This is a genomic window from Nocardia sp. NPDC052112 (genome assembly GCF_040680135.1).
Lineage (GTDB): Bacteria > Actinomycetota > Actinomycetes > Mycobacteriales > Mycobacteriaceae > Nocardia.
Genome location: NZ_JBFAWD010000005.1, coordinates 111,641 through 153,048, shown reverse-complemented (window position 1 = coordinate 153,048; position 41,408 = coordinate 111,641). Strand labels below are relative to the sequence as shown.

42 protein-coding genes are annotated in these 41,408 nt (G+C 66.4%); 24 read left to right on the top strand and 18 right to left on the bottom strand.

Going from position 1 to position 41,408, the window contains the following annotated elements:
- Positions 1-60: 60 nt before the first annotated feature.
- The 5 genes from rsfS to AB0L58_RS11595 all read left to right on the top strand — a co-directional run bounded on the left by rsfS (position 61) and on the right by AB0L58_RS11595 (position 3,975).
- Entirely contained in the window at positions 61-498 is a 438-nt protein-coding gene (gene rsfS, locus AB0L58_RS11615; protein ID WP_364385024.1) for a ribosome silencing factor, read from the top strand.
- Positions 495-1,154 carry a histidine phosphatase family protein gene (locus AB0L58_RS11610; protein WP_364385021.1) on the top strand — a complete coding sequence of 220 codons (660 nt, stop codon included), beginning with the start codon at positions 495-497 and terminating at the stop codon, positions 1,152-1,154. Before rsfS ends, AB0L58_RS11610 begins: the two co-directional genes overlap by 4 nt.
- 424 nt (positions 1,155-1,578) lie before the next feature.
- A complete protein-coding gene (octT, locus tag AB0L58_RS11605; protein WP_364385639.1) occupies positions 1,579-2,361 on the top strand; it encodes a diglucosylglycerate octanoyltransferase in 783 nt (260 codons plus the stop codon).
- 3 nt (positions 2,362-2,364) lie between these two features.
- Positions 2,365-3,207: a DegV family protein gene (locus tag AB0L58_RS11600; protein WP_364385018.1), complete on the top strand. Its 843-nt coding sequence runs from the start codon at positions 2,365-2,367 to the stop codon at positions 3,205-3,207.
- 321 nt (positions 3,208-3,528) lie between these two features.
- Complete coding sequence (locus AB0L58_RS11595; RefSeq protein WP_364385015.1) at positions 3,529-3,975, top strand: hypothetical protein; 447 nt, start codon at positions 3,529-3,531, stop codon at positions 3,973-3,975.
- 3 nt (positions 3,976-3,978) lie between these two features.
- On the opposite strand, the gene thrS is transcribed toward AB0L58_RS11595, so the two are convergent.
- Both thrS and AB0L58_RS11585 read right to left on the bottom strand, forming a co-directional pair.
- Positions 3,979-5,187, bottom strand: a complete 1,209-nt coding sequence (gene thrS, locus AB0L58_RS11590; protein WP_364385012.1) for a threonine--tRNA ligase — start codon at positions 5,185-5,187, stop codon at positions 3,979-3,981.
- 218 nt (positions 5,188-5,405) lie between these two features.
- Complete coding sequence (locus tag AB0L58_RS11585; protein ID WP_364385636.1) at positions 5,406-6,164, bottom strand: NAD(P)H-binding protein; 759 nt, start codon at positions 6,162-6,164, stop codon at positions 5,406-5,408.
- 126 nt (positions 6,165-6,290) lie between these two features.
- Here AB0L58_RS11585 and lexA point away from each other — a divergent pair, with 126 nt between their 5' ends.
- The 4 genes from lexA (at position 6,291) to AB0L58_RS11565 (ending at position 9,373) form a co-directional block, all read left to right on the top strand.
- Positions 6,291-6,950, top strand: coding sequence for a transcriptional repressor LexA (gene lexA / locus AB0L58_RS11580; protein ID WP_364385009.1), 660 nt, complete (start codon positions 6,291-6,293; stop codon positions 6,948-6,950).
- A gap of 91 nt (positions 6,951-7,041) precedes the next feature.
- Complete coding sequence (locus tag AB0L58_RS11575) at positions 7,042-7,533, top strand: FBP domain-containing protein (protein WP_364385006.1); 492 nt, start codon at positions 7,042-7,044, stop codon at positions 7,531-7,533.
- Positions 7,534-7,777: 244 nt separating this feature from the next.
- Entirely contained in the window at positions 7,778-8,722 is a 945-nt protein-coding gene (gene ligD, locus AB0L58_RS11570; RefSeq protein ID WP_364385003.1) for a non-homologous end-joining DNA ligase, read from the top strand.
- A 24-nt stretch (positions 8,723-8,746) separates the two neighbouring features.
- Positions 8,747-9,373, top strand: a complete 627-nt coding sequence (locus tag AB0L58_RS11565; protein ID WP_364385000.1) for a histidine phosphatase family protein — start codon at positions 8,747-8,749, stop codon at positions 9,371-9,373.
- Here AB0L58_RS11565 and AB0L58_RS11560 read toward each other — a convergent pair.
- The gene (locus AB0L58_RS11560; protein ID WP_364384997.1) at positions 9,366-9,953 is read right to left on the bottom strand and encodes a TetR/AcrR family transcriptional regulator; all 588 of its coding nucleotides are present in this window, start codon (positions 9,951-9,953) and stop codon (positions 9,366-9,368) included. The genes AB0L58_RS11565 and AB0L58_RS11560 overlap by 8 nt on opposite strands.
- A 60-nt stretch (positions 9,954-10,013) precedes the next feature.
- On the opposite strand from AB0L58_RS11560, the gene AB0L58_RS11555 reads away from it, so the two are divergent.
- From AB0L58_RS11555 to holA, 4 genes are all read left to right on the top strand, one after another.
- A complete protein-coding gene (locus AB0L58_RS11555; RefSeq protein ID WP_364384994.1) occupies positions 10,014-10,829 on the top strand; it encodes a class I SAM-dependent methyltransferase in 816 nt (271 codons plus the stop codon).
- Between the two features lie 256 nt (positions 10,830-11,085).
- Entirely contained in the window at positions 11,086-12,180 is a 1,095-nt protein-coding gene (locus AB0L58_RS11550) for a ComEA family DNA-binding protein (protein WP_364384992.1), read from the top strand.
- Complete coding sequence (locus AB0L58_RS11545) at positions 12,177-14,753, top strand: ComEC/Rec2 family competence protein (RefSeq protein WP_364384989.1); 2,577 nt, start codon at positions 12,177-12,179, stop codon at positions 14,751-14,753. The genes AB0L58_RS11550 and AB0L58_RS11545 overlap by 4 nt, the downstream gene beginning before the upstream one ends.
- 410 nt (positions 14,754-15,163) lie before the next feature.
- Positions 15,164-16,135, top strand: a complete 972-nt coding sequence (gene holA, locus AB0L58_RS11540) for a DNA polymerase III subunit delta (RefSeq protein ID WP_364384986.1) — start codon at positions 15,164-15,166, stop codon at positions 16,133-16,135.
- Positions 16,136-16,214: 79 nt separating this feature from the next.
- Here holA and AB0L58_RS11535 read toward each other — a convergent pair whose 3' ends face one another.
- From AB0L58_RS11535 to AB0L58_RS11525, 3 genes are all read right to left on the bottom strand, one after another.
- Positions 16,215-16,562, bottom strand: a complete 348-nt coding sequence (locus tag AB0L58_RS11535; protein ID WP_364384983.1) for a toxin-antitoxin system HicB family antitoxin — start codon at positions 16,560-16,562, stop codon at positions 16,215-16,217.
- 5 nt (positions 16,563-16,567) lie between these two features.
- Positions 16,568-16,822 (bottom strand): toxin HicA, encoded by a 255-nt coding sequence (locus AB0L58_RS11530; RefSeq protein WP_364384980.1) that lies wholly within the window; start codon positions 16,820-16,822, stop codon positions 16,568-16,570.
- A 121-nt stretch (positions 16,823-16,943) separates the two neighbouring features.
- Positions 16,944-18,014 carry an aldo/keto reductase gene (locus AB0L58_RS11525; RefSeq protein WP_364384977.1) on the bottom strand — a complete coding sequence of 357 codons (1,071 nt, stop codon included), beginning with the start codon at positions 18,012-18,014 and terminating at the stop codon, positions 16,944-16,946.
- 123 nt (positions 18,015-18,137) lie between these two features.
- Between AB0L58_RS11525 and AB0L58_RS11520 the strand changes: the two genes are divergently transcribed.
- Complete coding sequence (locus tag AB0L58_RS11520; protein WP_364384974.1) at positions 18,138-19,049, top strand: helix-turn-helix transcriptional regulator; 912 nt, start codon at positions 18,138-18,140, stop codon at positions 19,047-19,049.
- Between the two features lie 57 nt (positions 19,050-19,106).
- Here AB0L58_RS11520 and AB0L58_RS11515 read toward each other — a convergent pair whose 3' ends face one another.
- Positions 19,107-19,352, bottom strand: coding sequence for a hypothetical protein (locus AB0L58_RS11515; protein ID WP_364384971.1), 246 nt, complete (start codon positions 19,350-19,352; stop codon positions 19,107-19,109).
- A gap of 352 nt (positions 19,353-19,704) precedes the next feature.
- The gene (gene rpsT / locus AB0L58_RS11510; protein WP_364384968.1) at positions 19,705-19,965 is read right to left on the bottom strand and encodes a 30S ribosomal protein S20; all 261 of its coding nucleotides are present in this window, start codon (positions 19,963-19,965) and stop codon (positions 19,705-19,707) included.
- Positions 19,966-20,395: 430 nt separating this feature from the next.
- Between rpsT and AB0L58_RS11505 the strand changes: the two genes are divergently transcribed.
- The 4 genes from AB0L58_RS11505 (at position 20,396) to AB0L58_RS11490 (ending at position 24,783) form a co-directional block, all read left to right on the top strand.
- The gene (locus tag AB0L58_RS11505; protein WP_364385633.1) at positions 20,396-21,985 is read left to right on the top strand and encodes a circularly permuted type 2 ATP-grasp protein; all 1,590 of its coding nucleotides are present in this window, start codon (positions 20,396-20,398) and stop codon (positions 21,983-21,985) included.
- Positions 21,985-22,959, top strand: a complete 975-nt coding sequence (locus AB0L58_RS11500) for an alpha-E domain-containing protein (protein WP_364384966.1) — start codon at positions 21,985-21,987, stop codon at positions 22,957-22,959. The genes AB0L58_RS11505 and AB0L58_RS11500 overlap by 1 nt, the downstream gene beginning before the upstream one ends.
- On the top strand, positions 22,956-23,798 hold the full coding sequence (locus AB0L58_RS11495) for a transglutaminase family protein (protein WP_364384962.1): 843 nt from the start codon (positions 22,956-22,958) through the stop codon (positions 23,796-23,798). Before AB0L58_RS11500 ends, AB0L58_RS11495 begins: the two co-directional genes overlap by 4 nt.
- 196 nt (positions 23,799-23,994) lie before the next feature.
- On the top strand, positions 23,995-24,783 hold the full coding sequence (locus AB0L58_RS11490; RefSeq protein ID WP_364384960.1) for an aquaporin: 789 nt from the start codon (positions 23,995-23,997) through the stop codon (positions 24,781-24,783).
- A gap of 22 nt (positions 24,784-24,805) precedes the next feature.
- Here the strand turns inward: AB0L58_RS11490 and AB0L58_RS11485 are convergent, their stop codons facing one another.
- From AB0L58_RS11485 to AB0L58_RS11475, 3 genes are read right to left on the bottom strand one after another with little or no spacing between them, the layout of a single operon-like run.
- On the bottom strand, positions 24,806-25,384 hold the full coding sequence (locus AB0L58_RS11485) for a type II toxin-antitoxin system PemK/MazF family toxin (protein ID WP_364384957.1): 579 nt from the start codon (positions 25,382-25,384) through the stop codon (positions 24,806-24,808).
- Positions 25,385-25,432: 48 nt separating this feature from the next.
- A complete protein-coding gene (locus tag AB0L58_RS11480; RefSeq protein ID WP_364384954.1) occupies positions 25,433-26,308 on the bottom strand; it encodes a TIGR03619 family F420-dependent LLM class oxidoreductase in 876 nt (291 codons plus the stop codon).
- Positions 26,305-27,045, bottom strand: a complete 741-nt coding sequence (locus AB0L58_RS11475; protein ID WP_364384951.1) for a hypothetical protein — start codon at positions 27,043-27,045, stop codon at positions 26,305-26,307. The genes AB0L58_RS11480 and AB0L58_RS11475 overlap by 4 nt, the downstream gene beginning before the upstream one ends.
- Positions 27,046-27,190: 145 nt before the next feature.
- Here AB0L58_RS11475 and AB0L58_RS11470 point away from each other — a divergent pair, with 145 nt between their 5' ends.
- Positions 27,191-27,844 (top strand): DUF6304 family protein, encoded by a 654-nt coding sequence (locus tag AB0L58_RS11470; protein ID WP_364384948.1) that lies wholly within the window; start codon positions 27,191-27,193, stop codon positions 27,842-27,844.
- A gap of 15 nt (positions 27,845-27,859) precedes the next feature.
- On the opposite strand, the gene AB0L58_RS11465 is transcribed toward AB0L58_RS11470, so the two are convergent.
- The 4 genes from AB0L58_RS11465 to AB0L58_RS11450 all read right to left on the bottom strand — a co-directional run bounded on the left by AB0L58_RS11465 (position 27,860) and on the right by AB0L58_RS11450 (position 30,954).
- A complete protein-coding gene (locus tag AB0L58_RS11465) occupies positions 27,860-28,375 on the bottom strand; it encodes a MarR family winged helix-turn-helix transcriptional regulator (RefSeq protein ID WP_364384946.1) in 516 nt (171 codons plus the stop codon).
- A gap of 106 nt (positions 28,376-28,481) precedes the next feature.
- Positions 28,482-29,561 carry an alkene reductase gene (locus AB0L58_RS11460; protein WP_364384943.1) on the bottom strand — a complete coding sequence of 360 codons (1,080 nt, stop codon included), beginning with the start codon at positions 29,559-29,561 and terminating at the stop codon, positions 28,482-28,484.
- A 326-nt stretch (positions 29,562-29,887) separates the two neighbouring features.
- Complete coding sequence (locus AB0L58_RS11455) at positions 29,888-30,316, bottom strand: pyridoxamine 5'-phosphate oxidase family protein (RefSeq protein WP_364384940.1); 429 nt, start codon at positions 30,314-30,316, stop codon at positions 29,888-29,890.
- Between the two features lie 44 nt (positions 30,317-30,360).
- On the bottom strand, positions 30,361-30,954 hold the full coding sequence (locus AB0L58_RS11450; RefSeq protein ID WP_364384937.1) for a TetR family transcriptional regulator: 594 nt from the start codon (positions 30,952-30,954) through the stop codon (positions 30,361-30,363).
- 91 nt (positions 30,955-31,045) lie between these two features.
- Here AB0L58_RS11450 and AB0L58_RS11445 point away from each other — a divergent pair, with 91 nt between their 5' ends.
- From AB0L58_RS11445 to AB0L58_RS11435, 3 genes are all read left to right on the top strand, one after another.
- A complete protein-coding gene (locus tag AB0L58_RS11445; RefSeq protein ID WP_364384934.1) occupies positions 31,046-31,480 on the top strand; it encodes a nitroreductase family deazaflavin-dependent oxidoreductase in 435 nt (144 codons plus the stop codon).
- A 98-nt stretch (positions 31,481-31,578) separates the two neighbouring features.
- Positions 31,579-33,441, top strand: a complete 1,863-nt coding sequence (lepA, locus tag AB0L58_RS11440) for a translation elongation factor 4 (RefSeq protein ID WP_364384931.1) — start codon at positions 31,579-31,581, stop codon at positions 33,439-33,441.
- Between the two features lie 107 nt (positions 33,442-33,548).
- Complete coding sequence (locus AB0L58_RS11435; protein ID WP_364384929.1) at positions 33,549-34,133, top strand: Uma2 family endonuclease; 585 nt, start codon at positions 33,549-33,551, stop codon at positions 34,131-34,133.
- 2 nt (positions 34,134-34,135) lie between these two features.
- Here AB0L58_RS11435 and AB0L58_RS11430 read toward each other — a convergent pair whose 3' ends face one another.
- The 3 genes from AB0L58_RS11430 to AB0L58_RS11420 are packed head-to-tail and all read right to left on the bottom strand — an operon-like array spanning position 34,136 to position 36,761.
- The gene (locus tag AB0L58_RS11430) at positions 34,136-35,632 is read right to left on the bottom strand and encodes a HAMP domain-containing sensor histidine kinase (protein ID WP_364385630.1); all 1,497 of its coding nucleotides are present in this window, start codon (positions 35,630-35,632) and stop codon (positions 34,136-34,138) included.
- Positions 35,633-35,649: 17 nt separating this feature from the next.
- Complete coding sequence (locus tag AB0L58_RS11425) at positions 35,650-36,345, bottom strand: response regulator transcription factor (RefSeq protein WP_364384926.1); 696 nt, start codon at positions 36,343-36,345, stop codon at positions 35,650-35,652.
- Positions 36,346-36,365: 20 nt separating this feature from the next.
- On the bottom strand, positions 36,366-36,761 hold the full coding sequence (locus AB0L58_RS11420) for a hypothetical protein (RefSeq protein WP_364384923.1): 396 nt from the start codon (positions 36,759-36,761) through the stop codon (positions 36,366-36,368).
- 417 nt (positions 36,762-37,178) lie between these two features.
- On the opposite strand from AB0L58_RS11420, the gene AB0L58_RS11415 reads away from it, so the two are divergent.
- Both AB0L58_RS11415 and AB0L58_RS11410 read left to right on the top strand, forming a co-directional pair.
- On the top strand, positions 37,179-39,401 hold the full coding sequence (locus AB0L58_RS11415) for a hypothetical protein (protein ID WP_364384917.1): 2,223 nt from the start codon (positions 37,179-37,181) through the stop codon (positions 39,399-39,401).
- A gap of 85 nt (positions 39,402-39,486) precedes the next feature.
- A complete protein-coding gene (locus AB0L58_RS11410) occupies positions 39,487-41,286 on the top strand; it encodes a hypothetical protein (protein ID WP_364384915.1) in 1,800 nt (599 codons plus the stop codon).
- The last annotated feature ends 122 nt before the right edge of the window (positions 41,287-41,408 follow it).

The following is a 41,408-nucleotide window of genomic DNA, read 5'->3' as shown; positions in this document are numbered from 1 at the left end:
AGCCGAAGGTGCAGCCGCATGTGCGGTCATGCCGGAGCCGAGCGCCAGCGAGGTGGAGGCATGAGCGCATCTGTCGAGTCGGTGGAGATGGCGCAGGTCGCCGCGCGCGCGGCGGACGAGAAGCTGGCCACCGACGTCGTGGTGCTCGACGTGTCCGAACAGTTGGTGATCACCGACTGTTTCGTGATCGCTTCCGCGCCGAACGAGCGTCAGGTCAATGCCATCGTCGACAATGTCGAAGAGAAGCTTCGGCTGGCCGGACACAAGCCGGTCCGGCGCGAGGGCACCCGCGAGGGGCGGTGGGCACTGCTGGATTACGTCGATGTCGTCGTGCACATCCAGCACAATGACGAGCGCAATTTCTATGCACTGGAACGGCTCTGGAAGGATTGTCCGGTGGTTCCGGTGGACGGGATCGCGGCCGGGACCGACGTGTTCAAGCACACCGAGTCAGAGGGTGTCGCGGTGCGTGGTGAAGCGGGGGAAGGCAGCGAGTGAGCAAGTATGCCGGCGTCCGCACGCTGATCCTGTTGCGGCACGGGCAGACCGAGTGGAATGCCACCGACCGAATGCAGGGGCAGATCGACACCGATCTCACCGAGCTCGGTCGTCGTCAGGCGAAAGAGGCCGCACGCGAACTGGTTTCGCGCAATGCGATCGCCATCGTCTCCTCCGATCTGCGGCGTGCCTTCGATACCGCCTCGGCACTGGCCGACCACACGGATCTGCCGGTGGTCCCGGATCCGCGGCTGCGGGAAACCAACCTCGGCGACTGGGAGGGCTTGACCCATCTGGAGGTCGACGCCGACTATCCGGGCGCGCGGGTGTCCTGGCGCCTGGATGCGGCCTACACCCCGCCGGGCGGTGAGAGCAAGCTCGAGGTCGGCGCTCGGTCACTACCGGTGGTTCGAGAGTTGTTCGCCGAGCGGCAGGATTGGCCCGGTCGGACTATCATCCTGGTGGCGCACGGCGGGCTGATCGCCGCCCTCACGGCCGCGCTGCTCGACCTGCCGCCGCGGAACTGGCCTGCCCTGGGGGGTTTGGCCAATACCAGCTGGGTACAGCTGAGCAGTCACGGTCCGAGCATCGATCAGCCCGGTTGGCGCCTGGATGTGTGGAATGCAGCGGCGAAGGTGGCCCCGGATGTCCTCTGAAGAACCGGTTCGGCAGGTACCGGACGAATTGTTCCGTCGGGTTTCGGCGAAGCCCGAACGGGCGATCCCGGACGCGCTATTCGGACCTCCCCCGGTAAAGACGGTCGAGCCGGAGGAACCGGCCGATTCGCAGACGGCTGAGTCCGACAGCGACGAAGCCGCCGCCGACTCCGGGGAAGATAGCGAGGAGCCCTCCGTGCCCGCCGCCGTGTCCGGATCCGGTGTGGAGCCAGCGGAACCGGCAAGTGAACCACCGGAAGGCGTTGTGGCAGTTTCCGATACGAATATCGCAGCGTCGACCGATGAGTCGGGGATCGGCGCTGCCTCCACAGATGAGTCCATAACTCCCGCAGCGGAATCCGCGCCCGATGTTTCGGCCGCCGTTTCGGCGAGCGGTGACGGGTCCATTGTCACAGTGGACTCGATGGTCGACGATCCCGAATCGGTTATCGGTGACGAGGTTCCGGCCGCCGCGGCGGATCCGGCCTCGACCGATGAATCGGAGCGCCCGGTGCTGCTGGTGATCGCGGACTCGCTGTCCTACTTCGGTCCGAAAGGCGGCCTGCCCGCGGACCATCCGAAGATCTGGCCGAACCTGGTCGCTGCCGAACTCGATTGGGATGTCGAGCTGATCGGGCGGATCGGTTGGACCTGCCGGGACGCGTACTGGGCGCTGATCGGCGATCCCCGGGTCTGGGCCGCGGTACCGCGCGCGGGTGCGGTTGTCTTCGCGGTCGGCGGTATGGACACTTTGCCCTCGCCGCTGCCGACCGCGCTGCGCGAGTTGATCCGCTATGTGCGTCCCCCGGCGCTGCGGCGCGGGGTCCGCGGCACATACAACTGGCTGCAGCCCAAGCTGTCGAAACTCGGTCGCCCCGTGGCCTTGCCGCCGAAGGTGAGTGTGGACTACCTGGAACAGGCGCGCGAAGCGCTGGCCCAGCTGCGTCCGGATCTGCCGGTCGTCGCGGTACTGCCGTCCGTGCACGACTGTGCCGCCTACGGGCATGTGCACAGCGGCCGAGAGCCTGCCGTCAAGGCGCTGCGCGCCTGGTCGGCCGCGACCGCCGTTCCGCTGGTCGATCTCGCGGAAGCGGTGCGCGAGGATATCTTCTCCGGCGACGCGAATCCGGACGGCATCCATTGGGGTTGGGCCGGACATACCGCGGTGGCGAATGCGATGGTGAAGACCTTGCAGGAGGTTCGGTAGTCCGTGGCCGTTGTGGTCGTCACCGATTCGTCCGCCAGCCTCCCTGCCGAACTTGTCGATGAGTTGGGCATTGCCGTTGTCCCGCTGCATGTTCTGGTCGGCGACCGCACCATCCGCGAAGGTGTCGACGCCATCGATATCGACTACGGCTCCGATACCGTGACGACCTCGGCCGCCTCACCCGGTGAGCTGCGCGCGGCCTACGAGCAGGCCCTCGACCGCAGCAATGAGGACGGCGTCGTCGCGGTACATCTTTCGCGCCAACTCTCCGGCACCTGGGAAGCGGGACGACAGGCGGTCCGCGATATGGACGCCACCGATCGGGTCCGGCTGGTCGATTCACTCGGCGCCGGTCTGGCCACCGGCCTGCCGGTGCTCGCCGCCGCCCGCCGCGCGCGCAGCGGCGCGACGTTGAATGTCGTCTATGACACCGCCGTCGCCGCGGCCAGCCGATCACGCACCTTCATCCTGGTGAACCGCACCGAACAATTGCGCCGCGGCGGCCGATTGAGCAGTGCCGCGGCATTTTTCGGCAGCGAACTGGTGAGCAAGCCGCTGCTGCAGATCGTCGAGGGCCGCTTGGAACTGCGCGAAAAGGTTCGGACCCGCTCCAAGGCCTACGCCAAACTCGTTGCGGCAGCGGTGGATGCGGCCGGTGACGACGGCGCCGCCGTCGCGGTGCAACACCTGGGCGCCGCGGACGCCGCTGATACTGTTGCCACTCAACTACGCGAGTTGGTGCCCGGTATCGGTGAACTGATCATCGCGGAATTCGGGCCGACTCTCGGCGTCCACCTCGGCGTCGGTGCTGTCGGTGTACTGGTCGTCCCCGGCGGCTGTGCCTGATCGGCTACGGTTCAGCACGCGCGGATGTGCCGCATCTCCGGTCGAATGGCGTGGTAGGCGTAATAATTTCTGCGTGATCGCAACCCCTTCGGTCGGTGCCGGAGGTGACTAACGTCGCGGCATGACGAGTTGCGCACTACGAGGGCGCTGAACTGATCGCCGATGTCACGATCCACGATGTGTGGCGGGGCCGCAGGGCGGCCGCGCTCGACCCGACCTCGACAGCGGGATATTGCCAAGTGCCGCAGGGGTTCTCGGCGATATCGAGCACGCTGGCGGAGCTTCGATATCGAAGCGCGGCACGGAAGTTATGGTGAGGATGTGGGAAACGAATGTCCGATCTGCAATAAGCATCGGGGGATCGGCGCGCTGGTCGGTCCGGTGCTCTATGCGGACGACCTGGTACTGGTGACGCATCGGCCACTCACCGAGGGCACGCCGGTGCCGGGCTACCTCTTCGTGGAGACCCGGCGGCACGCACCGACGTTATCGACGCTGACCGACGCCGAGGCGCGGGCCGTGGGCTGGGCCGCTCGACGCGCCGCGCACGCCTTGCACGTCGAGCTGGCACCGGAATTCGTGTTCTCCGCGATCACCGGACTGAGCGTGGCGCATTTCCATCAGCACGTATTCGCTCGTCCGCACGGCACCCCCGCCTCGGTACCGTGGACGAACGCCGATGCGTGGCCGGACGCGCCCCACATCGATGCGTGCGCACTCGACGAACTGTGTGATCGCTTGGCGATTCACTTCGTGACCGAGCACTGAAGGTCACAGCAGGGTGCTGTGTGTGGCGATGAGTTCGGTTATGCGGGAGAGCAATTCGTCCGCCCGCATCGGTTCGAGACGACGTCCGTCCCGAAGCCGCACCGCGACAAGATCATTCGCGACCTCCTTCGGGCCTATCACGACTTGATAGGGGACCAGGCGTTTCTGGCGAATGCGCGCGCCGAGACTGCCGAGTTCGTGATCGGAGATCTCGGCGCGCAGCCCCTGCTCGCGGCAGCGTTCGACGAGCGCTTCGGCGGTTGGCGCCTCGGCCGCCGAAACCGGCAGGACGACCAGCTGAGTAGCGGCCAGCCAGGCCGGAAACGCTCCGCCGTGCACCTCGATCAGATGCGCCACTGCCCGCTCGACGCTGCCGATAATGCTGCGGTGCACCATGACCGGGCGGTGTTTGGCGCCGTCCGCACCGATGTAGTGCAGATCGAACTGCTCCGGCTGGTGGAAGTCGACCTGCACGGTGGAGAGGGTGAATTCGCGGCCCGCGCTGTCGGCGAACTGGATATCGACTTTGGGGCCGTAGAACGCGGCCTCGCCCTCGGCGGCTTCGTATGGCAGGCCGGAGCGGTCGAGTACGTCGGTGAGCACAGCGACCGACTGCTGCCAGAGTTCGGGGGCCGCCACGTACTTTCCACCCGGTCCGGGCAGTGAGAGGCGGTATCGGGTGGGCCGGACGCCCATGGCCGCATGCGCCGATCGGATCAGTGCCAGCGCGCCCGCGACCTCGTCGGCGACCTGAGCCACGGTGCAGAAGATGTGTGCGTCATTGAGCTGGATCGCGCGGACCCGGGTGAGTCCACCGAGTACGCCGGACAGTTCCGAGCGGTACATCCCGCCCAATTCGGCCATCCGCAAAGGCAATTCGCGATAGCTGTGCGAGCGGGAGCGGAACATCACCGCGTGATGCGGACACAGGCTCGGGCGCAACACCACCTGTTCGCCGCCCAACTCCATGGGCGGGAACATATCGTCACGGTAGTGCGACCAGTGCCCGGAAATTTCGTAGAGCTCTCGCTTTCCGAGCACCGGTGAGTACACGTGTCGGTACCCCGCCCGTCGCTCCGCGGTGCGAATGAATTCCTCGAGTGCGTGACGCACGGTGGCGCCATCGGGCAGCCAGTACGGCAGGCCGGATCCGATCAGTGGGTCGGTATCGAACAGGCCGAGCTCGCGGCCGAGTTTGCGGTGGTCGTGCATGGGATCTCCTCGCGGACAGCGGGCGAGTGACCACAAGACGAAGCCCCGGGCACTCGCCCGGGGCTTTCGATCAGGACAGCAATCAGCGCGCCGGGACGGTCTCCGGCGTCGTCGTCACAGCAGCGCGCTTCATATGCGTCACGGTAGCAGAACCGTGGCAGCGCTGGCACCTCGATTTCCTGCGGTTCAATAATCCTGACGTGCCAGGAAATTCGCTGTCACACCTGCTCTGCGAGGAAGTCTTCCCAGGTGAGCTTGCCGACCGTCGCGCCATCGATGCTGAGATTCTCCTTGGCGCGGTATGCGCGCCCGACCTTGCCCGGCACCGGTACCGGCAGGAATATCCGCCGCTTGCCCTCGGCCTTCAGGTAGCCGCGGATCAGCTCGGCCATCGAGTACACCGTCGGTCCGACCAGATCGGGCACCCGCCCGGCCGGTGCGCCCTGCGCCAGCTCCACGAGCCGTGCGGCCACCTCCCGCGAATCGACCGGCTGCCACAGCACCGCGCCGGGCGCCGGGACGATCGGGCTCTTCGCCATCGCCCGCGCGGTCTTCAGAGCGAGATCGTGGAACTGGGCCGCGCGCAGGATAGTGAACGGGACGCCCGATTCGATAATGGCCTGTTCGGCGGCGAACTTGGCCCGGAAGTAGCCGATGGGCAGCTTTTCGGCACCGACCACGCCGATATAGACGAGGTGCCGCACGCCCGCCGCGGCGGCGGCGTCGACGAGGTGCCGGGTCGCCACATCGTCGCCCTTGGGGCCGCCCGCCAGGTGCAGGATGATCTCGGCGCCGTCGACGGCGGCCTCGACGCCGGTGCCCGCCAGCAGATCTCCGGTCACGAACTCGATGCCGTCGGTCGATTCGTGGGTATTGCGGCTGAGCATTCGAACCTCGAGGCCGGCTTCGACCAGCAGCGGTGTGACATGGTTGCCCAGCGTGCCGGTGCCGCCGGTCAACAGGATGGTCGTCATGATTCCTCCAAAAGTTCGCCGGGGCCGATGTCAGCAGCCACGTCAGTAGGTCTGCACAAGGGTGACGACGCGAGTGGGCCGGGTGTGACAAAGGCGGGAATTGTCCGCGCGCACCTCTACGATTCCCGGGTGACCGGATACGACCACGATGCCTTCGAGCACCTCGACACCTCGACCCTGCCGCCGCGTCAGCAGCGGATCCTCGCGACGATTCGGGACTGGGTGCTGCGGTACGGGTACGCGCCGAATACCAGGGAGATCGGCGACGCCGTCGGCCTGCGGTCCTCCTCCTCGGTCTCGAAGCATCTGAAGTCCCTGGAGGACAGGGGATTTCTACGGCGCAGCGAAACCATGTCACGGCCGATCGATGTGCGGATGTTCCTGCCGGCGTCCGTGGTCGCCGAACAGGCCGAGGATTCGGTCGCGGTTCCGGTCGTCGGTGATATCGCGGCGGGTACGCCCATCCTCGCCGAGGAGCACACCGACGACATGATGACGCTGCCGCGGGAACTCGTCGGTCGCGGAACGGTTTTCGGGCTGCGCGTGCGCGGCGATTCGATGATCGATGCGGCGATCTGCGACGGCGACCTGGTGGTGATCCGCAAGCAGCACGAGGCGCATTCCGGTGACATCGTCGCCGCGATGATCGATGGGGAGGCCACGGTCAAGGTCTATCGGCGTCGCAACGGGCATATCTATCTGGAACCGCGGAATCCGGCCTACGAGGTGATCGACGGTGACGAGGCCGTGGTGCTGGGAAAGGTTGTCTCGGTGATGCGTCGCCTGTGAGCGCGGCTCGAAAATCCATTGCCTGGGCTAATGACCGGCTGTAGCGTCGCTTCGGTTTGTCAACCGATCGATCGAAGGAGTCGATGCCGTCATGAAAGCCGTCACCGAACGCGACATCAGGTCGTCGTTCATCAACTGTTCCAAGACGACCGCCAAGAAGTTGCCCGTGCCTCGGGAGTTGGACGCACAACCGTGGGATGACCTGGATTTCCTCGGCTGGAGCGATCCGTCGCTGCCCGGTCGCGGCTATCTCGTGGTGCCGCTGGACGATCGCATCGTCGGCATCGCGCTGCGTTATGAAACCGGCGGATCCGGTCGAACCCAGATGTGCGCGATCTGCCTGACCGCGCATACCGGTCACGGTGTCTCGTTGATGACCGCGCACAAGGCGGGCGAATCCGGACGCCGGGGCAATTCGATCGGTACCTATATGTGTACCGATCTGGCCTGTTCGCTGTACGCGCGCGGCAAGCGGACGCCCGCGCTCGGCAATCGGTACCGCGAAGATCTCATTACCGAGGAGACCAAGATCGAGCGGGTTCGGGACAATATGAACGCCTTCGTCACCAGGCTGTTCACCTAGATCCGTCGATTCGGTCCCGGCAATGGAATGGAGGTAGATGCCATGTGCCGACACTCGACAGAACTGCGGATGCCCGGGATTCCTCTCCGGTTGAGCAGGCCCGGATGCGGTCCGGACCCACTCATCCGGAGAGGAATCGCTCTTCTTTCGCCGACCCCGGGCATGCCAGACCAGTCGGTATTATTTAGCTGATTGTCAGCAGCGTTCGAGTTCGCGAGGGATCGGCGATGGCGACGAGGCGGGTGTGACGAGGCTGCCGCACTATGCGGCGATGCTGGCGATGGCGGGTGCCCTCCCCGGCGACAGTGACCGCTGGGGCTATGAGGTCAAATTCGACGGCATTCGCGCCATCGGTTACGTCGACCGCGAACTGCGGCTGATCTCGCGCAACGATAACGACATCTCCGCGGCCTGGCCGGAACTCGCGGATATCGCACCCGGGAATCCGAGATTCGTCGTCGACGGCGAGGTCGTCACCTTCACCGCAGACGGCAGGACTTCCTTCGAGGCGCTGCAGCCGCGGATGCATCAGCGCAATCCGGCCATGATCCGCGCCTTGCGGAAGTCCATCCCGGCGACGTACCTGATCTTCGATCTGCTCCACATCGGCGACCGATCATTGATCGAGCTGGCCTACGAGCAGCGACGCCAACTGTTGGAACAACTCGGCATGCGCGGCCAGCATTGGCGGGTCCCACCGCGCTTGCACGGCGACGGCGCCGACGTACTCGCCGAATCGAGGCGCCTCGGCCTGGAAGGCATTCTGTGTAAACGCCTCGACAGCCCCTACCTGCCCGGTCGGCGCAGCCCACTCTGGACCAAGGTCAAAAACATGCGTGACCAGGAGGTCGTCATCGTCGGCTGGCGACCGGGAATCGGCAGGCGCGCAGGCACCATCGGCTCCCTGCTGATGGCAGTGCACGACGACTCCGGAAAGCTCGTCTACATCGGCAACGTCGGCACCGGCTTCACCCAATCCACCCTCGCCGACCTCCAGTCCGAACTCCGACCCCTACAACGCAATACCCCCTCCGTCACCGCCGACGTCCCCGACGCCATCTGGACCACGCCCACCCTCGTCGGTGAAGTAACTTTCACCGAATGGACCGGCGACGGCCGTCTCCGCCACCCCTCCTGGCGCGGCCTGCGCCCCGACAAATCCCCCACCGAAATCACCCGCGCTGACTAGGCCCGCGTCGACGAGGATCGCCACGTGCGAACCGTCTATGTCATCGCCCATCCGGAGTCGACGCATCACATCGAGGGGCTGGTGGGCGGATGGTATGACGCGCAGCTCACCGCTGCGGGGTTGTGCGCTGCGCATGCCATCGCCGACGCGCTTCGGTTGCGAATTCCGGCAGCGTGCGAAGTGGAGTTGTTCTCGTCGGACTTGCGGCGTGCGGCGCGGACCGCAACCGTGATCGGCAATTCGCTAGGTGTACCGCCGATTCTCGATCCGAGACTGCGCGAGAAGTCCTATGGCGAGGCCGAGGGGCAGCCGCAGGAGTGGCTGGATCAGAGATTCGTGCGGCCGCCGGTTGTCGGGGAGCGAATGCGCCACGATGAAGGCATACCGGGATCGGAAACCATCGCCGAATTCGCGCAGCGTGTCTATGCGGCGGTGGACGCGATCCAGCTGCGCGACTGCGATCATCAGATCGTCGTTACCCACGGCGGCGCAATCACTTTCGTCGCTGCGGCGTGGACGATGTTGCCGATCGAATCACTCGGTTACCTCCGGCTCCACGCTGCCCCGGGAAGTATCACGGAGCTGCGCGAGGACGACTACTTCCACAACCGTCAGGTGGTCGGCCTCGGCGATACCCGCCATCTCAGCTGAGCGCGCTTGCGATGACGGTGGCTACTACTTTGCGGGTGGTTTCGGGGGTGGGCGGGGGGTTGGTTCGGTCGGCGAAGAGGAGGTGGGCGCTGCCGATGAGGGTCAGGGCGAGGGTGTCGGTGTCGGCTTCGGGGGTTATGCGGCCGAGGGTCTTTTCGGCGGCCAGGTACGCGCCGAGCATGGTTGTCGCTTCGGTGAGTACGGGGACGCCGGATGGGCGGACCTGGCGGAGACGGGCGCGCAGCTCGTCTCGGAAGGTGACGAGGCTGACTATGGCGACCGCGACAGATTCGAAGACGGTGGTCAGGGCGTCGGTGAGATTGTCGGTGACCGTGCGGGTGCCCGCGGATTCGCGCAGGGCGGTGGACTGCTGATCGATCCGGCCGATGCGGTCGAGGACGAGCTCGGCGAGGAAGGCGTCGAAATCGGCGAAATGCCGGTGCAGGACGCCCTTGGCGCAGCCTGCCTCGGTGGTGACCGCGCGGCTGGTCAGCGCATTCGGACCATCTCGCAACAGGATTCGCTCGGCGGCATCGAATAGCTGCTCACGAGGATCGCGCATGGCCACGCCTGTCGGCACGGTATCTCCTTCTCTGGCACACCCGTTGGCAAGTGGGCGTGTGCCCACTATGGTGGGCGCATGCCCACTTTACCGCCGGAGCGTACGTCCTCCGACCAACGCGAATCGCATCAAGCCCGCGAGCTGGCCGAATCGTTCGGCTCGGATCCGGAACGCTATGACCGGGCCCGGCCCAGCTATCCGACTGCGATGGTGGACGCGATCGTCGCCGCCAGCCCCGGACCCGCGCTCGTCGATGTCGGCATCGGCACCGGCATAGCGGCCCGGCAGTTCCGCGCCGCGGGCTGCCACGTGCTGGGCGTGGACGTCGATGCGCGAATGGGCGAGTGGGTGCGAAAGCACGGCTTCGAGGTCGAAGTGTCGGCCTTCGAAGCCTGGGACCCCGCGGGCCGAATCTTCGATGCCGTCATCTCCGGTCAGACCTGGCACTGGGTGGACCCCGTCGCGGGTGCCGCGAAAGCCGCCGAAGTGCTGCGACCCGGTGGCAGGCTGGCCGTTTTCTGGAATGCGGGCCAACCGCCGACGGACTTGGCCGAAGCCTTCGCGGCGGTCTATCAACGGGTCGCACCCGACTCGCTCGCTGCCCGTTGGGCAGCGGCGGCGGCGACCGCGTATTCGTCGCCGTCCACCAAGGTGGCCGCGGGGATTCGGGCGGCGGGTGGCTTCGATGATCCCGAGCAGTGGAAGTTCGATTGGGAGCGGACCTACACCCGGGACGAGTGGCTGGACCAACTGCCGACGACCGGCGGCCACGCCCAATTCTCCACTGCCACACAGGAAGAGGTGCTGGCGGGCATCGGGGCCGCCATCGACGCGGCGGGAGGTTCCTTCCCGGTGCAGTTCGTCACGACGGTAGTCACCGCGGTACGGACCTGACCTCGCTGTGCCTCGGCCCGATGCACGAGCAGCCGCGCTCCCGGAATGGCGTTGGCGGTAGCCGGACCGCCGCTGACGTCGAACAATGTGCCGCTGATCCGGCTGCGAAGGCAGAGTAGCAAGCGTGTGCCCGCGGAACTGGAAATCCGCGGGGCTGCGGGCGGGGTTATCCACAGGCTCGGAGTTATCAACAGACTTTCTATTTCGCCTGGTCGGTACGAATTCCTGATCTTGCCGCGGCACTAGCGTCGCCGCCATGTCACGACATGACGAGCGCGAGCGGATTCGCCGACGACTGACCGTGCTGACCGAACGAGTCGGTGCCAGCCGAACGATCGATGCCGGGCGTCCGGTGCCTTCCGACCGCGTCGGTGCTGAACTGTGTCGAAGTTCGCCCAGCTCGGCGCGGTCCGGAGGATCGCGCGGGAAGCCGCCGGAGCACGCGGTCCGCGGTGGCCGGTGGGATGACGAGCGGTTATCCGAGGCAGTGCGGTCTCAGCCCGAGGATGCGTCGACCGAGGACGCTGGAGTCGATGCAGGTGCGCAGGAGCGGGCGGACGGGGTCGGCGAGGTGCGGGCCCCGGACTGGCTGGATGAGCCGCAGCGCCGCTCGTCGTGGCGGGATCGGCTGGTGCCGGAACGGTTTCGCGGGACTCGATGGGATCCGGGGTGGCGGGGACTCGCAACGCTCATCGCGGTCGGACTGGTGGCGGTGGTCGTCGCGGCTGTCGTGGTGTTGCGGGAGCGACCGGTCGCGCAGCTGGTGCCGCTGCCGTCCGCGGTGCGCGTCAGCACCGGAGCAGTACCGGCTGGGCGGTCCGGTGCCAGTATGGCGGCATCATCGTCTGTCATTCCGATAACAACCAGTTCCGCAACGGAATTGGTGATCAGCGTGGTCGGGCTCGTCCACCGCGGCGGCCTGGTGCGATTGCCCGCCGGGGCGCGGGTCGCCGACGCACTCACCGCCGCGGGCGGTGCGAAGGACGGCGCGGACCTGAGCGGACTCAACCTCGCGCAGCGCCTCCAGGACGGCGACCAGGTTCTCGTCGGCCCGAGCGGTCCGAATGCCGGCCCGCAGCCCGGCAGCACCACGATCAGCGCGGGCGGCCGATCCCCAGGCGCCTCGGCACCGAATTCGGCTGCGGCACACCGTCCGTCGAACAAGATCGATCTCAATTCCGCAACCGAAGCCGAACTCGATGGTCTACCCGGCGTCGGCCCGGTCACCGCCCGCGCGATCGTCGGCTGGCGTATCACGAATGGACGATTCACCGATATCGCCCAACTCGGCGAGGTCGACGGTATCGGCCCGGCCCGCCTCGCCCGCCTGCGCGATCTGGTGACGGTATGAGCGCATTCGAGGGTGCGTCGGATGGACCGGGTGCTATCGATCGGCGGGCTGCCGTCGACGGCGATTCGTCGCTCGAGGTGGCGTCGGTGCTGGACGCGCGGTTGCTGCCTGCGGCGTTGAGTTGTTGGGGCGCAACAATTGTCGCGCTGACAGCAGGGTGGACGGCCGGTTTGGCGCTGGCTTGCGGGCTGGTGCTGCTGGCAATCGGGCTGTGGGTGGTGCTGTTGCGTGCGGTGGCTCATCCCAGTGCGCGGTGGCGGGTGGTCGCCGTTGCCGCACTGGCCGCGCTCCTGCTCGGCGCCGGATTCGCGGTGGCCGGTGCGTGGCGCGAGCATCGGGTGGCGACGCATCCATTACGGAACACCGTGGCGTCGGTACATGTGGTGGTGATACCCATCGATGATCCGAAACCGGTGCGGTCCAATGCATTCGGAGATGAGCAGCGCTGGACCGTTCGGGCACGGTTGCGCGAGTACCGGCAAGGCGCGTCGACGGTGCGGACGGGCGGCACCGTGGTGATTCTGGCCTCGGGTGCGGACTGGGGTGAGCTGCTACCCGGGCGAATGGTGGAGTTCCGGGCCGAGCCGGAACCGCCCTGGCACCGCGATCTCACCGTCGCCACGCTGCGTGCCCAGGGACCGCCGGTGGCGGTCGGTGCATTGCCCTGGTGGCAACGGGTCGCCACCGCGGTGCGCACCGACCTTGCGTCGGCAGCACGCGTGCTGCCCGAGCGGCAGGCCGGACTACTGCCCGCGTTGGTGGTGGGGGATACGTCCGCGCTGTCCGACGAAGTCCGCGACGAGTTCGAAATCGCTGGACTGGAACATATCTGCGTGGTGAGCGGGGCCAATTTCACGATTCTGTTGGCGGTCGTACTCGGTGCGGTGCGGCTGCTCACCCTGGGCCCGCGCGTCGGCGCCGCGGTCGCGTCGGCGGCACTGCTGATGTTCATTGTGGTGGCACGTCCGGATCCGAGTGTGCTGCGGGCGGGGGCAATGGGCGCGATCACCTTGCTCGCCTTGATAACCGGACGGCGGAAGCAAGCCCTACCCGCGCTCTGCGCGGCGGTCATCGGTCTGCTCGCGCTGTGGCCGGAACTGGCGGTGCGTGCGGGATTCGGACTGTCGGTATCGGCGACCGCCGGACTGATCCTCTTGGCGCCGAGTTGGGCGGACTGGTTGCGCGGCCGCGGCTGGTGGCGGGTCCCAGCCGAGATCGTCGCGGTATCGGCCGCCGCATTCGTGGTGACGACACCGCTCGTCGTCGCGCTGACCGGACGGCTCAGCCTGGTCGCGATCCTCGCGAATATCCTGGTCGAACCGGTGATCGCACCGGTGACGGTGCTCGGGGCGACCAGCACCGCAGTCGCCGCCGCTTGGCCGCCGCTGGCGCAACTGATACTGCGCTGCGCGCAACCGCCGCTGTGGTGGTTGCTGTTCGTCGCTGAAAATGCGGCGAAGGTGCCGGGCGCCGAGATTTCCGTGCGCGGTGGGCTGATCGGCGGGGTTATCGCTTGTGCGGCAGTAGTTCTCATGGTGTCGGCATTGCGATCGGCGATGCTGCGCCGCCTCGCCGCTGCCGTGCTCCTCGGTGTCTCGGCCGTGCTGATTCCGGTCCGTGTCTGGCACCCGGGCTGGCCGCCCGCCGGCTGGGTGTTGGCCGTCTGTGATGTCGGCCAGGGTGACGGACTCGCATTGTCCGTTGGTGACCACACGGCGGTCGTCGTCGATGTCGGACCGGACCCACGCATCATGCGCAGCTGTCTGAATCGCTTGCGCATCAACCGAATCTCACTTCTCGTGCTGACCCATCCGCATGCGGACCATATCGCCGGACTGGCCGGTGCCCTGCAGGGGCGATCGGTCGATGCGCTGGCCGTCGGGTCCGGTGAACTCTCCGGAACAACGGCCGATCTCGAATCCGAACGTGCACGCGACCGTCGAATATCGAATCCGAGCAGATCCGGGGTGGATTCAGATGGGTCTGAAGGTGCTGTCCGCGAGTCGCGTTCCCCACGAGATCGGCGCGCATCGGTCAGCGGGCCGGAGCAAGTCGCCAGCCTCGCAGCACAGGCGCACATCCCAGTGCTGGAGCTGTGCTCGGGACAGGTATTGCGGTTCGGCGCTGTCGAATTGAACGTGCTCGCTCCGGCCGCACTCACACACCGCCCTACCGGCCCGCCCGGTACCGACGATGCCAATGACCGCTCGGTCGTCATCGCCGCGACCACACCCGCGGGCCGAATCCTGCTCACCGGCGATATCGAGGCTCCGGCGCAACAACGACTGCTGCACTCGGGTGCCCAACTACAGGCCGACGTTCTGAAGCTGCCACACCACGGATCCCGAACGACCACCAAGGAATTCATCGCCGCAGTGCACCCTCGCCTCGCTGTGGTCAGCGTCGGTGCCGACAACACTTTCGGCCATCCGAACCCCAGGGTACTCGAGGATCTGGCCGACCTGGGCGTTGCCGTCGCACGGACCGATCAACAGGGCGACGTACTGGTCCTGGGTGCGGGCCACCAGCTGCGAACCCTGACCGCCCGTCCGACCAGAACGCCATCCCGATAGTCCAGCGACATGGCCACGGTGCAGAGGAGTGACGATCATTCGAGTACCCCGATGAGGTTCCAGCGGCGCACGAATGGGTGACGAACAGCAGAGTGCGTCGGCGGAGCCGTGATCGAGCCGTCCGGACTGTCATCCCGATAGTCCGAACGATATGACCATGGTGCAGGAAGATGACGAGCGTCCGGCGCCTCCGGGGTCGCGCACCGACGGGTGGCAGACGGACGAGTGCGTCGGCGGCGGAGTTGGTCGTGGCCGTGGGGTCACCGCGGTGTTCACGTCGGGGCTGGCTGTGAGGTGCGGGTCTTGTCGGTGGCGAACCGTAGGATGCTCGGCGTGAGCGAGCGCAGCGAGCGAACGATAGACACAGCACCCTCGGGTACGACGGTGCCCAATGCCAGCGAGGTGCAGTCGTGACCGAACGGACCGCGGCGGTGCACCTGGTGCTCGGCGATGAAGAGCTGTTGGTGGAGCGGGCCATCGCGGGGATTACGACGCAGGTGCGGGCGAATGCGCCGGATCCCGATGCGGTGCCCGTTGATCGGTTGCGGGCCGGGGATGCCAGCACCGCGGAACTGGCGGAGTTGTTGAGTCCGTCCTTGTTCGCCGAGGACCGGGTGATCGTGCTCGAGTCCGCGGCGGAGGCGGGTAAGGATGCGGTCGCGGTGATCACCGCCGCCGCCGGGGATCCACCCGACGGTGTGGTGCTCGTGGTGCTGCATTCCGGGGGCGGCCGGGCCAAGGCGCTGGTCCCTACGCTGCAGAAGGTGGGGGCGCAGGTGCACGATTGCGCCAAGTTGACCAAGGCGGCCGAGCGAGTGGAATTCGTGCGCGGCGAATTCCGCAATGCCGGGGTGCGGGTTTCGAGCGAGGTCGTGCAGGTGATGTTGGAGGCGGTCGGCTCTGACCTGCGGGAATTATCCGCGGCGTGTTCGCAATTGGCCGCCGATACCGGCGGCAAGATCGATATCGCCGCAGTGCGCCGCTACTACTCCGGCAAGGCCGAGATCTCCGGTTTCGATGTCGCGGAACTCGCGGTGGCGGGGGATCGGCCCGGTGCCATGGAGGCCTTGCGCTGGGCCACCGACCGCGGCGTACCGCATGTGTTGCTCGCCGACGCACTCGCCGACTCCGTCCATACCATTGCCCGCGTCGGTTCCGCGGGCCGCGGCGACCCGTTCAAGCTGGCCCAGCAATTGGGCATGCCGCCCTGGAAGGTGAAGAAGGCCCAGGCCCAGGCGCGGGGTTGGAACCAGGCCAGCATCGGCACGGCCCTCCAAGTCGTCGCCACCCTGAACGCCGATGTCAAGGGCGGCGCCGCCGACGCCAACTACGCCCTGGAACACGCACTCACCCAGATTCTGGACCTACACTCCGCAAGCTGACGCGATTCCACGGCAACACGTGCGCAGCGGATCCTCGGCGAGCCCGGGCTGATATCGATACGCACTGGGGAGCTGGAATCTATCGCTCTGTCGACGCCAACTTCTCATTCACCCACTTATTGATGCTCACCCCGTGCTCGGCCGCCTCCATAGCCAGTCGCCGATGCAGCGCCGGCGACATCCGCAACGCGAAGTGCCCGCTGAACTTCCGATCCGCCAGCGGTTCGGGAACCGGCTCCCGCGACTCCCGAAGATCGGCTACCACGTCGACCACCAGTTGAACGATCCCCTCGAATGCCTCTGCCATCGACTCCGCCAGCCAGGACAGCGAAGGGAATTCGAGGCACCGGCCGACGAACTCCTCGTCGTCTGGCGACCATTCCACCCGGAACGAATAGTGCAGATCGGGAGAGTGCTTCATCGTCATTTCCATCATTGTTTCCGCCCCAGCCTCTCGATCGCCGCAAGCACCTGTTTGACCTGATAGGGCTTGGCTTTACCGTCGTCTCCTCGCTGGATATTCACCCGGGGATCGCCTGCCCACGGTGTTTTGAACACCGCATGGCTGGTGCCTTCCTGGCGCGGCGTGCCGAAGTGCTCGCAGCACAACACCTTATGTAGCTCGTCGTAACGGATGTTGGTCGGACTCTCCGCCATCTTGTCGAGTATCTTCTCGACCGAAGCCACTCGCTGATGATATTACCCGCGATATCAAGCGGAGGCGAGTTCGGCTGAATCCCACTGAACTTGCTGCCGACGCGTCGATGCGGTGGTGCGAGCCGGGCTCACACCACCGCATCAGGGAAACTCAGTTGCGGCCTTCGACTTTCAGGTCGCCGAAGGTCACTCCGCGGGTCATCGGGCGGGACAGCATGTCGTGGGGAAAGCCGAGTTCGATTGCGCTGGCCGCTTGCAGCCGGTCCAACTGCGCGGCATCGAATTCGACCTCGAGCGCACCGAGGTTGTCCTCCAACTGTGCCGCCGTGCGCGCGCCGATGATCGGCGCCGTCACGCCCGGGTTCTGCAGCGTCCAGGCGAGTGCTACCTGTGCGGTCGTCTTACCCAGTTGTGCCGCAACGTCTTTCACCACTTCGGCGATGGTGAGGCCGCGTTCGGTGAGCGAGCCGTTGGCGGCCGCCACATTCTTGCGCGTGCCCTCGGGTGCGCTGTCCGCGTCGTGCGCCAGATCGGCGCGGCTGTACTTGCCGGTGAGCACCCCGCTGGCCAGCGGCGACCACGGCACCACACCGAGGCCGAGTTCCCGCGCCATCGGGATGAGATCGCGTTCGACAGTCCGCTCGATCAGGCTGTATTCGATCTGCAAAGCGATCAGCGGCGACCATCCACGCAGGTCGGCGATGGTCTGCATGCGTGCGACCTGCCAGGCCGGTGCGTCGGAGATGCCGACATAGAGCACCTTGCCGGCGCGGACCAGATCGTCCATGGCGCGCAGGATTTCCTCTACCGGGGTCAGGAAGTCCCAGGCGTGCAGGTACAGCAGATCGATGTAGTCGGTATTCAGCCGACGCAGGCTGGCCTCTACCGAACCGACCATGCTCTTGCGGTGATTGCCACCGGAGTTGGGATCGGTCGGGCGGCGCAGCATCGTGTATTTCGTTGCCAGCACCAGACTTTCGCGATTGGCGGCGCTGAACTCGCCGAGCAGCTGCTCGGAGGTGCCGTTGGTGTACTGGCTCGCGGTATCGATGAAGTTGCCGCCGCGCTCGACGTAGGTGTCGAATATCTTGCGGGCCTCGTCCTTATCGGCGCCCCAACCCCAATCGGCGCCGAACGTCATGGTTCCCAGGGACAGCGGAGACACCCGAAGACCAGAGCGGCCGAGCAACCGGTAGGTATCGAGAGTGCGGGCTCCGGACATGTCGTGCTCCTGTCGTTCGTACTTCGTTTCCGGTGCCTTCGAGTCTGGAGCGGTGCGAGTGCATAGGTAAGGGAAGGTTCTTCCTGGGAAAGCCAGTCCTAGTCAGTCGTAAGATCGAGGACGATGACCAGCACGGTGAATGCCACACAGCGGGGCGAGCTCAGGCCAGGTGGCGGTAGCTCGCGCGACCACGGAGGGCCGGGGAGCTCCGCGAATTGGGCACAGGCACTCGCGACCTTTCTGCGCGCCCGGCGCGAGCGCCTGAATCCCGGCGATCTGGGTCTGCCCGCGCGCAAACAGGCTCGGCGCACCCCGGGTCTGCGGCGCGAGGAAGTCGCCGAGCTTGCCGGCGTGAGCACCGACTACATCGTGCGGCTGGAACAGGGGCGCGGCCTGCGCCCCTCCGCGGACGTCCTGGAGGCGCTCGCACGGGCCCTGCGCCTGAATACCGATGAGCGCGCCTACCTCTTCGATCTGGCCCAGCAGCGTCAGCCGAATGCCGGTAAACCGAGCACCGTCCCCGCACCCGCGCTGGAGCTGCTGGTGCAGGATCTGTCGCCACTGCCCGCGATGCTGATCAACCACCGCTACGACATCTTGGCGTGGAATCCGGAAATGGCGAGGTTGATCGTCGACTTCGGTGCCCTGCCGCAGGGGCAGCGCAACTCCATGTGGTTGTGCCTGCTGGATCCCGCGCTGCGTGATTTCTACTGCGACCGGGATCGGATCATTCGCGAGGGGGCCGCCGATCTGCGCGCCGCGTGGGCGGCCCATCCGGACGATCAGGAACTGGCCGATCGGGTCGCCGAGTTCACCGCCCGCAGCGAGGAGTTCGCACAGGGGTGGGCTAGACACGACGTCAGGGTGCAGGGGCGCGGGAAGAAGCCGCTGCGACACCCGGAGGTCGGGCCGCTGGTGGTCAATTTCGAAGTACTCATGCCGCTACAGGATCCGGACCAGCGCATCATCATCTATCGCGCGGCCGACGCCGACTCGCAGGCCGCGCTGGATCGTTTGAACGCCGACTCGGATTGAGTACTCGCCCCGTCGGAGATCCGCACCCGCTCGGTGCGGGTGCGGATTCGCGGGGACCTATTCGACCGAGCTGAGAACCAGCTCGACGTCGTCTTCGGACTCCTCGTACCGGCCCTCCCACTCCTCGTAGACCGGAATTTCCTCGTCCCGGGTGACGATCCACTCCAGTGAGTAGCCGCCTTCCTCGTCGGGGACCATGACGTTCTCGATCTTCAGTCCGATACCTAGGACCTCGGCTGCGCGGATGACATCCGGCAGATCTTCGGAGCGAACCGGCGTCTGATTGGCGTACACGGTAACCATGCGCCGAATCGTAGCGGGAACCTCCGACATGTGGCTGCCTGATCAGAATTCGGCTCGAGGAGTGGGATGCGGCGATGACCTGGGTATGTTCTCGGACCGCCACTTTCCTGCCGATTTGCCAGGACAGTCTCGATGACACGGCACCTGTCGGGACGGTTCCGCTCAGCGCCCAGGGGGCAGCATCGTTATCGAAATGGAAGATTGCTGAACTATTGCTGAAGAAATATCCGAATTCAGGTCGCCGAATCGGAAAAGTGATCCTCGCAACGGGACGACAAAAGCCGCCGTGGTCATCGGGGCCACGGCGGCTGCGTCAACGTATGGGTTGGTACCGCAGTCGATACCGGTGAGATCAGAGCTTGTTCAGCGCCAGCGCGAGAGCCGACTTCTTGTTGGCGGCCTGGTTGGCGTGGATGACGCCCTTGGAGGCGGCCTTGTCCAGCTTGCGGCTGGCGACGACCAGCTGCTGGGCGGCCTTCTCGGTGTCACCGGCCGCGGCGGCCTCCCGGAAGCGGCGGATCTCGGTGCGCAGCTCGGACTTGACCGACTGGTTGCGCTTACGCGCCGCCTCATTGGTGCGGATCCGCTTCATCTGGGACTTGATGTTGGCCACGCCTGTTTCCTCGTGTTCCTGTCGCTGGTGGACTGTGCTGAAAAGTTCGCGAGCGCGCGTTGGTAACCGGAGTAATCAGGTAACGCGGCGCCGAAGATCGAGGGTACCAGCCGCCGCGTCGCACACGAAATCACCACCATCCGGCATGCGGAACCGCCACCGCGCGAACGGCTCGACCGGCAACGCTACCGACCGTGAAAATTATGCGGAACCCGGAGTGATGCGAGAAATTTACCTGTGTCTCACACAGCATTGACGCTGCGTGTAGCACGATTTTTGCATGACTTCCGCTTCGCCGCCACGTTCGGCACGATCACCTGCGCCGACCCGTGCCCGGTCGAACGGGCATGCGAACGGCAACGGCAGAGCAACCACATCCGGACTTTTCGAGGGCTATCGGCCCGGCCGCTACGCGGACGCCTTCGACGAGATGTTCGACGGCCAGGGCCGGGTGCGTCAACCGTACCGGGGCATCTTCTCGGCGCTGGCACCCATCGACGTGGCCGATCTCGCGGCCCGCTCGGACGCACTCGACCGCGCCTTCATCGATCAGGGCATCACCTTCTCGCTGTCCGGACAGGAGCGGCCCTTCCCGCTCGATCTGGTGCCCCGGGTGATCGCGGCAGCCGAATGGGCCAAGCTGGAGCGCGGGATCAAGCAGCGGGTGACGGCGCTGGAACTGTTCCTCGCCGATGTCTACGGCGAGCAGAACATCCTGCGCGACGAGGTCATCCCGAAGCGGCTGGTCACCTCGTGCCAGCACTTCCATCGCGAGGCCGCCGGACTGGTGCCCCCGAACGGCGTGCGCATCCATGTGGCGGGTATCGATCTGATCCGCGACGAGCGCGGCGATTTCCGGGTGCTCGAGGACAATCTGCGCTCACCCTCCGGGGTGTCCTATGTCATGGAGAATCGGCGCACCATGGCGCGGGTCTTCCCGGATCTGTTCTCCTCGCACCGGGTGCGCGCGGTCGGTGACTATCCCACCCATCTGTTGGCGGCGCTGCGTGCCTCGGCCGCGCCGAACGAGGCCGATCCGACGGTCGTGGTGCTCACGCCCGGCGTCTACAACTCGGCCTACTTCGAACATTCGCTGCTGGCCAGGCAGATGGGGGTGGAACTGGTCGAGGGGCGCGACCTGTTCTGCCGCGACAATGTCGTCTATATGCGCACCACAGCAGGGGAGCGCCAGGTCGATGTGATCTACCGCCGCATCGATGACACCTTCCTGGACCCGATGCACTTCCGGCCCGATTCGGTGCTCGGTGTCGCCGGATTGGTGAATGCCGCGCGGGCGGGCAACGTGGTCATCTCCAGCGCGATCGGCAACGGCGTCGGCGACGACAAGCTGACCTATGCGTATGTGCCGACGATCATCGAGTACTACCTCGCCGAGAAACCGGTGCTGCCCAACGTCGACACCTATCGCTGCTGGCTCGACGACGAGCGCGAAGAGGTGCTCGACCGCATCGATGAGCTGGTGATCAAGCCGGTCGAGGGGTCCGGCGGCTACGGCATCGTCATCGGTCCGGCGGCCACGCCGCGGGAATTGGAGGCGACCCGGCGCAAGATCAAGTCGGATCCGCGGGGCTGGATCGCCCAGCCCGTGGTGCAGCTGTCCACCGTGCCGACCAAGATCGGAAACGAGCTGGTGCCGCGCCATGTCGACCTGCGGCCCTTCGCGGTCAACGATGGTGACGACATCTGGGTGCTGCCGGGCGGTCTGACGCGGGTGGCACTACCGGAGGGTTCGCTCGTCGTCAATTCCAGTCAGGGCGGTGGCAGCAAGGACACCTGGGTGCTGGCCGGGCGCGCCTCGCCCGTCGACCGTGAGCTCGCGGGCGAGGAGTTGGTCAGCGACCCGCCACAGTCCGATCAGCGTGAGCTCGGCCGGGAATTGACCGCGGCACAAGCGAATCAGCAACAGCAGCAGCAACAACAGGAGCAGCGGCTGGGATCGATGCGGCAGCGTCAGCACCTGGGACGAGGCCTACCGCAGCAGGGCCCGGTGATGCGCTGATGCTGGCCCGCAACGCCGAATCGCTGTACTGGATCGGACGATACGTCGAACGCGCCGACGATACCGCCCGCATCCTCGACGTCGCGGTGCATCAGCTGCTCGAGGATGCCACGGTGGATCCGGACCGAACCTCGCGAGTCCTGTTGCGGGTGCTCGGCATCGAACCACCCGATGTCGAACTCGATGTCTGGTCGGTCACCGACCTGGTCGCATTCAGCCACGACCACGGCAATTCCATTGTCGACTCGATTGCCAATGCCCGCGAAAATGCCAGGGGCGCACGCGAAGTGACCTCCAGCGAGATGTGGGAGTGCCTGAACGCCACCTATATCGGGCTCACGGCCGCCGAGAAGGCCGCTCGCAGTCTCGGCCCGCACGAATTCTTCCACTACATCAAGGATCGGGCGGCGATGTTCGCCGGACTGTCCGATTCCACGCTCAGTCGCGACGACGGCTATCGCTTCCTGCTGCTCGGCCGCTCCATCGAACGCGTGGATATGACCGTGCGCCTGCTGCTTTCGCGCGCGGGCGACCGCACCTCGTCACCGGCCTGGGTGACCGTACTGCGCTCGGCCGGGGCACACGACACCTATCTGCGCACCCATCGCGGTGCGCTCGATGCCAATCTGGTCGCCGAATTCATTCTGCTGGATCGGCTTTTCCCGCGTTCGGTCTTCCACTCGGTGCGGGTGGCCGAGGCCTGCCTCGCCGAACTCGACCAGCGCCCGAGCAGCCGGGTCGGTGCGCGACACGAGGCACAGCGATTGCTCGGTCGGGCCCGCAGCGAACTCGAATTCCTGCCGCCAGGTGCGCTGCTGGAGGATCTGCAGAATCGCCTGCTTTCGCTGCAGAAGACCTGTCGTGAGGTCAGCGAGGCGATCGCACTGCAGTACTTCCATGCCGCCCCGTGGGTGGCCTGGACCGATCTGCGCAGCAGTCACGATAACCATGCGCAGGTGGAGGGAGAGTTGTGAGCTGGCGGATCAGGGTGGTGCACACCACCGGTTATGTTTACGACGCCCCGGTTACCCGATCGTTCAACGAGGCGCGGCTCACACCGCGCGCGGACGGCAGGCAGAACGTCATCCTTAATCGGGTCGAGACGGTGCCCTCCACCCGGTCCTATCGCTACACCGATTACTGGGGTACCGCGGTCACCTCCTTCGATCTGCACGCGCCGCATACCGAATTGGAGGTCACCGGATCATCGGTGGTGGAGACCGAGCCGTTCGCCGGTGCGGCCGAGGAGTTGTCCTGGGAGGAATTGCGTTCCGAACACATCGGTGACCGGTTCGACGAAATGCTCTCGCCCACCGCCTATGTGCCGAAGGACAAGAAGCTGGCCGCGATCGCGAAACAGCTGGCACGCGGTGTACCGCCCGCGAAAGCCGTGGTGCGCGCGGCCGAATGGGTGCACGACGAAATGAATTACATCGCGGGCACCACCTCGGTGCACACCTCGGCCGTGCAGGCCTTCGCCGAACGTCAAGGCGTATGCCAGGATTACGCGCATCTGACCCTGGTGCTACTGCGCAGCATGGGAATTCCGAGCCGCTATGTCTCCGGATATCTGCACCCCAATCCGAACGCCGAGATCAATATGACGGTCGCGGGGCAGTCGCACGCCTGGATCGAGGCCTGGACCGGCGCGTGGTGGGGCTACGATCCGACCAACAATATCGCCATCAACGAACAGCACATATCCGTCGGTGTCGGCCGCGACTACGCGGATGTGCCGCCGCTGAAGGGCATCTTTTCCGGCGGTGGCTCGACCGATCTGGAGGTCGTCGTGGAGATCACCCGGCTGGCCTAGGCTCGTCCGCTTTCCCGGATCTTTGCCGGTCGTGGGCATATGCTCGCGAAATCGGTCATCGCCGATATCCGACGGTCGTTGTAGTGCTCACCGGTCTCGCGTAACGTCCTCTTTCACATCGGCCATACCAGCTCTGCACGCAGAACCAGTGTCTTTTCCGTGCGAATGGGAACGATCCTCTCGGAAGGTGGCGCGTATGTCTCCCACTGCTCAGGAAGTCGTCGAGGAAGTCACCGAACTGGAGCCGACGCCGGAGGCCAAGAAGTGGGCGGCCGAGGCGCTCGGCACGTTCGTTCTGGTGATCAGCGGTGTCGGCACCGCGGTGCTGGCCGGTGAACGCGTCGGTGGGCTGGGCGTGGCATTGGCCTTCGGCCTTTCCCTGCTGTTCCTGGTCTACTCGATCGGTCCGATCTCGGGCTGCCATGTGAATCCGGCCGTGACCGTCGGGCAGCTGCTGCTCGGCAGGCTTTCGGTGGTCTCCGCGGTCGGTTATGTGATCGCGCAGCTGATCGGCGGATTCCTGGCCGGGCTCGTCCTGTTCGCGATCGCGAAGAATCTGCCGGCCTACGACCGCGCGGTCAACGGGCTCGGCGCGAACGGCTGGGGTAAGCACAGTCCGTCCGCGGTGCGCGGTCCGCTGGGGCAGGTGGTGATCCAGAACGGGTACGGCTTGTCCGCGACGATCATCGTCGAGGTCATGTTGACCGCGCTGCTGGTCTTCGTGGTGCTGGCCTCCACCGACCAGATCTCCGATATCCCGCAGGCCGGGCTGTCGATCGGTGTCACGCTCGCGGTCATCCACCTGATCTCGATCCCGGTGGACAACACCTCGGTGAATCCGGCCCGCAGCCTCGCCGTCGCCTTCTATCAGGACGGTGCTGGACCTCAGGTCTGGGTCTTCGTGGTGTTCCCGCTCATCGGCGGCGTACTCGGCGCACTGATCTACGGCCTGCTCTTCGGCCGCTCCCGCGAAATGGTCTCTTGACCGTTCAGGCCCGATTCCCAGGTCAGTGCCAGGCGTATTCGGCACACAGGCGGTGGGCGACCATGTCGAAGGTCTTGCGCGCCAGGATCGCGCCTTCGCGGCGAATGCCGTCCTCGGGCACGTCCAGTACCCGATCGAGGCGCACCCAGCTCGGCCTGCCCTCGTGATCCCAACTACCACTGCCGATTCCGATCCAGTCGCGGTCGTGCGCGCGTTCCGGATTCGACGACAGCATCAGCCCGAGCAGGGTCCTGCGGTCGCGGCCGACGACGAGCACCGGGCGGTCCTTGCCGTTGTTCGGATCCTCCTCGTAGGGCACCCAGGTCCACACGATTTCGCCGGGGTCGGCGCGACCGTCCAATTGCGGGCAGTAGACGATCTGCCTGGCCCGCTCGGCGGTCGGGACCGGGGTCGAGGCGGTCGGCCGGACCGCGACCGCGGGCGCCTTACGTGTCGCGAACGACCCGACCGCGCGCTCGAGCAGCGATGAGCGCTGCAGCTTGTCCACCAGCTTCGGCGCCTGCTGCTTGACGATCTTGGGCCCCTGCTCCTTCGCGATGAGGCCTAGCTGCTTGCCGATCGTGTTCCAAGTTCCGGCCATCCTTGGATGGTAACGGGCGGGTCTCGCCTTCTCATCCCTGCCGGACCCTTACCGGGCCTTGGTAATGACCGTCTCCGCGTATTCCTCCAGCCGGGCGATCTTGGTGTCCAGCGGCTCCACATCGACCCCGTGCCGGTAGGAGGGGCGGAAACCGACGATCACATCGGTGACCCCGCGGTCTTCCAGCCGTTTCACCCCGTCGACGGAATAGGCCTCCGGCGCGACGACGTGGATCTCGAACCGAGCCCCCGGATCGTCACGCTCGCTACGTAATTCGTCGATTCGGCCGAGCAGTCGCGTCAACTCCGCGTTATCGCCGCCGGCGTGCATCCACCCGTCACCGAGCCGCACGGCGCGGCGCAGCGCGGCGTCGCTGTGCCCGCCGACCAGAATCGGCAGCGGTTCGGACGGCGTCGGGGTGAGCTTGATCGACTGGATGTCGTAGAACTCGCCGTGGAATTCGAAGTAGCCCCCCGCACACAGCCCGCGAATGATCCGCACGCATTCGTCCATCCGCCTGCCGCGCCGCTCGAACGGGACGCCCATGATCGCGAAATCCTCTGGCCACGGGCTGATTCCAACGCCGAGCGCGAACCGGTTGCCGCTCAAACAGGCCAGCGAACCGGCCTGTTTGGCGACCAGCACCGGCGGCCGGATCGCCAGCTTCAGCACGAACGGCACGATCCGCAGCGTCGTGGTCGCCGCCGCCAATGCCGAGGACAGGACAAAGGTCTCGACGAACGGCTTGTCCTCCAGGAATTCCCGATTGCCATCAGGGGAGTAGGGATAGGTCGAGTCGGACTCGGCCGGATAGGCGATGCTGTCGGCCACCGACATACTGGTGAACCCGGCCGCCTCGGCCGCGCGTGCCAGCGGCACATAGTGCGCCGGATCGGCCATCGCCTGCGCGTAGGTGAATCTCATGCGCCGGGGTTCTGCTGTGCTGCAACGGAGTTCGGCATCAAGAATGGGTGCCGTACCGGATATCTGCTCACCGACACGGTATCGAGATCGCGGTCGGCCCCGATCCGCGCGACCGACGCCAGCATCCGCCCCACCCGATCCTGGAACTCGGCCGCGTCGCGCGCGCCGTACCAGACCATCGGATCGGTGAGCGCCGCGGCCGGGAACTGTTCCTCGACAATGGCATCGATGGCGGGCGCGTCCGGTGTGACTGCCCGGACGACCACATTCTGCGTATAGCCGAACGTCGACTGCGTCTCGATGGCGACGATGGTGTGCTGCCCCTGCCAGCGCCGCAACCACTCCTGCGGCGTGAGCTCGGCGGGCCTGCGCAGGAATGCCAGATTGCCGAAGCCCTCGGTGCGCACCGGGTTGGAGTCGTCCAGCCGCAGCGGTACCGACTCGGTCACCAGGTAGCCGTGAACTGCTGCGGCGACCTCACCGAGGATGCCCGCCGCCGCGGTCGCCTCCGGCCCGTAGCTCTGCTCGAGCCAGACCGTGACCACGGCGGCGATCGGTGGATCCATCGTGGCGTAGCGCATCAGCGCACCCTGGACCACGCTGTCGCGGACGTAGACGGTGACACCCGCCACCCCGAGTTCGACGAGGCGCCCGGCCACGGTGGTGCGCAGCGCTTCGCACCACGACTCGGTGGCATCGCGATCGGCGTGCCGCAGGACGAAGATCAGTTTCTCCACTCACCGAAACTACGACCGCGGCCTCGGCGGTGAGAGGGAATTGCCCGATCATCGGGACTGCTTCCGTGAAGCCGTCCAGCGCAACCCCGGCTCAGGTAGGCAAATCCTCGGTTAGAGTCTGGGCATTCGGCGTCGGGAGGTGTCCATGCAGCCGCAGGTTTTTCCGGGGACCTACCAGGACCGACACGGTATCGAGCGCATCGTGTGGCGGATCGGGCCATCGCGGCACTGGGGTCCGCACCGGTTCGACATCCGAACCGTGATCCGTGGCGTCCCGGTGGCGGGCCCGGACTTCGATGCACTCGGTCCATACGACAGGGGTGCTGCGCTTCGGGTCGGACTGCCCGTCGACGAGTGGGATGCCATCTCGGGCTGCGCCTTCTCCGGCGAGATGCCCTGCACGGTGCAGGTGGACAGCGAGCGGCGCCCCGGCGCGATCCAGTTCCGGCTGACGTTGCCGCCCGGCGGCGCGGGGGAGTCGCTCGAACTCGCCATCGATATCGACGGGCTCACCTACCAGGGCACCGATAAATACTTCGAAGACGCGTTGTTCCGGCTCGGCCAACAGTTTCCGGACGACGTCCGCCTGCTCTCCTGCGTAACGTGCCTGTTCTCCGACTATTCGCCGTACGGCCACGGCCTTACCGGCATGTGGTGTCATCGCGACGCCAAGGACGAATACCTCGCGGTTCGCACCAAGGACGACTATTTCGAGGTGCCGGTGACCGAGCAGGTACCCGAGACCTACCTGTGCGCCGATTACGCGCACCGCATCCCCGGCACCGGCTATCGCGGCTGAGCGGGCGTGGCTATCTCATGCGGTCGGTCTGGTGGCTCGGGCGAGGCTGCCCTCGATCTGATCGAGGACTTCCAGTGCGGCGCTTTGCTGTTCGGGCGTCAGGCCCGCGGTGACGCTGTTTTCGAGTTCGGCCCATATGTCTTCGACCTCGCGGCGCAGTGCCTGGCTGGCGGGGGTCGGCTCGATAATGGTGGCGCGTTTGTCGGTGTCGCAGGCCCGGCGGCGGACGAAGCCGGCGTGTTCGAGGCGCTGGATGGTGCGGGTCATGGTGGCGGCGTCGGAGCCGAGCATGCGCACCAGGTCGGTCTGACGTTGGGGGCCGCGGTCCCACAGCTGCATCATGACCAGTTCCTGGCCGGGGTGCAGGCCGACGCGACGCAGTAGTTGACCGGCCAGCAGCCGGTGCAGGCGGGCGACGCGAACGATGGCATGGTTGAGCGAGCCTGCCTGCACCGAGGGCGGCAGTGGCACGTCCGCCGTCGCCGCGGCGTCCTCGGTCGGTGTCGGGGCCTGATTCTTCGATGGACTCATCGGTCTCCCCGCAGTCGCTGTTCGAACAGGTGGGAGCCTATCGCGGGCGCTGGCCTGTCTTTCTGTGTGCCGATGCCCGGCACCCGCGGCGGCGGTCGGTCCGTCCCTATGCGGCGAGGGTGGGGTAATCGAGGTATCCCCGCTCATCACCGCCGTAGAAAGTGGTCCGGTCGGGGGTGTTGAACGGTCCGCCGGCGGCCAGACGGGCCGGCAGGTCCGGGTTGGCCAGGAACAGTGCGCCGAACGAAATCATGTCGGCGGTCCCATCCTCGACCAGGGACAACTCGTCGAGACCCGTTACGGCGTCGGGCGTGGCCGGGTTGAGGATGAACGTACCGCCGAACCGCTTGCGCAGGTCCAGGGTGAGATCCCGGTCCGCCCCGTGGCCCATCTCCATGACGTGCAGGTAGGCCAGGCCGAGCGGCTCGAGTGCGTCTACCAGTGCACGGTAGGTGTCGCGGTAGTCGTCCTCGACGATGTCGTTGAGGACGTTCGCGGGGGACAGGCGCAGCCCGACGCGGTTGGCGCCGATGGCCGCGACGACGGCCCGCGTCACCGCGAGTGGGAACCGGATCCGGCCCTCGACCGAGCCACCCCAGCCGTCGGTGCGCTGATTGGCGTTGGTGGACAGGAACTGGTGCAGCAGATAGCCATTGGCGCCGTGCAGTTCGACCCCGTCGAAGCCGGCCTCGACGGCGTTGCGGGCGGCCAGCGCGAAATCGGCGATCGTCTCCGTGATGCCGGCCTCGGTCAGCTCTTCGGGGGTGACGAAGTCCTGCAGACCCTCGGGGGTGAACGTCTGCCCGGTGGCGGCGACGGCCGACGGTCCGACCAGTGCGAGTCCGCCGGGCAGCATGCTCGGGTGCCCGATCCGGCCGGTGTGCATCAGCTGCGCGAAGATCGTCCCGCCCGCGTTGTGCACGGCGTCGGTGACCTGACGCCAGGCGGCGACCTGCTCGGCAGAGTGCAGGCCGGGGGTGAACGGGTAGCCCTGGCCGACCGCCGAAGGCTGGGTGCCTTCGGTGACGATCAGTCCGGCGCCGGCGCGCTGGGCGTAGTAGGTCGCCATATCGGCGGTCGGGGTCGCACCCGGTCCATAGGCGCGGCTGCGGGTCATCGGTGCCATCACGATGCGGTTCCGCAGCGCTGTGCCCGCGAGGTCGATCGGATCGAAGGCCGTGGTCATAGGTGTCTCCTGAGGTGTTGTCGGACGCTGTCCGGACCGGCGGTGTTGTCGGCCGGGGTGTGCATCACGCGGTGCCGCTGTCTTCGAGTTCGAGCGACTGCGTGTTGCATAGATGTCTGAACAACTAATTCGCTAGGAGTATTCCTTACCTCTGAAAAAGTGCAGCTGGGCTGGCGAAATTGACTAGTGACCTGCACCTTGTGTGCTGCATTAGAGCTATCTTATTGTTTGAACAAGAAATTCGACGCCAGTCGACTGGGGCCCACTCGTCGCGGCGATCAACGCGTCTGCCGGCCCCCGCACGGCCCGCTGCTGCGGCCTGGGGCTCACTGCTCGTCCGAGGTGCGCTTGCGCGGGGCGGTCGGCGTGAACGGATCGGCATCGATACCCCACGAGTTCACCCAGTTCGGGATCAGCTCGATCCAGCGCGGGCCGAAGCCGGGGCCGAGGGTCTCACCGCCCGACTCGTGGATGCGCACCTCGCCCTTGATGGTGATACCCCGCGGCGTCCAAGTCGGTTCGGTGACGAGGTCGTCGACGACGAACGCCGCCTTCGGGTTCGCGCGCAGGTGGCGGAGGTAGAGCCGCTCCTGGCCCCGGTAGGCGTGCCCGCCGATCTTGATGACGCCACGCTCCGCGTCGAGGTGGAATCCGGTCGGGATGACGTGCGGAAGGCTCGCTTTACCGGCCGTCGCCAACCGTCCCAGAGCTTGCTGCTCCAGGTACTGCTGCTCCTTCTCGGTGAACAGTCCCATGGTGGTGCTTCCTTTCCTGGTTCAGCCACCGCGCATGCGGCGGCTCACTTTCCGTCGGAATCCGACTCGGTCGGCGCGATCAGTTCGCGCAGCAGTGGCGTCGTCAGACGCACGATGTCGTCGATGTCGGCGGCGTGCAGATCGGGCATGCGCAACAGATGCCGCTGACTGGCAATGCCCATGAGCATGGCCTGGACCAGGGCGGCGCGCAGCCGTGCATCCGGGGCGTCGATGGTCGCGGCGAGCTTGTCCACGGCCTGCTCGGTGATGTGGGCGCGCAGGATCTCGGCGGCGTCGTCGCTGGTCAGGCTCGCGCGCAATAACACGACCATCGGACCGTCGGGCTGGGCTGCCCAGCTTTCGAGAATCCCGCGCACGTGGTTCGACGCGGTGCGGGTCGGGTCGCTGGACAGGATCCGATCGAAGGGGATGTCCCAGTGCACGGCCTCGCGGAACAACTGCAGCTTGCTGCCGAAGTATTGAATTACCGAGGACTTGTCGACCTCGGCCGCGGTGGCGATGCCGCGGATCGTCGCTCGCTCGAATCCGACGGTGGCGAATACCCGCCTGGCCGCGGCCAGGATGCGCGCGCGAGTGCGCTCCCCCTTGGTCGATGGCGGATCCGGCTGTCTCGGCATCTCGTTCGGGCTCTCCCTAAAAAGTAGACAAGCGTTGAGATATTGTGAGTGTAGCTCACCGCGCCACATTGATTCGACGAAGGAGACAGTGATGCACAAACTGCGTTCGAACCCGGTGACCAGGCTGATGAACCGGTTCATGAGTGCCCGCGCTCGCCGCGGCGGGGGCCGGGCCATGGGAATGAATCTGCTGGTCCTGCACACCATCGGCCGTAAGAGCGGTCAGCCGAGGCAGTCGCCGGTCGGCTGGTTTCCCGATAGCGACGACAATGCCTGGCTGATTTCGGCGTCGGCCGCCGGGGCGGATGCCAACCCGGACTGGTACCACAACCTGATGACCCATCCCGATCAGGCCGCCATCGAGCTGGCCGACCGTGGCACGGTGGCTGTCGACGTCGAGGAACTCACCGGTGCCGATCGGGACGCGGCCTGGCAGCGGATTCTGTCGGTGGCGCCGCGGTTCGGCAGCTACGAGAAGAAGACCGACCGGATTATTCCGGTGATTCGGCTGACGGCTCGTCGATAACGCACGTCGAATGTGACGAACCCGCGGCGGCGCCGAGGGACCGCTGGACTCGCGGGTAGGGCGCGCATGGGACGATAGACGGCAGTTTGCCGATACCCATGAGGAGTGGAGTGCCCGCCAGCTTCGCCGACACGACGTTCACCGATCCCGCCCGGATCCGGAACTTCTGCATCATCGCGCACATCGACCACGGCAAGTCGACGCTGGCCGACCGCATGCTGCAGCTCACCGGTGTGGTCGAGGAGCGGGCGATGCGCGCCCAGTACCTGGACCGGATGGATATCGAACGGGAACGCGGCATCACCATCAAGGCCCAGAATGTGCGGCTGCCCTGGCAGGTCGACGGCACCGACTATGTGCTGCATCTGATCGATACGCCAGGCCACGTCGACTTCACCTACGAGGTGTCGCGTGCGCTCGAGGCGTGCGAGGGTGCGGTGCTGCTGGTCGATGCGGCGCAGGGCATCGAGGCGCAGACACTGGCGAATCTGTACCTGGCGCTGGACAAGGATCTGACGATCATTCCGGTGCTGAACAAGATCGACCTGCCCGCCGCCGATCCGGACCGCTACGCCGCCGAGATCGCCCATATCGTCGGCTGCGAACCCGATGACGTGCTGCGGGTCTCGGGGAAGACCGGCGTCGGTGTCGCCGAGCTGCTGAACGAGGTCATCAAGCAGGTGCCACCGCCGGTCGGTGATCCGGACGCGCCGGCGCGCGCCATGATCTTCGACTCGGTCTACGACACCTATCGCGGCGTGGTCACCTACGTCCGCGTGGTGGACGGCAAGATCGTTCCGCGCGAAAAGATCAAGATGATGTCCACCGGTGCGACCCACGAGTTGCTCGAGGTCGGCATCGTCTCTCCGGAGCCCAAGCCCACCCAGGGCCTCGGCGTCGGCGAGGTCGGTTATCTGATCACCGGCGTGAAGGATGTGCGCCAGTCGAAGGTCGGCGATACCGTGACCTCCGCGCGCGGCGGTGCGAGCGAACCGCTCACCGGCTATCGCGAGCCGCGCCCGATGGTGTACTCGGGCTTGTACCCGGTCGACGGCTCGGACTACCCGGACCTGCGCGACGCGCTCGACAAGCTGCAGCTCAACGATGCCGCACTGACCTACGAGCCGGAGACCTCGGTAGCGCTCGGCTTCGGTTTCCGCTGCGGCTTCCTCGGCCTGCTGCACATGGAGATCACCCGTGAGCGCCTGCAGCGCGAATTCGACCTGGACCTGATCTCGACCGCGCCGAACGTGGTCTACAAGGTAGAGATGGAGGACGGCGCCGAGCACGTCGTCACCAATCCGTCGTACTGGCCCGAGGGCAAGGTCCGGCATGTGTACGAGCCGGTGGTCAAGTGCACCATCATCTCGCCCAGCGAATTCATCGGCTCGATCATGGAGTTGTGCCAGGCCAGGCGCGGCGAACTGGGCGGCATGGACTATCTGTCCGAGACCCGGGTCGAACTGCGCTACACGATGCCGATGGCCGAGATCATCTTCGACTTCTTCGATTCGCTGAAGTCGCGCACCCGCGGTTATGCCAGCCTCGACTACGAGGAGTCGGGTGTCCAGGAATCGGCACTGGTCAAGGTGGATATTCTGCTGCAGGGCGAGGCCGTGGACGCGTTCAGCGCGATCGTGCACCGCGACGCCGCCCAGGCCTACGGCCACAAGATGACCACCAAACTGCGCGAGCTCATTCCGCGCCAGCAGTTCGAGGTGCCGATCCAGGCCGCCATCGGCTCGAAAATCATTGCCCGCGAGAACATCCGCGCCATCCGCAAGGACGTGCTCGCCAAGTGCTACGGCGGTGACATCAGCCGCAAGCGCAAGCTGCTGGAGAAGCAGAAGGAGGGCAAGAAGCGCATGAAGACCATCGGCCGCGTGGACGTCCCCCAGGAAGCCTTCGTAGCCGCGTTGTCCTCCGATGCCGCCGCCGATAAGCCGAAGGGGCAGAAGTAGGCGTCCGGCACTCGGCATAGGTCAGAAAACTGCGAGATAATGCCTCATAGGTGACGACTATGAGGCAGGATTCGTTGTCGGGTCGGCAGAAACCGGGGAGGTGGGCGGTGACAGCAGTGCATGAGGATCCAATCCTCACGTCCGAGTTCGAGGCAATCGCCCGTGCGGTCGAACGCGAGACCGAGGGTGTGCGTGTCGAACTGATCGGCGGACGACTGGGGGTCAAACCTGTGCCCGATGCTGAGCACAACCGGATTCTGCACTGGTTGCTTCTCGCCCTTATGCCGCTGAGCCCTCGGTTGTTTCTACATATTGCCGGGCAGGGCTTGGAGGTAGGCGCCTACCGCAAGGGGCGCGCACGACCAGACGCCGTATTGGCACCGATCGACGCGTTCTTGGGACAAGGAGAGTGGGGGTCCGCGCACGCGGCGCTGATGGCCGTTGAGGTCACGTCGTGGGACTCGGATACCAACCAACGCGACCGTGTGGACAAGCCAGCGACCTTCGCGGAGACCGGCATTCCGATCTATCTGCTCATCGACCGGGATTCAGCTGAGGTCGTGGTGTTCAGCAAGCCGGACAACGGCCAATACCTGGACGTGCACCGACATGCGATCGGCCTCGAGGTGACACTGCCGGAACCGGTGGGGGTCACACTCGATACCGCGCCGCTGCGGGAGTGGATTCGCTGAGTTCACGAAGAGGGTGCGGCGATTCGCACGCGCAGGCGGGCGCCGCCGAGCGGGCTTTGGTCGAGTTCGGCTGTGCCGGAGTGTAGTTCGGCTTGTTGGCGAATGAGGGCGAGGCCCAGGCCGGAGCCAGGGGAGCCATGGCGTTTGACGAAGCGGTCGAAGGCGGTGGCGCGCAAGGTTTCCGGGATGCCGATGCCGTCGTCGTCGATGATGATCTCGACTCCGGCGGTGGTGTCGGCGACCTTGTGGCGGAGGGTATTCGGATCGACCCGGCGCGGATCAGCGTACTGAGCCACGACTTTCGGATCAGCAGGGTTCGTCTCGGCGGGGCTGATCCCGGTGGTGCTCGGATTGTCAGGGTCGGGGCCAGCCGTATCGAGGTCGGCGGGGTTCGGACCAGCCTGGCTTGGATCGACGGGGTGCGTGTCGGCGGTGTTCGGATCGCAGCATCGGACGGCAATCGTGATGGTGCGGGCGTGGCCGTGCTGCACTGCGTTGGCGACTGCGTTGGTGACGATCAGCATGATGCCGCCCGGTAGGCCGGTCAGCGTGGTCGGGGTGCATTCGGTGAGGTCGATGCGGACCTCCGGGTGTCGGCGACGGGCGTCTTGTACTGCGCGGTCGAGGATTTCGCAGAGTTCGAAGGGTTCGAAGGCGTCGGATTCGGTGAGTTCGCCGACGGCGAGTTGTTCCAGATCGGTCAGGGTGTTCTCGATCTGGCGCTCGGCGAGCAGGACATCGGCGAGTACCGCGCGCTGCTGTTCGGCGGGTAATTCCTTGGTGGCCAAGACTTCCAGATCGGTGCGCATCGCGGTGAGTGGTGTGCGCAGCTCATGTGCGCAGACCGCGGCGAAGTCCCTGGCGCTGGCGAGTGCGCGATTGGTGGCGCCGTGCGCTGCCTCTAGTCGCGCGAGCATGCGGGTGATGGCATCGGAGAGTTCTTCCGCCTCACGAGCTCCGCGACCGCTCAGCGGAGGGAGTTGCTCGAGGGTATCGATGCCGTGCGTCGCGGTGGCGAGTCTGCGCAATGGCCGCGCGACGTATCCGGCCAAGAACCAGCCGAGCAGCGCGGCGAGCAGCACGCCCACGATGCCGATCGCGATGCCGATCAGCTGGCTGCGCCGGATGGCCGAATCAACCAGTCCGCGATCGGGATCGAGCCGCACCACCAGACCGGGCGCACCCGCCACGGTGGTGCGGACATCACCGGGGCCGACGAACACCGGCCCGGATACCGCGGGTCCCGGCAGCGGCGGCAGCGCGGGAAGCGGTCGCAGTGGCGGAATCTCCCCGTGCGGTGCCGCATCGAACCGTTGCACAACCGCGACGCCCATCGTCGACACCGTCTCGTCGAACTGTCGAGACCCGGTGGCATCGAGCAGGGCGGTATAAGCGATGCCGAGCGTGACCGCCACCAGCGCTGCGACAATGCCCGATACCAGCGCCACCCTGGCACGCAACGACAACGACACCTTCGGCGTCCGCACTCGGCTCCGCATGCCGATGCCCCCCTCGCTCACGCTTCCTCCCGCAGTACGAAACCCACGCCGCGGACGGTGTGGATCACCCGGGCCGCGCCGTGGGCTTCCAACTTGCGCCGCAGATAGGAGACGAACACATCCACCACATTGGTGTCGGTGTTGAAGTCGTATCCCCAGACCGCGGAAAGGACCTGCTCGCGGCTGAGCACGATGCCGATGTTCTCGGCCAGCAGTGCGAGCACCTCGAATTCCCGTTTGGTCAGCTCCACCTGCTGTCCGCTCGCGTACACCCGATATCCGGCCCGATCGATGCGCACCTGTCCCACTTGGCGTTGGTCATCGCCGGACGGCCGGATCAGTGTGGGCCGACGGCGCAGCAAGGCGTGCAGGCGGGCGACGAGTTCGCCGAGGTCGAAAGGTTTGGTCAGGTAATCGTCGGCGCCGCGCTCCAGGGCCGCGATGCGATCGCTGACCGCGGTGCGGGCACTCAGCACGCAGATCGGAATGTCGTTGCCCATCGCGCGCAATGCTGTAACCACGCCTGCCCCATCGAGATTCGGCATATTCACATCGAGCACCATGGCGTCCGGATCGGCGCTGCGGACCATCGACAGCGCTTCGGCACCGTCCCCGGCGGTGACCACCTCGAAGTCCGAGAGTTCGAGCCCGCGCCGCAGCGACGCGAGAACTCGAACCTCGTCGTCCACAACCAGGATGCGTTGTCCGGCCATGGGGCCACGATAGAGCCCGGTCAGCTGCCGCTACTGCCGGTCGGTGCCGCAGGTGCGGGTCGGATCTGCACGACGCCGGGCCCGTCCGGCCGGATAGGTCCGCCGGGCCGGGCAGGCGCCCCGTTGACCGGTCCGGACGGATCGATATCCGGGCAGTCCGGCATCGCTACGTCCGGCGGCAGCGGCGCCGTCTGCACTCCGGGCGCCGGACCCCGTCTGCGCTCCTGGATCACCACGCGTGGTTCGCCTGGACCCGTCAACACACACGTCACCCGCAGGTCCCCGTCGCCCGGCGCCGGCAGCGGCGGTTGGGCCGAGGCGGCGCCCGCGACCAGCGCCGCCGCGGTAGCGGCGAATGCGGTACCGGTGACAGCAGTGACAATGCGGGCTCGGCCGCGTCCGAGGGGTGCGGACATGATGCGATCTCCTTCGCGTTGGTACCGGGTTGTCCCGGCGAGACCGACGCTAGGGAGCCGAACTTCACCATCTCTTGAGCAATCATTAGAAATCTCTTGCGGCGCATCGAACTTCGGGCTGTACGAGTGGCCACCGACGAGTTAGTCTCGTCGTCACGGTTTCGGGCCGCCGCGTGGCGCGGGCTCGAAGCGCTCGAGCAGGTCCGATGGCGACACCTGCCGCTGGTTTCGGGACGCCCGTAGAAACGGGGCTTCCGTTATGGTTTCTGCGATGGCAAGGTTGTGTTGCTTGTCACAGTCGTATTCTTTGCGGACCCGCAGAATGTGACAGTTGGGTTTTCCGGAATATCGTTAGGTGATCTTCACTCGGTCTGCCCGGCGTGGTGAGGATGCTGGAAACCTGAGAGTGGAGCTTGCATGACGAGTGACCTGCCCTTCGACAGCGATGGCACCGGAACTGACGGCAGTGCGGGCGACACCGCCTATCGCGTTGCCACCGGCGTCGCGCGGGTGGCAAGGGCGGGCGCGTATGTCACCGGCGGCGCGCTGGTCGCCAGCAATGGCGGCACCGCCCCCGTTCATCCGGGCGCACAACGGCTCGACAGCTGGACTTCGGCCTACACCCGCGACCCCGATGCGGACGCGCCGAGTCCGGTGGTCACGTTCCCGGATCCGGACCCGAGTTCGACACCGCCCGCACCACTGCATTCGTCGACGCCGACCCCGCGCGATGTCAGCGTCAACGCGCCGTTCACCATCCCGAATGTGCCCAATTCCGGTGTGTACATCGGACCTGCGCCGCAGCAGCATTCGCCACAGCCGTGGCAGAACACCGGGTACGGCAACAGCTATCAGCCCGGACTCGGTCTCGGAACCGAGGGCGAACGGTCCGGACTCGACCTGCACAGCGAGGCACCGCAGTCCGGTCTCGATCTCGGCACCGGGCACGTACCCGGCGGCTTCGGTAACCTGCCTGGATTCGACTTCGGTCAGGGCGGCCACGGTTTCAGCCTCCCGAACCCGAACAGCTTTCTCGCGCCGGGTTCGAATCCCTTCGCCCTGCCTCGTGTTCCGACGTCGGGGACGGCCGAGGACATCAGCGAGTCGGTGAGCGGCGATGCCGAAAGTCCCGACGACGGCGACGCGGTCGCGAGCCACGTACCGTTCTACGGCGGCAACATGTTTCACAGCGGCGCGACCGGAGGCGGCGGTGAGCTGTTCCACGGTGGCGACGCATTCCACGGGGCCGATTTGTTCCACGGTGTCGGCAATCCGGATGCCGTCGGCGTATTCGTGGATGCGGGAGCCAGCTTCAACCTGCATACCGAACTCGAAGTGGACTTCAGCGCCGGTCCGCACGGGGTCTATCTGGCCACGCAGTCCAAGGTCGAGGTCGAGGGTGCGCTGAAGTTCGAGGTCGGTGTGGGTCGGGTCGGCGACAATATCGACAGGTTCTCCGATTGGCTCGGCCAAACCCCCGGCACCACCGGACGTTCCGGCCTCGACGGTTCCGGCACGCAAGGTGCGGTCAACCCGGTCGGCACCCAGTCCGTGGGTGCGTCCGTCCCCCAGTATTCGGCCGTGCAGCCCGTCGCGGTGCAACCCGTGCAGCCGTTCGCGGCGCCGCTGCCCGCTCCGATCGCACCGGCCGTCGCACCCGCACCGGTGGCCGCCGCGGTCGTCGCGCCCGCGGCTGTCGCCGCGCCGGTCGCGGCCACCCCGCTGCAGACCACGATTCAGCCGGATGTGGCGAGCACTCCGGTCGCCAATGTCCTTGTCGCGCCGTCGGGTCCGTCGCCGCTGACCGCACCCGCCGCGGCGGTGCCCGCCTTGTTCGAGCCGCGGCCGGTGCCGGCGAAACATCCGGTCGTGGTCGACGATTCGCATTCGACCAACACACCGCCGACCAGCACCCCGACCACCGTCACCAAGACGGTGCCGGTCCCGGTCGTCCCCGGCGACAACTCCACCGGGCATCCGCCCAAGACGCCCGATACGGGCAGCACCAAACCGGGCACCACCACGCTGCCGGGCACGGATGTCACCGGGACGACGAAGATCCCGACCGCGACCCACGCGCCGACCACGCACGCCCCCACCACGAACGCGCCGACCCACACCGCGACGCCGACGACACCGGACGACGATGATGTGACGATCCCGAGCACCGGCAACGGTGGTGGAACCGGTACGGGTCACGGTGGCGGAACCACTCCGAGCACGGTCAACGGCGGCAACTCGACCCCGCACACCACCTATCCGACGGCCGACGATCCGACCGTGGATGTGCCGACCGTCGAGCCGACCGTATCGCTGCCGACGGTCACCCATTCCGCGCCGACGGTCGCGCCGACCGTGGATGTCGATATCCCGACCGTGAATTCTCCGGCCCCGATCCCGACTCAGCAGCCCCATGTGCCCGCGCCCACGATGCCCGCACCGGTGGCCCCGATGAAGCCGCCGGCCCATCCGATTGCCGCCGAACTCGGCGATCCAGCCGATTTCGGGCACCCGGTATACGAGCCCGATCACACGGCGCTGCCCCTGATGGCCGCCGGGCTGTCCACCCCGCTGCTGCCCGATCCGGGTATGGACGACGGCCACCACGTGGTGGCGGGCCTGGATATCACCCTGATCTAGGAGTCGCACAGGGGTCGCGCGCACACGTCGCGCTGGCGCATGTCATCGTCGAACGCGATATCCGTACGACAGTTAGGAGGAGCGGTTGTCAGCCGCAGCCGGGCTGGAGCCCGCCACGGTGAAACATCCGGAGGCGATGGAGCCGGTCATCGGAATCCTCGATCAACTGCAGGAGATGACCCGCTCCGCGGGCCGGCAAGACCTGGGTGGCCGATTGAGCATGGTCCGGGCCAGGGTCGGTGATACCCGACTGCGCCTCGTGGTCGTCGGTGCCGCGAAGAACGGTATGAGCACCCTGGTCAACGGTCTGATCGGGGCACGGGTCAGCGCCACCGAGAGTGCGCTGAGTGTGCCGGTGATCGCGGAGTACGGACCGGAACCGACCGCCGTGCTGGTGAAATCGTTGGGTGCGGGCCGGATCGAACGCCAGCCCGTCGATCCGCTCGACCCCGGGCCCGCGCTGGCCGCCGACGGAGTGATCCGCGCCGAATTCACCGAGCCGAGCCCGCTGCTCGCCGAGGGACTGGTGCTGATGGACGCACCCGGCGGCGACGGCGACGATCACACCACCTGGTCGATGATCGCCGCCGCGGATGCCGTGCTCTACGTCGGTGACGCGGGAACCGAGTTCAGCCCGGAGCAGATCGCCTACCTCGAGCGCATCCAGCAGATCTGTCCGACGGTCATCTGCGCGCTGAACAAGATCGATCTGCACCCACACTGGCAGCACACCCAGCAGCGCAATCGCGAGCTATTGGATGCGGCGGGCCTCAGCTTCGCGGTGGCGCCCGTCTCCGCGCTGCTGCATCTGCAGGCGAACAATTACCAGCGCGATATCGAATCCGGTGTGCCCCAACTGGTCGACCACCTGCGCGACTATGTGCTGGCGCGGGCCGACAGCCTGGTGCTGGAAGCCGCGGCCAATGACATCCGACTGGTCGTCGACCATCTCGCGGTGACTCTGCGGACCGAGGCCGGGGCGCTGCGCGATCCGCGCCGCCGGGTGGAGATCACCGAACAACTGGTCGCCGCCCGCGATCAGGCAGATCAGCTGCGGCAGCGCTCGGCCAACTGGCAGGTCACCCTCGGTGACGGCAGCACCGAGCTGATGGCCGATATCGAACACGATCTGCGGCACCGGCTACGCAGTCTGGTGCGCGATGCCGAGGCCGAGATAGCCAATACCGATCCGGCTCGCCGCTGGCAGGATTTCGGCGCGGATCTGGACGCGCGCATCTGCGAGGCCGTCGAAGAGAATTTCGTGGTGGCGCACTATCGGGCGGTGGAACTGTCCGAACAGGTGGCTGCTAAATTCCCCGCCGATCACCGCACCCCGCCGCTGCCGGACCTACGCCTGGAAAATCCCGGTGAAGTGCTCGACCAGGTCGCGCCGCTGGATCCGCTGAACAGTGGGAAAGCGGGTCTGCTCGGGCAATTCCTTACCGTCATGCGCGGGTCCTACGGTGGTCTGCTGATGGTCGGTGTGCTCACAAGTCTGCTGAAGATGCCACTGGTGAACTGGTATTCGGCCGCCGCCGCACTATTGCTCGGCGCCAATGCGCTGTGGGACGACCGCAAGGCGCGCAAGCAGCGCCGTCAGGCCGAGGCCAAGGTTTCCGTGGCCAGACTGATGGACGATGTGATCTTCCAGGTCGGTAAGGAATCGCGAAATCGGTTGCGCGCCATGCAGCGCACGCTGCGCGATCACTTCACCGATATCGCCACCGATGTGCTCCGCGCCGCCGACGAACGGCTGCGCATCGCGGAGGTGGCCTATGGGAAATACGGCGATCACCGTGAGGAACGTATCGCCGATCTGGATGTGCAACTCGGCAGGTTGCGCGGGCTGCGCGCCGAGGCCGACGGGATCAGCGCGGCTGTATAGGCCGGGTGCAGTGCTGTCGCGTGGGCGGGGTGCAGTGCTGTCGCGTGGGCGGGGTGCAGTGCTGTCGCGTGGGCGGGGTGCAGTGCTGTCGCGTGGGCGGGGTGCAGTGCTGTCGCGTGGGC

Bases quoted from the DNA above. Each gene is read 5' to 3' on its own strand.
- rsfS (WP_364385024.1), top strand. From the start codon at position 61: ATGAGCGCATCTGTCGAGTCGGTGGAGATGGCGCAGGTCGCCGCGCGC.
- octT (WP_364385639.1), top strand. From the start codon at position 1,579: ATGGTCGACGATCCCGAATCGGTTATCGGTGACGAGGTTCCGGCCGCC.
- thrS (WP_364385012.1), bottom strand. From the start codon at position 5,187: ATGCACGACCACCGCAAACTCGGCCGCGAGCTCGGCCTGTTCGATACC.
- AB0L58_RS11575 (WP_364385006.1), top strand. From the start codon at position 7,042: ATGAAAGCCGTCACCGAACGCGACATCAGGTCGTCGTTCATCAACTGT.
- AB0L58_RS11555 (WP_364384994.1), top strand. From the start codon at position 10,014: ATGCCCACTTTACCGCCGGAGCGTACGTCCTCCGACCAACGCGAATCG.
- AB0L58_RS11550 (WP_364384992.1), top strand. From the start codon at position 11,086: ATGTCACGACATGACGAGCGCGAGCGGATTCGCCGACGACTGACCGTG.
- AB0L58_RS11545 (WP_364384989.1), top strand. From the start codon at position 12,177: ATGAGCGCATTCGAGGGTGCGTCGGATGGACCGGGTGCTATCGATCGG.
- AB0L58_RS11535 (WP_364384983.1), bottom strand. From the start codon at position 16,562: ATGACGATGAAGCACTCTCCCGATCTGCACTATTCGTTCCGGGTGGAA.
- AB0L58_RS11525 (WP_364384977.1), bottom strand. From the start codon at position 18,014: ATGTCCGGAGCCCGCACTCTCGATACCTACCGGTTGCTCGGCCGCTCT.
- AB0L58_RS11520 (WP_364384974.1), top strand. From the start codon at position 18,138: ATGACCAGCACGGTGAATGCCACACAGCGGGGCGAGCTCAGGCCAGGT.
- AB0L58_RS11515 (WP_364384971.1), bottom strand. From the start codon at position 19,352: ATGGTTACCGTGTACGCCAATCAGACGCCGGTTCGCTCCGAAGATCTG.
- AB0L58_RS11505 (WP_364385633.1), top strand. From the start codon at position 20,396: ATGTTCGACGGCCAGGGCCGGGTGCGTCAACCGTACCGGGGCATCTTC.
- AB0L58_RS11500 (WP_364384966.1), top strand. From the start codon at position 21,985: ATGCTGGCCCGCAACGCCGAATCGCTGTACTGGATCGGACGATACGTC.
- AB0L58_RS11490 (WP_364384960.1), top strand. From the start codon at position 23,995: ATGTCTCCCACTGCTCAGGAAGTCGTCGAGGAAGTCACCGAACTGGAG.
- AB0L58_RS11485 (WP_364384957.1), bottom strand. From the start codon at position 25,384: ATGGCCGGAACTTGGAACACGATCGGCAAGCAGCTAGGCCTCATCGCG.
- AB0L58_RS11480 (WP_364384954.1), bottom strand. From the start codon at position 26,308: ATGAGATTCACCTACGCGCAGGCGATGGCCGATCCGGCGCACTATGTG.
- AB0L58_RS11470 (WP_364384948.1), top strand. From the start codon at position 27,191: ATGCAGCCGCAGGTTTTTCCGGGGACCTACCAGGACCGACACGGTATC.
- AB0L58_RS11465 (WP_364384946.1), bottom strand. From the start codon at position 28,375: ATGAGTCCATCGAAGAATCAGGCCCCGACACCGACCGAGGACGCCGCG.
- AB0L58_RS11460 (WP_364384943.1), bottom strand. From the start codon at position 29,561: ATGACCACGGCCTTCGATCCGATCGACCTCGCGGGCACAGCGCTGCGG.
- AB0L58_RS11455 (WP_364384940.1), bottom strand. From the start codon at position 30,316: ATGGGACTGTTCACCGAGAAGGAGCAGCAGTACCTGGAGCAGCAAGCT.
- AB0L58_RS11450 (WP_364384937.1), bottom strand. From the start codon at position 30,954: ATGCCGAGACAGCCGGATCCGCCATCGACCAAGGGGGAGCGCACTCGC.
- AB0L58_RS11445 (WP_364384934.1), top strand. From the start codon at position 31,046: ATGCACAAACTGCGTTCGAACCCGGTGACCAGGCTGATGAACCGGTTC.
- lepA (WP_364384931.1), top strand. From the start codon at position 31,579: ATGAGGAGTGGAGTGCCCGCCAGCTTCGCCGACACGACGTTCACCGAT.
- AB0L58_RS11430 (WP_364385630.1), bottom strand. From the start codon at position 35,632: ATGCGGAGCCGAGTGCGGACGCCGAAGGTGTCGTTGTCGTTGCGTGCC.
- AB0L58_RS11425 (WP_364384926.1), bottom strand. From the start codon at position 36,345: ATGGCCGGACAACGCATCCTGGTTGTGGACGACGAGGTTCGAGTTCTC.
- AB0L58_RS11420 (WP_364384923.1), bottom strand. From the start codon at position 36,761: ATGTCCGCACCCCTCGGACGCGGCCGAGCCCGCATTGTCACTGCTGTC.
- AB0L58_RS11415 (WP_364384917.1), top strand. From the start codon at position 37,179: ATGACGAGTGACCTGCCCTTCGACAGCGATGGCACCGGAACTGACGGC.